This is a genomic window from Buttiauxella gaviniae ATCC 51604, assembly GCF_001654835.1.
Lineage (GTDB): Bacteria > Pseudomonadota > Gammaproteobacteria > Enterobacterales > Enterobacteriaceae > Buttiauxella > Buttiauxella gaviniae.
This window is the reverse complement of record NZ_LXEP01000020.1, coordinates 173,014-229,060: the sequence shown is the minus strand read 5'-3', so window position 1 is coordinate 229,060 and position 56,047 is coordinate 173,014. Positions and strand designations below refer to the sequence as shown.

Annotated in this window: 53 protein-coding genes and 1 pseudogene (1 of these 54 cut by a window edge); 30 read left to right on the top strand and 24 right to left on the bottom strand. The window is 50.1% G+C overall.

The window, feature by feature from the left end:
• Positions 1-231: 231 nt before the first annotated feature.
• Together M977_RS11085 and mdtD are read left to right on the top strand one after the other, a co-directional pair.
• A complete protein-coding gene (locus M977_RS11085) occupies positions 232-930 on the top strand; it encodes a FadR/GntR family transcriptional regulator (protein ID WP_064514910.1) in 699 nt (232 codons plus the stop codon).
• A 42-nt stretch (positions 931-972) separates the two neighbouring features.
• Complete coding sequence (mdtD, locus tag M977_RS11080) at positions 973-2,355, top strand: multidrug transporter subunit MdtD (protein WP_064514908.1); 1,383 nt, start codon at positions 973-975, stop codon at positions 2,353-2,355.
• Here the strand turns inward: mdtD and rbsR are convergent.
• The 7 genes from rbsR to kup all read right to left on the bottom strand — a co-directional run bounded on the left by rbsR (position 2,352) and on the right by kup (position 10,255).
• Positions 2,352-3,344 (bottom strand): ribose operon transcriptional repressor RbsR, encoded by a 993-nt coding sequence (gene rbsR, locus M977_RS11075; RefSeq protein WP_064514906.1) that lies wholly within the window; start codon positions 3,342-3,344, stop codon positions 2,352-2,354. The genes mdtD and rbsR overlap by 4 nt on opposite strands.
• A 2-nt stretch (positions 3,345-3,346) precedes the next feature.
• A complete protein-coding gene (gene rbsK / locus M977_RS11070; protein WP_064514904.1) occupies positions 3,347-4,276 on the bottom strand; it encodes a ribokinase in 930 nt (309 codons plus the stop codon).
• 71 nt (positions 4,277-4,347) lie between these two features.
• Positions 4,348-5,235: a ribose ABC transporter substrate-binding protein RbsB gene (gene rbsB / locus M977_RS11065; RefSeq protein WP_064514934.1), complete on the bottom strand. Its 888-nt coding sequence runs from the start codon at positions 5,233-5,235 to the stop codon at positions 4,348-4,350.
• A gap of 55 nt (positions 5,236-5,290) precedes the next feature.
• On the bottom strand, positions 5,291-6,256 hold the full coding sequence (gene rbsC / locus M977_RS11060) for a ribose ABC transporter permease (RefSeq protein WP_064514902.1): 966 nt from the start codon (positions 6,254-6,256) through the stop codon (positions 5,291-5,293).
• Positions 6,253-7,767, bottom strand: coding sequence for a ribose ABC transporter ATP-binding protein RbsA (gene rbsA / locus M977_RS11055; RefSeq protein ID WP_064514900.1), 1,515 nt, complete (start codon positions 7,765-7,767; stop codon positions 6,253-6,255). Before rbsA ends, rbsC begins: the two co-directional genes overlap by 4 nt.
• Positions 7,768-7,774: 7 nt before the next feature.
• Positions 7,775-8,194, bottom strand: a complete 420-nt coding sequence (gene rbsD, locus M977_RS11050) for a D-ribose pyranase (RefSeq protein ID WP_064514897.1) — start codon at positions 8,192-8,194, stop codon at positions 7,775-7,777.
• Between the two features lie 192 nt (positions 8,195-8,386).
• Positions 8,387-10,255: a low affinity potassium transporter Kup gene (kup, locus tag M977_RS11045; protein WP_064514895.1), complete on the bottom strand. Its 1,869-nt coding sequence runs from the start codon at positions 10,253-10,255 to the stop codon at positions 8,387-8,389.
• A gap of 227 nt (positions 10,256-10,482) precedes the next feature.
• Between kup and ravA the strand changes: the two genes are divergently transcribed.
• Both ravA and viaA read left to right on the top strand, forming a co-directional pair.
• On the top strand, positions 10,483-11,976 hold the full coding sequence (gene ravA / locus M977_RS11040) for an ATPase RavA (RefSeq protein WP_064514932.1): 1,494 nt from the start codon (positions 10,483-10,485) through the stop codon (positions 11,974-11,976).
• The gene (gene viaA, locus M977_RS11035; RefSeq protein WP_064514893.1) at positions 11,976-13,427 is read left to right on the top strand and encodes an ATPase RavA stimulator ViaA; all 1,452 of its coding nucleotides are present in this window, start codon (positions 11,976-11,978) and stop codon (positions 13,425-13,427) included. Before ravA ends, viaA begins: the two co-directional genes overlap by 1 nt.
• Before the next feature lie 3 nt (positions 13,428-13,430).
• Here the strand turns inward: viaA and asnA are convergent, their stop codons facing one another.
• Positions 13,431-14,423: an aspartate--ammonia ligase gene (gene asnA, locus M977_RS11030; protein WP_064514891.1), complete on the bottom strand. Its 993-nt coding sequence runs from the start codon at positions 14,421-14,423 to the stop codon at positions 13,431-13,433.
• A gap of 156 nt (positions 14,424-14,579) precedes the next feature.
• Here asnA and asnC point away from each other — a divergent pair, with 156 nt between their 5' ends.
• From asnC to M977_RS10965, 13 genes are all read left to right on the top strand, one after another.
• Complete coding sequence (gene asnC / locus M977_RS11025) at positions 14,580-15,038, top strand: transcriptional regulator AsnC (protein ID WP_034460708.1); 459 nt, start codon at positions 14,580-14,582, stop codon at positions 15,036-15,038.
• A gap of 90 nt (positions 15,039-15,128) precedes the next feature.
• Complete coding sequence (gene mioC, locus M977_RS11020) at positions 15,129-15,578, top strand: FMN-binding protein MioC (protein ID WP_064514888.1); 450 nt, start codon at positions 15,129-15,131, stop codon at positions 15,576-15,578.
• A 372-nt stretch (positions 15,579-15,950) separates the two neighbouring features.
• Entirely contained in the window at positions 15,951-17,840 is a 1,890-nt protein-coding gene (mnmG, locus tag M977_RS11015; protein WP_064514886.1) for a tRNA uridine-5-carboxymethylaminomethyl(34) synthesis enzyme MnmG, read from the top strand.
• A gap of 56 nt (positions 17,841-17,896) precedes the next feature.
• Complete coding sequence (gene rsmG, locus M977_RS11010; protein WP_064514884.1) at positions 17,897-18,520, top strand: 16S rRNA (guanine(527)-N(7))-methyltransferase RsmG; 624 nt, start codon at positions 17,897-17,899, stop codon at positions 18,518-18,520.
• A 618-nt stretch (positions 18,521-19,138) separates the two neighbouring features.
• Positions 19,139-19,519, top strand: a complete 381-nt coding sequence (atpI, locus tag M977_RS11005; RefSeq protein WP_064514883.1) for a F0F1 ATP synthase subunit I — start codon at positions 19,139-19,141, stop codon at positions 19,517-19,519.
• Positions 19,520-19,527: 8 nt separating this feature from the next.
• The gene (atpB, locus tag M977_RS11000) at positions 19,528-20,346 is read left to right on the top strand and encodes a F0F1 ATP synthase subunit A (RefSeq protein WP_064514881.1); all 819 of its coding nucleotides are present in this window, start codon (positions 19,528-19,530) and stop codon (positions 20,344-20,346) included.
• A 48-nt stretch (positions 20,347-20,394) separates the two neighbouring features.
• Positions 20,395-20,634, top strand: a complete 240-nt coding sequence (gene atpE, locus M977_RS10995; protein ID WP_000429386.1) for a F0F1 ATP synthase subunit C — start codon at positions 20,395-20,397, stop codon at positions 20,632-20,634.
• Between the two features lie 61 nt (positions 20,635-20,695).
• On the top strand, positions 20,696-21,166 hold the full coding sequence (gene atpF, locus M977_RS10990) for a F0F1 ATP synthase subunit B (RefSeq protein ID WP_034460698.1): 471 nt from the start codon (positions 20,696-20,698) through the stop codon (positions 21,164-21,166).
• Positions 21,167-21,180: 14 nt separating this feature from the next.
• The gene (atpH, locus tag M977_RS10985; protein ID WP_064514880.1) at positions 21,181-21,714 is read left to right on the top strand and encodes a F0F1 ATP synthase subunit delta; all 534 of its coding nucleotides are present in this window, start codon (positions 21,181-21,183) and stop codon (positions 21,712-21,714) included.
• Between the two features lie 12 nt (positions 21,715-21,726).
• Positions 21,727-23,268: a F0F1 ATP synthase subunit alpha gene (gene atpA, locus M977_RS10980; protein ID WP_064514878.1), complete on the top strand. Its 1,542-nt coding sequence runs from the start codon at positions 21,727-21,729 to the stop codon at positions 23,266-23,268.
• Positions 23,269-23,318: 50 nt separating this feature from the next.
• Positions 23,319-24,182 carry a F0F1 ATP synthase subunit gamma gene (gene atpG / locus M977_RS10975; RefSeq protein ID WP_064514876.1) on the top strand — a complete coding sequence of 288 codons (864 nt, stop codon included), beginning with the start codon at positions 23,319-23,321 and terminating at the stop codon, positions 24,180-24,182.
• Positions 24,183-24,210: 28 nt separating this feature from the next.
• The gene (gene atpD, locus M977_RS10970; RefSeq protein ID WP_064514874.1) at positions 24,211-25,593 is read left to right on the top strand and encodes a F0F1 ATP synthase subunit beta; all 1,383 of its coding nucleotides are present in this window, start codon (positions 24,211-24,213) and stop codon (positions 25,591-25,593) included.
• A 20-nt stretch (positions 25,594-25,613) separates the two neighbouring features.
• Positions 25,614-26,033, top strand: a complete 420-nt coding sequence (locus M977_RS10965; RefSeq protein ID WP_064514872.1) for a F0F1 ATP synthase subunit epsilon — start codon at positions 25,614-25,616, stop codon at positions 26,031-26,033.
• A 67-nt stretch (positions 26,034-26,100) separates the two neighbouring features.
• Here the strand turns inward: M977_RS10965 and M977_RS10960 are convergent, their stop codons facing one another.
• Entirely contained in the window at positions 26,101-28,278 is a 2,178-nt protein-coding gene (locus M977_RS10960; RefSeq protein ID WP_064514870.1) for a right-handed parallel beta-helix repeat-containing protein, read from the bottom strand.
• A 339-nt stretch (positions 28,279-28,617) separates the two neighbouring features.
• On the opposite strand from M977_RS10960, the gene glmU reads away from it, so the two are divergent.
• Complete coding sequence (gene glmU, locus M977_RS10955; protein WP_064514868.1) at positions 28,618-29,988, top strand: bifunctional UDP-N-acetylglucosamine diphosphorylase/glucosamine-1-phosphate N-acetyltransferase GlmU; 1,371 nt, start codon at positions 28,618-28,620, stop codon at positions 29,986-29,988.
• A gap of 241 nt (positions 29,989-30,229) precedes the next feature.
• Positions 30,230-32,059 carry a glutamine--fructose-6-phosphate transaminase (isomerizing) gene (gene glmS / locus M977_RS10950; protein WP_064514866.1) on the top strand — a complete coding sequence of 610 codons (1,830 nt, stop codon included), beginning with the start codon at positions 30,230-30,232 and terminating at the stop codon, positions 32,057-32,059.
• A gap of 72 nt (positions 32,060-32,131) precedes the next feature.
• Here glmS and M977_RS10945 read toward each other — a convergent pair whose 3' ends face one another.
• Entirely contained in the window at positions 32,132-33,403 is a 1,272-nt protein-coding gene (locus tag M977_RS10945; protein ID WP_064514864.1) for an MFS transporter, read from the bottom strand.
• Positions 33,404-33,722: 319 nt separating this feature from the next.
• Here M977_RS10945 and rluF point away from each other — a divergent pair.
• The 6 genes and pseudogenes from rluF to phoU all read left to right on the top strand — a co-directional run.
• Positions 33,723-34,445 (top strand): annotated as a pseudogene (rluF, locus tag M977_RS10940) (23S rRNA pseudouridine(2604) synthase RluF); the annotation flags it as partial.
• A gap of 143 nt (positions 34,446-34,588) precedes the next feature.
• Positions 34,589-35,629 carry a phosphate ABC transporter substrate-binding protein PstS gene (pstS, locus tag M977_RS10935; protein ID WP_064514861.1) on the top strand — a complete coding sequence of 347 codons (1,041 nt, stop codon included), beginning with the start codon at positions 34,589-34,591 and terminating at the stop codon, positions 35,627-35,629.
• A 79-nt stretch (positions 35,630-35,708) separates the two neighbouring features.
• On the top strand, positions 35,709-36,671 hold the full coding sequence (pstC, locus tag M977_RS10930; protein ID WP_064514859.1) for a phosphate ABC transporter permease PstC: 963 nt from the start codon (positions 35,709-35,711) through the stop codon (positions 36,669-36,671).
• Positions 36,668-37,558, top strand: a complete 891-nt coding sequence (gene pstA / locus M977_RS10925; RefSeq protein ID WP_064514857.1) for a phosphate ABC transporter permease PstA — start codon at positions 36,668-36,670, stop codon at positions 37,556-37,558. The genes pstC and pstA overlap by 4 nt, the downstream gene beginning before the upstream one ends.
• A gap of 47 nt (positions 37,559-37,605) precedes the next feature.
• Positions 37,606-38,379, top strand: a complete 774-nt coding sequence (gene pstB, locus M977_RS10920) for a phosphate ABC transporter ATP-binding protein PstB (RefSeq protein ID WP_064514930.1) — start codon at positions 37,606-37,608, stop codon at positions 38,377-38,379.
• A gap of 13 nt (positions 38,380-38,392) precedes the next feature.
• Positions 38,393-39,118: a phosphate signaling complex protein PhoU gene (gene phoU / locus M977_RS10915; RefSeq protein ID WP_034499841.1), complete on the top strand. Its 726-nt coding sequence runs from the start codon at positions 38,393-38,395 to the stop codon at positions 39,116-39,118.
• Between the two features lie 65 nt (positions 39,119-39,183).
• On the opposite strand, the gene M977_RS10910 is transcribed toward phoU, so the two are convergent.
• The 3 genes from M977_RS10910 to M977_RS10900 all read right to left on the bottom strand — a co-directional run bounded on the left by M977_RS10910 (position 39,184) and on the right by M977_RS10900 (position 41,345).
• Positions 39,184-40,440, bottom strand: a complete 1,257-nt coding sequence (locus tag M977_RS10910) for a PTS ascorbate transporter subunit IIC (protein ID WP_064514855.1) — start codon at positions 40,438-40,440, stop codon at positions 39,184-39,186.
• Positions 40,441-40,452: 12 nt separating this feature from the next.
• On the bottom strand, positions 40,453-40,740 hold the full coding sequence (locus tag M977_RS10905) for a PTS sugar transporter subunit IIB (RefSeq protein ID WP_064514853.1): 288 nt from the start codon (positions 40,738-40,740) through the stop codon (positions 40,453-40,455).
• Positions 40,741-40,901: 161 nt separating this feature from the next.
• Entirely contained in the window at positions 40,902-41,345 is a 444-nt protein-coding gene (locus M977_RS10900) for a PTS sugar transporter subunit IIA (RefSeq protein WP_064514850.1), read from the bottom strand.
• A gap of 270 nt (positions 41,346-41,615) precedes the next feature.
• On the opposite strand from M977_RS10900, the gene M977_RS10895 reads away from it, so the two are divergent.
• Positions 41,616-42,647, top strand: coding sequence for a LacI family DNA-binding transcriptional regulator (locus M977_RS10895; RefSeq protein ID WP_064514848.1), 1,032 nt, complete (start codon positions 41,616-41,618; stop codon positions 42,645-42,647).
• 41 nt (positions 42,648-42,688) lie between these two features.
• Here the strand turns inward: M977_RS10895 and yieH are convergent, their stop codons facing one another.
• On the bottom strand, positions 42,689-43,354 hold the full coding sequence (yieH, locus tag M977_RS10890) for a 6-phosphogluconate phosphatase (protein WP_064514846.1): 666 nt from the start codon (positions 43,352-43,354) through the stop codon (positions 42,689-42,691).
• A gap of 180 nt (positions 43,355-43,534) precedes the next feature.
• On the opposite strand from yieH, the gene M977_RS10885 reads away from it, so the two are divergent.
• Positions 43,535-44,872, top strand: a complete 1,338-nt coding sequence (locus M977_RS10885) for an NCS2 family permease (protein ID WP_064514844.1) — start codon at positions 43,535-43,537, stop codon at positions 44,870-44,872.
• A gap of 84 nt (positions 44,873-44,956) precedes the next feature.
• On the opposite strand, the gene M977_RS10880 is transcribed toward M977_RS10885, so the two are convergent.
• On the bottom strand, positions 44,957-45,289 hold the full coding sequence (locus M977_RS10880; protein WP_064514842.1) for a RamA family antibiotic efflux transcriptional regulator: 333 nt from the start codon (positions 45,287-45,289) through the stop codon (positions 44,957-44,959).
• A 21-nt stretch (positions 45,290-45,310) separates the two neighbouring features.
• Positions 45,311-46,426, bottom strand: coding sequence for an MBL fold metallo-hydrolase (locus M977_RS10875; RefSeq protein ID WP_064514928.1), 1,116 nt, complete (start codon positions 46,424-46,426; stop codon positions 45,311-45,313).
• 189 nt (positions 46,427-46,615) lie between these two features.
• Here M977_RS10875 and M977_RS10870 point away from each other — a divergent pair, with 189 nt between their 5' ends.
• Positions 46,616-47,188 carry a TetR/AcrR family transcriptional regulator gene (locus M977_RS10870; protein ID WP_064514840.1) on the top strand — a complete coding sequence of 191 codons (573 nt, stop codon included), beginning with the start codon at positions 46,616-46,618 and terminating at the stop codon, positions 47,186-47,188.
• On the opposite strand, the gene M977_RS10865 is transcribed toward M977_RS10870, so the two are convergent.
• The 3 genes from M977_RS10865 to M977_RS10855 form a co-directional block, all read right to left on the bottom strand.
• Entirely contained in the window at positions 47,185-47,751 is a 567-nt protein-coding gene (locus M977_RS10865) for an NADPH-dependent FMN reductase (protein WP_064514838.1), read from the bottom strand. The two genes, M977_RS10870 and M977_RS10865, sit on opposite strands and share 4 nt — an antisense overlap.
• Positions 47,752-47,785: 34 nt before the next feature.
• A complete protein-coding gene (locus M977_RS10860; protein ID WP_064514836.1) occupies positions 47,786-48,514 on the bottom strand; it encodes a 4'-phosphopantetheinyl transferase family protein in 729 nt (242 codons plus the stop codon).
• A gap of 133 nt (positions 48,515-48,647) precedes the next feature.
• Positions 48,648-49,580, bottom strand: a complete 933-nt coding sequence (locus M977_RS10855) for an AraC family transcriptional regulator (RefSeq protein ID WP_064514926.1) — start codon at positions 49,578-49,580, stop codon at positions 48,648-48,650.
• Between the two features lie 103 nt (positions 49,581-49,683).
• Between M977_RS10855 and M977_RS10850 the strand changes: the two genes are divergently transcribed.
• Entirely contained in the window at positions 49,684-50,730 is a 1,047-nt protein-coding gene (locus M977_RS10850; RefSeq protein WP_064514834.1) for an aldo/keto reductase, read from the top strand.
• Between the two features lie 73 nt (positions 50,731-50,803).
• Here the strand turns inward: M977_RS10850 and mnmE are convergent, their stop codons facing one another.
• The 5 genes from mnmE to rpmH form a co-directional block, all read right to left on the bottom strand.
• Positions 50,804-52,168, bottom strand: coding sequence for a tRNA uridine-5-carboxymethylaminomethyl(34) synthesis GTPase MnmE (mnmE, locus tag M977_RS10845; protein WP_064514832.1), 1,365 nt, complete (start codon positions 52,166-52,168; stop codon positions 50,804-50,806).
• A 107-nt stretch (positions 52,169-52,275) separates the two neighbouring features.
• Positions 52,276-53,922, bottom strand: a complete 1,647-nt coding sequence (gene yidC / locus M977_RS10840; RefSeq protein WP_064514830.1) for a membrane protein insertase YidC — start codon at positions 53,920-53,922, stop codon at positions 52,276-52,278.
• A gap of 2 nt (positions 53,923-53,924) precedes the next feature.
• Entirely contained in the window at positions 53,925-54,182 is a 258-nt protein-coding gene (yidD, locus tag M977_RS24385) for a membrane protein insertion efficiency factor YidD (RefSeq protein WP_072009476.1), read from the bottom strand.
• Positions 54,146-54,505 (bottom strand): ribonuclease P protein component, encoded by a 360-nt coding sequence (gene rnpA, locus M977_RS10835; RefSeq protein WP_034499799.1) that lies wholly within the window; start codon positions 54,503-54,505, stop codon positions 54,146-54,148. The genes yidD and rnpA overlap by 37 nt, the downstream gene beginning before the upstream one ends.
• A 17-nt stretch (positions 54,506-54,522) precedes the next feature.
• The gene (rpmH, locus tag M977_RS10830; protein ID WP_003849659.1) at positions 54,523-54,663 is read right to left on the bottom strand and encodes a 50S ribosomal protein L34; all 141 of its coding nucleotides are present in this window, start codon (positions 54,661-54,663) and stop codon (positions 54,523-54,525) included.
• A gap of 695 nt (positions 54,664-55,358) precedes the next feature.
• Between rpmH and dnaA the strand changes: the two genes are divergently transcribed.
• A protein-coding gene (dnaA, locus tag M977_RS10825; RefSeq protein WP_422569472.1) for a chromosomal replication initiator protein DnaA crosses the window boundary here: on the top strand, positions 55,359-56,047 show its 5' portion. The gene runs 631 nt beyond the window's last position; only the first 689 of its 1,320 coding nucleotides appear in the window; it begins with the start codon at positions 55,359-55,361; its stop codon lies off the right edge, out of view.

The following is a 56,047-nucleotide window of genomic DNA, read 5'->3' as shown; positions in this document are numbered from 1 at the left end:
GTCTGGCTGACAAGCCGGTTTGTAAGCCGTTGTGCCGTGTCAGTGGAGGCGCAGTATAGGGATTTTCTGGAAGCTGACAAGTGTTTATTGCAAATAGATTACCAAGCGTCTTTTTTTTCGCCAAAAGCACTGCAAAACAGCAGTAACACGGGATATTTGCTGTTTTAAGCATCAGGAAAGGACACCTGGTGGCATACTACTAATAGAAACAACGCTAAAGGAATTGCATTTATGTCTCTCTCTGCACAACAACTCGCGGCACAAAAGAACCTTTCCTATGTTCTTGCGGAAAAACTAGCGCAACGCATTCTCCGCGGAGAGTACGAAGCTGGCAGTATATTGCCTGGTGAAATCGAATTGGGTGAGATCTTCGGTGTTAGCCGCACAGCGGTACGAGAAGCAGTAAAGACATTAACAGCAAAAGGAATGGTTCTACCTCGCCCGCGTATTGGTACTCGAGTTATGCCTCGCAGTTACTGGAACTTCCTTGATAAGGAGTTGCTCGCGTGGTGGATGACAGAGGAGAACTTTAATGATGTGGTGGATTACTTCCTTGTTATGCGTAATAGCCTGGAACCACAAGCCTGTGCCATGGCCGCTATTAATGGTACTCAAGAGCAGAAAGCCTTTCTCAACGAGATGATGGTAGAAATGGTAACGCTGAAAGGCTCGTTTGACCGCCAGCGCTGGATAGAAGTCGATATGGCTTACCATGAACAAATCTATGCAATGAGTGGTAACCCTTTCCTTTGTTCTTTCGCTAACTTATTCCGTTCTATTTATTACAATTACTTTACCGCAATAACAGATAACGAAGTTATTAAGCTCGATTTGCACCAGGCAATTGTGGATGCCATTACCCAGAGCGACAGCCAGGCCGCGTTAATTGCAGGTCAGGCATTGTTAAAAGAACCTCTCGCTCAAAGGTAAGGACACGCATTTTCCTGGTTGCCTTAAAACATCAGGATAAAAATGACCAAAACAGCTCGCAGTATGGCCGGGTTACCGTGGATTGCGGCAATGGCCTTCTTTATGCAGGCGCTGGATGCCACCATTCTAAACACCGCGTTGCCCGCCATCGCTCATAGTCTTGGACGATCACCGCTGGCAATGCAATCAGCGATTATTAGTTACACGCTTACCGTTGCAATGCTAATCCCTGTCAGCGGCTGGCTTGCCGACCGCTTTGGCACACGACGTGTGTTTATGTTCGCGGTGTCTCTCTTCACTCTTGGCTCGTTTGCCTGTGCAATGTCAAACTCACTTGGTGAGTTGGTTGTCTTCCGTGTGATACAGGGTATCGGCGGGGCGATGATGATGCCGGTCGCCCGCTTAGCATTACTGCGAGCCTATCCGCGCAGTGAACTCTTGCCTGTTTTAAACTTTGTAACCATGCCAGGGCTCGTCGGCCCAATTCTTGGCCCATTGCTCGGTGGCGTATTAGTTACCTGGGCAAGCTGGCACTGGATTTTCCTCATTAATATACCTATCGGTATTCTCGGGCTCATCTACGCGCGAAAATACATGCCAAACTTTACGACTCCCCGTCGTGGCTTTGATATGACTGGCTTCCTTCTCTTTGGATTAAGTCTGGTAATGATCTCAAGCGGGATGGAGTTATTCGGGGAGCGTATTGTTGCCAGCTATATCGGCATTCTGACGATTTTGGGTGGCCTTGTTCTGTTGGCAACTTATATATGGCATGCACGCCGACACCCCACGCCGCTTATCGCCCTTCCGATGTTTCGCACCAGAACCTTCTCTATAGGTATTGTCGGGAATCTAGCTTCGCGCCTGGGAACCGGTTGTGTACCGTTCCTTATGCCTTTAATGCTACAGGTTGGCTTTGGCTATTCGGCGTTGATCGCAGGCTGCATGATGGCACCGACTGCGATTGGTTCACTATTGGCAAAATCCACTGTGACGCAAGTATTGCGTAAGCTTGGTTACAGGAAAACTTTAGTGGGAGTGACACTGGTTATTGGTTTGCTGATTGGGCAATTCTCACTGCAGTCGCCAGGGATGGAAGTGTGGCTACTCATTTTGCCACTGTTTATTCTGGGGATGGCGATGTCCACGCAGTTCACCGCAATGAACACAATTACGCTTGCCGATCTTACCGATGAAAATGCCAGTAGCGGGAATAGCGTGTTGGCCGTGACGCAACAACTGGCAATTAGCCTTGGCGTCGCGGTAAGTGCAGCAGTACTTCGTCTATATGAGGGCATCGAGAGTATTAATACTGTCGAGCAGTTCCACTATACGTTCCTGACGATGGGGGCGGTGACGCTCGTTTCGGCTCTGGTGTTCTTACTGTTACGCCCGAAAGATGGGCGCAACATGATTAAACGCTAGGCTGAACCACGCACCACCAGCTCAGGCGTCAGAAACAGGCGCTGTTTATCCAACGTGGGTTGCGCCATTCGATGTATCAGGACATCAACGGCCAGCTCACCTAGCTCATCTTTAGGCTGATGAATAGTGGTAAGCGGTGGCGTCATATAGCGGGCAAGTTCGATATCGTCATAACCGACCACGGCCATATCTTGTTGAACCTTAAGCCCGGCCTGATACAGCGCGTGGTAAGCCCCGACCGCCATCGCATCGTTGCCAGTAAACACGGCGTGCGGTGGCTCTTCCAGTGCAAGCAGCGAGTTCATAGCAGTGAAACCGCCCTGAAACTCAAAGTCACCGATAATCTCAAAGCCTTCATGAATCTCAAGACCGGCGCGATTCATCGCTTTGCGATAACCCTCGAGGCGCAACCGCGCCGGCGTTTTATCCTGCGGCCCTGTAATGCAGGCGATGCGGGTATAACCTTTATCAATAAGATGTTGCGTCGCGGTCTCACCACCAAGCAGTGAGTTGTCCTGAATAACATCGCTCTCACCTTCAAAAGGTGCCCAATCCATCATCACTGTAGGAATAGAAGGGTAGCGGCTCATTATTTCTGGGGAAGGGAGATGTGTTTCGGTGCACAACAGCAAAAGCCCGTCGACACGCTTTTGCAGCAATGTCTCCAGATTGCGGTTCATGCGCTGCTCGTCGCCTTCGGTATTGCAAAGCACCAGACTGTATCCACGCTCAAAGCAGCTTCGCTCAACCCCTCGCACCAGTTCAGAATAAAACGGGTTACTACTGGCGGTGATTAACATACCAATAGTATGTGTTTGATTGAGCTTGAGGCTACGAGCTAAAGCAGAAGGCGCGTAGTTAAGTGTTTTAATTGCCGCATCAACTCGTTCACGAATGGCATCACTCACGAAACGGTCGTTATTAATGACGTGCGAAACCGTAGAAGTCGAAACCCCCGCCATTTTCGCAACGTCTTTCATTGTGGCCATGATTATCCTTGCAGCTGCAAAAACTCGTCGATTTCATGACGCCACGGCACTGAAGGCTGTGCGCCTTTACGCGTCACGGCAATAGCGGCGGCGGCATGGGCAAAACGTATTGCCTCGGCCATTGGTTTATCTTCCAGTAATGCTGTGACCAGCGCACCATTAAAGGTATCGCCCGCCGCAATGGTATCCACGGCTTTGACCTTAAAGCCTGCAACGCGTTGCCCTTTACCCTTTTCACTCAGCCAGACACCACGGCTACCGAGGGTAATAATGACGGTTTCAATGCCTTTAGCGTGAAGCGCCTGAGCCGCAACCGCCGCGTCGTCATCATTTTCGACGCGCACACCTGTCAGTTTTTCCGCTTCAGTTTCATTCGGCGTAATCATATCCACCAGGCCGAGCAGTTCGTCAGATAACTCACAGGCAGGTGCAGGGTTGAGGATCACTTGGGTATTGTTCTGATGAGCAATTTTAGCGGCCGCCAGTACGCTTTCCAGCGGTGACTCCAGCTGCATTAAAAGCGCTGATGCTTCAGCGATTTTTTGATGTTGTTGTGCGACAAGCACAGGCGTTAATGCCCCATTCGCGCCGGCATGAATGCCAATCACGTTTTCACCGGCAGCGTTAACGAAGATCAGTGCCACACCTGTAGAGGCTTCTTTAATAGTACTGACAGGGGAGGTATCAATTTTGTCGCTTGCCAGTTGCTTGCAAACACGGCTTCCGGTGTCGTCATCGCCTACACAGGCAATAAAGGCAATGTCTGCGCCGCTGCGCCCGGCTGCGACAGCCTGGTTGGCACCTTTCCCACCGAACGCGACCTGGTACTCTTGCCCGGTAACGGTTTCACCCGGCGTCGGGAAATGTTCGAGATTAAGGATATGGTCAGCGTTAATACTGCCCAGCACGACGAGATTGCCTTTAGTTTTCATTTTTATCAGTCCAGTTAAGTGTGCCACCCCATTTCTGTAGTGGCACGGTGCCCTGCTTTTCTATTGTTGTCTTATTTAGTAATCAGCTTCAGGTCAACCGGGATTTTGGAGTCGACTTTTTCGCCTTTCAATACTTTGTCGGCAGTTTCTACGCCGATGACACCAATCTGGTCAGCCATCTGAGCCACAGTGGCCCCCAGTTTGCCACCTTCAACAGCTTTCACGCCGTCTGCTGTGCCATCGAAGCCAACAACCAGAACATCGGATTTACCGGCAGTTTGCAGAGCACGCAACGCGCCCAGTGCCATTTCGTCGTTCTGAGCAAAGACCGCCTGCACATCAGGATGCGCAGTCAGCAGGTTTTGCATGACGTTCAGGCCCTTAGTACGGTCGAAGTCAGCAGGCTGGCTCGCCAGAACAGTAAACTTGTGCGCAGCAGTCGCTTGTTTGAAGCCTTCGCCACGTTCACGCGCAGCGGATGCACCAGCAATGCCCTGCAATTCGATAACTTTCGCGCCTTCACCCAGTTTCTTAGCGATGAAGTCACCCGCCATTTTCCCGCCGGCCACGTTATCAGAAGCAATGTGGCTGACCACAGTACCCTGATTCGCCATACGGTCGAGTGTAATCACAGGGATTTTAGCCTGGTTGGCCATTTTCACCGCATTACCTACCGCATCGGAATCAGTTGGGTTGATAAGCATCAATTTAGTGCCGCGAACGGTTAGGTCCTGCACGTTCGCCAGTTCTTTCGCTGGGTTATTCTGGGAGTCCAACACAATCAGGTTATAGCCCAGTTTGTCTGCTTCTTTCTGTGCGCCGTCTTTCAGGGAAACGAAGAACGGGTTATTCAGCGTGGAAACAACCAGCGCGATGGTATCTTTAGCCATGGCGTTAGCGCTGACAGTGGCGCTCAGTGCAACAGCGGAAACCAGAGTAGCCAGTTTTTTCATATTCATAGTCAGATGTCCTGTTTTCATATTCATAGTCAGATGTCCTGTAGGGTTATGATTGTTACTGCTTTTTGTTGTCCACCAGCACCGCCAGTAAAATAACCACTGCTTTGACGATCATCTGGTAATAAGAAGAAACACCTAATAAATTCAGCCCGTTATTGAGGAAGCCTAAGATCAGCGCCCCGATCAGCGTCCCAACAATTCGCCCTTTCCCGCCAGCGAGGCTTGTGCCGCCAAGAACCACTGCCGCGATGGCATCCAGTTCATAGCCCGTGCCCGCCGTCGGTTGTGCAGAAGAAAGACGCGCCACTTCGATGATCCCGGCCAAAGACGCCAGCAGACCGCAAAGTGAGTAAACGATAATTTTGACTTTATTAACGCTGATGCCGGACAGGCGCGTTGCCGCTTCGTTACCGCCCAGCGCATAGATATAACGCCCCAGGCGAGTGTGGTGCAGCATGTACCACGCAGCCAGGAAAACGATACCCATGATCCACACAGGCGTTGGGATCCCCAGTGGGCGACCAATACCAAACCAGCCAAACAGATCAGCGTTATCAGAAAACCCCATGTTTACCGGGCTGCCATTGGTGTAAACCATGGTCACGCCACGCAGTAAAAGCATCATCACCAACGTGGCGATAAACGCCTGCACTCGGCCTTTCGCGACAATAATCCCCGTCACCGCACCGATAGCCGCGCCTAACGCCAACGCACCAGCAATAGCCACCAGCGCATTGACTTCTAAACCCACAATCGATGCCGCAACCGCACCGGTCAACGCCAGCAATGAACCGACGGACAGGTCGATCCCGGAAGTCAGAATCACCAGCGTCATCCCAACCGCCATAATGGCGTTCACAGAGGTTTGCTGCAGGATGTTGAACAGGTTATTGACGGTGAAAAAGTTCGGGCTAAGGCTCGACACAATCGCAATCAGTACCAGCAGAGCGATAAGGGATTTTTGTTCTAACAGCCACGCTTTAGTGAACCAGCGACGGCCAGGAATAGCTTGGGTACTCATTTTACAGACTCCTGATTCACGCGATTGAGCTTGCCGACGGCTGCCGCCATTAAGACTTCCTGAGTGGCTTCTTCACGGGTAAATTCCCCGCCCAGATGCCCCTCGTGCATCACCATGATTCGGTCACTCATACCGAGCACTTCCGGCATTTCGGACGAAACGAGAATGATGCTTAACCCATCGGCTTTGAACTGATTGATTAACTGATAAATTTCTTTCTTAGCGCCAACGTCAACGCCGCGTGTTGGCTCATCAAGAATCAGCACTTTCGGGCGCGTCATCAGGCCACGGGCAATCGCCACTTTTTGCTGATTGCCCCCTGAAAGCAGGCCGATTGGCTGCTCCATTGACGGGGTTTTCACGTTGAACAAACGGATAAAGTCCTGCACCGCTTGCTGTTCATCTTTATGCCGCAGGCTACCCACGTTATGGCTGAAGTAGCGCAGCGCAGTCAGCGACATGTTCTCTTTGACTGACATGCCGAGCACCAGCCCGTCACGCTTACGGTCTTCGGAGATATAAACGATGCCGTTTGCCAGGCCATCTTGCGGTGAGCGCGTCACCACTTCACGACCATCAAGCGCAACATAGCCGCCGGTACGCGGCAGTGCGCCATAAAGCACTTTCATTAATTCGGTACGGCCCGCGCCCATCAAACCGGCAACGCCGAGAATCTCGCCCTTGCGCAAAGTGAAGCTGACGTCATGCACGCCTGGCCCGGAAAGGTTGTCGACGCGCAAAAGGGTTTCGCCAGGTTGTTTATCCAGGCGAGGGTATTGATCCTCAAGTTTGCGGCCGACCATCATTTCGATAAGCGTATCTTCGGTCAGCGTCACCACTTCACGCTCGGCAATAAATTGCCCGTCGCGGAACACGGTCACGTCGTCGCAAATCTCGAAGATCTCTTTCATGCGGTGCGAGATATAGACGATGCCACGCCCCTGAGCTTTCAGCTCGCGAATAACGCGGAATAAAGAATCGGTTTCGGTATCGGTCAAAGCATCGGTTGGTTCGTCCATCACAATGACTTTCGACTCGAAACTCAGAACCTTGGCGATTTCGACCATCTGCTGATCGCCAATCGACAAATCACCCACCAGCTTCTGGCTGTTAAAGCGCAGGTTGAGCTTAGCAAGCAACTTATCCGCCTCGGCATACATCGTTTTCCAGTCGATTTTGCCAAAGCGGTTAACGTATTCACGGCCGAGAAAGATGTTTTCCGCGATGCTGAGCTGCGGGATCAGGTTCAGTTCCTGATGAATAATGCCGATGCCCGCTTCCTGTGAGGATTTCGGGCCATTAAAGGTGGTTTCTGTGCCAAGCCATAACAACGAACCCGCATCACGTTGATAGATGCCGGTCAGCACTTTCATCATGGTGGACTTGCCTGCGCCGTTTTCGCCCACCAGCGCCATCACGCGCCCGGCGTACACATTCAACGCGGCACCAGAAAGAGCTTTTACGCCCGGAAACGATTTATCGATCCCTTTTAATTGCAGTAACGGTTCCATGCCGGCCTCAGAAAGTTACGCCAGCACAAAGAATGATATTCGCATACGGGGAACACTCCCCGCTGCGAATAACCGCCTGGCTATCAGCGGTATGTTGCTTGAACTGTTCATGACTAATGTAACGAATAGAAATGGTGTTTCCCTGGTGTTGTTGCAGTTGCTCGATGTGCTTGAGCAACGTTTCATGGAGTTGGGGATTATGTTGTTTAATTTCCGAAGCTAAGACTGCAGCTTCAACCTGCATCTCTTGCGTTACGACTTCAACGACCTGCATAAAACCCGGTACGCCGTGAGTCAGTGCCAAATCAATACGCGGTGTATTGCGAGGAATGGGCAACCCGGCATCGGCAATCACCAGCGTGTCGGTGTGGCCAAGACGGGAAATAACAGACGAGATATCAGCGTTGAGAACTGTGCCTTTCTTCATTTTCTTACTCCACTAGCGAAACGTTTCGCTGAGATGAAGTGTAGGAAATGTAGTGGTGGTAAAACAACCAGCAAGTTACAGAAGTGTGATCGGTATCGAAACGTTTCGCTGTCTTGTTTCACTACGGGGGAAATGAGAGCGTGCACAATCAAACGGCAAAAAAACGCCCCTTCGATTGAAGAGGCGTTAGCGTTATATCTCGACCTGAGTACCTAACTCAATAACCCGGTTCGGTGGGATTTCGAATTGGTCAGGCGCGCGCAAGGCGTTGCGTTGCAGCGCGAGGAACAGTTTGCCACGCAGGCGCAGATACCACGGGCGTTTACCGATGATCAGCGACTCATGCGACATAAAGAACGAAGTCTCCATCATTCGGCAGCTTAACCCTTCCAGGCCACAGCGGTGGAACACCTCTTCCACGTTTGGCGTTTCGCGCCAGCCGTAGCTTGCCACCACACGCCAGAAGGTAGGCGAAAGCTGCTCGATAGAAACACGGCGAACGTTATGCACATACGGTGCATCTTCAGTTCGCAGCGTCAGCAGCACTACACGCTCATGCAGCACTTTGTTGTGCTTGAGGTTGTGCAGCATGGCAAACGGAATCACGTTCAAGGCACGGGACATATAAACCGCAGTACCCGGCACACGTACCGGCGGCGATTTTTCCAGTGAGGCAATCATCGCTTCCAGAGAATTTCCGTGCTCATGCATACGGCGCAGCAGGCGGAAACGCTCGCTCTTCCAGGTCGTCATAATGATAAACATCACCAACGCCAGGCACAGTGGCAGCCAACCACCAGAGAAGATTTTCACCACGTTTGCCGAGAACAGTGGAATGTCGATGCAAAGGAAAGCAAAGCCCATCAGCAGCACGGCAATTTTGTTCCAGTGCCAGTTTTTGGTGGCAACGGTACAGCAGAGTATGGAAGTCAGTACCATCGTACCCGTAACAGCAATACCGTATGCCGCCGCCAGGTTGCTGGAGTGCTCGAAACTTACAATGACAATAACCACGGAGATATAGAGGAGCCAGTTAATTGCTGGCACATAAATCTGCCCGGATTCCATTTCCGAGGTGTGGATGATGCGCATTGGCGACAGGTAACCCAGGCGCACAGCCTGACGAGTCAATGAGAACACGCCAGAGATAACAGCCTGAGAAGCGATAACCGTAGCAAGCGTTGCCAGAATCATCAGCGGTATTAGCGCCCAGTCAGGAGCTAATAAGAAGAATGGGTTCTTTATAGCTTCCGGGGTTTTGAGCAGCAACGCACCCTGGCCGAAATAGTTAAGTACTAGTGACGGCAATACCACCGAGAACCACGCAATACGAATCGGTAACTTACCAAAGTGGCCCATATCCGCATATAACGCTTCAACCCCGGTAATAGAAAGCACTACAGCGCCGAGAGCAAAGAATGAAACTGTTTTGTATTCGATGAAGAAGTGCACCGCCCACGCAGGATTCAGCGCATGAAGCACTTCCGGGTTGGCAATAATACTGCGCGCACCCAAGACGGCCAGCACCAGGAACCAAAGCATCATAACCGGAGCAAACAGTTTGCCCACCAGACCAGTACCGTGTTTCTGAATCATAAACAGCAGAGTCAGTACAGCTATCGACAGTGGAACAATATAGGCGTCGAGCTGCGGCGCGGCTATCTCAAGCCCTTCAATGGCAGACATAACCGATATTGCCGGGGTGATGACTACCTCGCCATAGAAGAAGCTGCCGCCGATCAATCCCATGATCACCAGCACCGACGTCATTCTTGCCGAAGTATTACGCCCAGCCAAAGACATTAGCGTCAAAATACCGCCTTCACCGGCGTTATCAGCACGCATGACAAAAGTAAGATATTTAACAGAGACGACTAAGATCAATAACCAGAAAATTAAAGATAAAAAGCCAAATACGGCGTCACGTTCTACGCCAAACCCAAATTGACCAGACAGACATTCACGAAGGGTATAAAGCGGGCTAGTACCGATATCACCGTATACCACCCCAATTGCAGCCAGCGTTATCGCAGGCAATGATTGTTTATTATCAGCGCTCATAGACTAATCTTTTGTTGGAATCCTGAAAGCGTGTGCTTAGTCCCTTGGCCCACAAAAAGGCGCACAGTATGCACGATAATGAAGTAAATCGTACCCCTAAATACAACAGGCTTAACTTATGTCAGGGAAAAAAGAGCCGTTCATCAATCCATTAACGATAATATAGATGAACGATATACTCGCTGTACCCAATGAGTTTTATACCGCGTAAGGATGCAATGCTAATTATGGCTCAATCACATTTATTGGCTGAAAGAATTTCACGGCTTAGCCAGGCACTGGAAAAAGGATTGTTTGAACGCCAACACGCGGTGCGTCTTTGCCTGCTGGCAGCGCTAAGCGGAGAAAGTGTTTTCTTGCTTGGCCCTCCAGGTATAGCCAAGAGTTTGATTGCCCGCCGACTGAAGTTTGCATTCCAGCATGCACACGCTTTTGAATACCTGATGACGCGTTTCTCCACTCCAGAAGAGGTGTTTGGTCCGCTTTCCATTCAGGCTTTAAAAGATGAAGGCCGCTATGAACGTCTGACCGCGGGCTATTTGCCAGAAGCTGAGATCGTCTTTCTTGATGAAATCTGGAAGGCAGGTCCAGCAATTCTGAATACCCTGCTGACCGCAATAAATGAACGACGTTTCCGTAATGGGGCAAGTGAAGAAAAAATCCCAATGCGTTTGCTGGTAGCCGCTTCCAATGAACTCCCGGAAGCAGACAGCAGCCTGGAAGCGCTATATGACCGTATGCTGATTCGCCTGTGGCTCGACAAAGTGCAGGACAAAGGTAATTTCCGTTCCATGCTCACCAGTCAGCATGATGAGAACGACAACCCGGTTCCCGAAAGCTTGCAAGTCACTGACGATGAGTATTTCAAATGGCAGAAGGAAATTGGCACCGTTGTACTGCCAGAGAATGTATTTGAGCTGATCTTCACCTTACGCCAGCAACTCGATAATGCTTCAGGGGCACCTTATGTTTCTGACCGCCGCTGGAAGAAAGCCATTCGCCTGTTACAAGCCAGTGCCTTCTTTAGCGGCCGCAATGCTGTCGCCCCGATTGATTTGATCCTGCTAAAAGATTGCCTGTGGCATGACCATGCAGCGATGAATTTGATGCAGCAACAGTTGGAAATATTGATGACTGGGCACGCCTGGCAGCAAAATGCGATGCTCAGTAAATTGGGTTCCATTATTCAGAACCGTATTCAATTACAGCAGCAACACAGTGACCGGGAAGCAATCACCGTAACCAAACAAGGCGGTATGTTTACCCGTCGTCCACAGTATCAGTTACCAGATACACTGGCTGGCGAAACGCTGACGTTATTACTCCAGCAGCCGCTGAAACTACACGATATCGAAGTTATCCACGTCTCTATCTCCCGCGAAGCCTGTGCGCAGTGGCTAATAAAAGGCGGGGAGCTGCGTGGCAAGCTCAACGGTATTGGTTTTGCCCAGGTATTGAATATGGAAGTCGACGCAAGCCAGCATCTGGTTCTGCGCGATATAAGCCTGCAAGGTACGCGTCTGCTGCTTCCGGGCAAACAGCAAGAAGGGATGCCGGATGAGATCAAACAACAATTCGACTCTCTCGAAGCCACACTCCACCAGCAACACGAACGTTTTAACGATCAGCAAAAATGTTTGTTCATCCACAACGAATGGCTGGGGAAAATTGAAGCCAGCCTGCAAGACGTTGCGGAACAGATTAAACAGGCACGCCACTGATGTTAAGCGTTGAGGCTCTTGATGTGATCCTCGCGATTAGCGAAGGTGAGCTAATAGAAGGAATTATTGTCGCACTGTTGGCAGCACCTCAGTTGGCGGTGTTTTTTGAAAAATTCCCACGCATGAAAAACGCGGTAACTAAAGATATTCCTCGCTGGCGCGAATTGCTTAAGGCTCGACTGCACGACACCAACGTGCCGCAAGAACTAACCCTGGAAGTTATGTGTTATCAGGAGAGCCAACTGCTTACCACAAATCAACTATCCGCAAAGCTTCCGGATATCTTACGCCTGCTAGAAAGTGTTGATTCTCCGTTCTTTGGACAAGCCCAGAAGCTGGTGGCAGAAACACCTCGGCTGACACCCGCCCAACAAACGCTGTTTCTGCAACGCTGGCGTTTGAGCCTGGTGGTTCAGACCACATCACTTAACCAACAATTACTGGAAGACGAGCGTGACCAGTTGCTCGCTGAAGTGCAGCAGCGTCTGGCATTAAGCGGCCAGCTAGAACCGGTTTTAGTCGATAGCGATAACGCCGCAGGACGCCTTTGGGATATGAGTGCCGGTTCGCTTAAGCGTGGGGATTATCAGCTCATCATTCAGTACGGCGATTTTCTTGCCAGCCAGCCTGAATTGCTCAAACTGGCCGAACAGCTTGGCCGCTCTAAAGAAGCAAAAGCGGTACCGAAAAAAGATGCACCAACCGAAACCTGGCGCATGCTGGTGCGTGAACCAGCAACGGTGCCAGAACAGGTTGACGGGCTTCAGCGTAGCGATGACATTTTGCGGTTATTACCGCCAGAGTTGGCAACACTTGGCATTAGTGAGCTGGAATTTGAGTTTTATCGCCGGCTGGTGGAAAAGCAGCTGCTGACTTACCGGCTACATGGTGACTCCTGGCGCGAGAAAGTTGTCGAGCGCCCTGTCGTTCACCAGGATTTTGACGAGCAGCCACGTGGGCCTTTCATTGTTTGCGTGGATACGTCAGGTTCAATGGGCGGTTTTAACGAACAATGTGCCAAAGCGTTTTGCCTCGCACTGATGCGCGTGGCGCTTGCCGATAACCGTCGCTGTTTCATCATGCTGTTTTCCAGTGAAGTGGTGCGTTACGAAGTGTGTGGCGCAGATGGTATTGAGCAAGCGATCCGTTTTCTGAGCCAGCGTTTTCGCGGTGGTACCGATCTCGCCAGTTGTTTTCGTGCGATCGCAGAAAAAATGCAGGGAAGTGAATGGTTTGACGCCGATGCTGTAGTGATTTCTGATTTTATTGCTCAACGCCTGCCAGATGATGTGGTGACGCAAGTGAAGGATCTCCAGCGTAAACACCTGCATCGTTTTCATGCCGTCGCCATGTCGGGGCACGGCAAGCCCGGCATCATGCGCATATTCGATCATATCTGGCGCTTCGATACCGGGATGCGTAGCCGCCTGATTCGTCGCTGGCGGCGTTAATTCTTACAACAGTGACGCAACCTTAGCGTGGACTTCCGCAGGCCACACGCCGCACTGTACCTGGCCAATGTGTGGCTGTTGCAGCATCAGCATCACCAAACGAGACTGCCCGATGCCACCACCAATGGTTTGCGGCATTTCGCCTTTGAGCAGTGACTGGTGCCACTCAAGTTGCAGACGATCCTCATCACCGGTGGTTGCTAACTGATGCTGCAATGCTTGCGCATCCACGCGGATCCCCATGGAAGAGAGTTCAAACGCATCTTCAAGCAGCGGGTTCCACACCATAATGTCACCGTTTAACCCTTTGAAATCGCCCTGGCTGGCGGTTGACCAGTCATCGTAATCTGGTGCACGAACATCATGGCGTTTTCCATCTGCCAGTTTGCCACCAATACCAATCAGGAACACCGCGCCCAACTCTTTCGCAATCGCACGCTCACGCCCTTTTGCATCAAGGTCCGGGAAGCGCTGTTGTAGTTCTTCGCTATGAACAAAGTGGATTTGTTCTGGCAGGAAAGGCGTCAAACCGTACTGCTCGCTCACTGCGGCTTCCGTGGCTTTCATTGCCGCCCAGATGCTTTCTACAGTTTGCTTAAGCGTACCGAGATGACGTTCTCCTTCACCCATAACACGTTCCCAATCCCACTGATCGACGTACACAGAATGAATAGGAGTCAAACGGTCTTCATCGGGGCGAAGAGCTTTCATGTGCGTGTAAAGCCCTTCGCCCGCGCTGAAGTCGTGCTGGCCTAGTGTTTTTCTTTTCCATTTGGCCAGCGAATGCACCACTTCAAACTGCGCGTCAGGCAAGGTTTTCACCTTCACCTGCACCGCCTTTTCACAACCAGACAGATTGTCTTGAGTACCATCACCCACGCGACTGAGAATCGGAGCCTGGACTTCCATCAGACCAAGCTTTTCTTCCAGTTGACGAGAGAAGTGGGACTTAACAAAACTAATCTGGCGTTGTTTAGCGATGTAGGCAGTTTTCATGGTTTTCTCTTTATTGTGTTGTTTTACTGACGATGATTAAGCAACAAAGTCGGCATAACATTCAATAATCAACAATAAAAAAGCCTTACTGGTTTTCAATCGACTAATTTAAGGCTATAAAATCTGAACTATCGTTACTAATCATAGGAAAAAGTGATGGATAATTATCAGATCGACAATCTCGATCGCGGCATCCTCGACGCTTTAATGGCAAATGCCCGTACTGCTTACGCAGAACTGGCTAAACAATTCAGTGTCAGCCCCGGCACGATTCACGTACGTGTAGAGAAGATGAAGCAGGCAGGGATCATTACCGGCGCACGCATCGATATCAGCCCTAAACAACTGGGTTACGACGTTTGCTGCTTTATCGGCATCATCTTGAAGAGTGCGAAGGACTACCCTTCGGCACTGGCAAAACTGGAAAGCCTCGAAGAAGTCACTGAGGCGTATTACACCACCGGCCACTACAGCATCTTTATTAAGGTGATGTGTCGATCTATCGATGCGCTTCAACAAGTACTTATCAACAAGATCCAAACAATTGATGAAATTCAGTCCACCGAAACACTGATCTCCCTCCAGAACCCGATCATGCGCACCATCAAGCCCTGACAGTTATTTTTAATACCCATATTATCCACAGGTAGATCGCAGGCCTTACACAGCGTACAATGCCCATCGTTTCGAAAAGGTGGGATCGCAATGACAGAAGTTACTCTGATTAGCGGCAGTACCCTGGGCAGTGCTGAATATGTCGCTGAACATTTAGCTGAAAAGCTCGATGAGGCGGGTTTTACGACCCAAACGCTGCATGGGCCACTGTTAGAAGATCTGCAAACCAGTGGAATTTGGCTGATTGTCTCTTCTACTCATGGGGCTGGGGATCTTCCTGACAATCTGCAACCTCTCTTCGATGCTATAAATGAAGAACGTCCGGATCTGAGTTCTCTTCATTATGGTGCAATCGGAATTGGTAGTCGTGAATACGACACTTTTTGCGGCGCAATTGAAAAATTGGACACCCTTCTGACGGAGTGCGGAGCTAAAAGAGTGGGCTCTTTACTCAAAGTGAACATCCTTGATCACGATATTCCTGAGGATCCGGCTGAGATTTGGGTCGGATCATGGAAGAATTTACTCCTGGATTTGTAAAGATCTCACTTTTATCTGTGTATAAGTATGCTTAAAACCTTGGGTTAAGCAGTAGTTATCCCAATAACAACTCCTGTTCACTTTTTGAGTTGTGCATAAGTACCTGTTTTGATCCCAGCTTATACTGCGTAGGATCACCGATCATTCACAGCTAACGATCCTTCTTAATCGCTTGATCTCTTTACCATAAAAGCGCTTATCCACAGAACATGCCGATCCTAATAAGAGATCATAATAAAGAGATCTTTAAATAAAAAAGATCTTCTTTTAATTACCGGGGATCCCAAGGCTTTCTCGAAAGGCTAAAGTTAAGTAGAATCGCCAACCCCGGGAATCAGTCATCCCCCATTTGCAAAACCGTGAGGCAGTACCATGTTTTATCCAGATCCTTTTGACGTCATCATCATTGGCGGGGGTCATGCAGGCACCGAGGCTGCAATGGCTGCTGCACGGATGGGCCAACAAACCCTTCTTTTGACTCACAATATCGACACGTTAGGGCAAATGTCTTGTAACCCAGCGATCGGTGGTATTGGCAAGGGACATCTGGTTAAAGAAGTGGATGCTTTAGGCGGTTTGATGGCAAAAGCTATCGACCATGCCGGTATCCAGTTTAGGATACTAAACGCGAGTAAAGGCCCCGCAGTACGGGCTACTCGTGCTCAGGCAGACCGAGTGCTTTACCGCCAGGCGGTACGCACTGCGCTGGAAAACCAGCCCAATCTGATGATCTTCCAGCAGGCTGTTGAAGATCTGATTGTTGAGAACGATCGCGTTGTCGGTGCTGTCACGCAAATGGGCTTGAAGTTCCGCGCTAAATCCGTGGTACTGACTGTTGGTACATTCCTGGATGGCAAAATTCATATCGGACTGGATAACTACAGCGGTGGTCGTGCAGGCGATCCGCCATCCATTTCGCTTTCACGCCGTCTACGTGAACTGCCACTTCGTGTCAGTCGCCTGAAAACAGGCACACCTCCACGTATCGACGCACGCACCATCGATTTCAGCGTACTTGCTAAGCAGCATGGCGATAACCCAATGCCGGTGTTCTCGTTCATGGGAAATGTGAACCAGCATCCTGCGCAAGTACCGTGTTACATCACGTATACCAACGAAAAAACGCATGACGTTATTCGTAATAACCTCGATCGCAGCCCGATGTATGCAGGCGTTATCGAAGGGATTGGCCCGCGTTACTGCCCGTCAATCGAAGACAAAGTGATGCGTTTTGCTGATCGCAACCAGCACCAAATCTTCCTTGAGCCTGAAGGGCTAACCAGCAACGAAATCTACCCGAACGGTATCTCCACCAGCCTGCCGTTTGATGTTCAGATGCAGATCGTCCGTTCGATGGAAGGCATGGAAAATGCGAAGATCGTCCGTCCTGGCTATGCCATTGAATATGACTTCTTCGATCCTCGCGATCTGAAACCAACGCTGGAAAGTAAATATATCCAGGGTCTGTTCTTTGCTGGCCAAATCAACGGCACTACCGGTTACGAAGAAGCTGCGGCGCAAGGCTTATTGGCTGGTTTGAACGCAGCACGCTTCTCTGCTGAGAAAGAGGGTTGGGCACCAGCTCGCTCCCAGGCATACCTTGGCGTACTGGTCGACGATCTTTGCACCCTAGGCACGAAAGAGCCGTACCGCATGTTCACCTCACGTGCTGAATACCGCTTGATGCTGCGTGAAGACAACGCCGATCTGCGTTTAACCGCCGTTGGCCGTGAAATGGGTCTGGTGGATGACGAACGTTGGGCACGCTTTAACGAAAAACTGGAAAGCATTGAGCTTGAGCGTCAGCGTCTGAAAGACATCTGGCTGCATCCTCATTCTGAGAGCGTTGAAGAAGTAAACGCTAAGCTAAGTGCTCCACTATCGCGTGAAGCAAATGGCGAAGATCTGCTGCGTCGTCCAGAAATGACCTATGCTGAGATGATGCAACTGTCAGTATTTGCGCCAGGCCTTCAAGATCCAGAGTCTGCTGAACAGGTAGAAATTCAGGTCAAATACGAAGGCTACATCGTTCGCCAGCAAGAAGAGATTGAAAAACAACAACGTAACGAAAATACGTTGCTTCCTGCAACGCTGGATTACAAGCAGGTGAGTGGTCTTTCTAACGAAGTGATCGCTAAGCTTAACGATCATAAACCAGTCTCAATTGGGCAGGCATCACGCATTTCAGGGGTAACCCCGGCGGCGATCTCCATTTTGCTTGTCTGGCTAAAAAAACAAGGCCTGCTACGCCGTAGCGCCTGATGAATACATTTCAGGGCCAGGATTTCCTGGCCTTTTTTTGATGGGTATAGACCACAGTGCTTAACAAACTCAATCGCCTGCTGGATAGCGCAGGCATTACGTTGCCAGAAAACCAAAAACAACAATTGGTTGGCTATGTTGAACTACTTCACAAATGGAACAAAGCATACAACCTGACTTCCGTGCGTCTTCCTGAAGACATGTTGGTGCGCCATATTCTGGATAGTATCGTTGTAGAGCCGTACTTGCAGGGCTCACGTTTTATCGATGTGGGGACAGGTCCAGGTTTACCAGGGATCCCGCTGGCGATCGTGCGCCCGGACTCACATTTCACGCTGCTCGACAGCCTCGGTAAGCGTGTGCGGTTCCTGCGCCAGGTTCAGCATGAGCTTCACCTGGATAACATTACGCCAGTGCAAAGCCGTGTAGAAGAGTTCCCGGCCGAGCCGCCTTTTGATGGGGTTATCAGCCGTGCTTTTGCCTCAATGACTGACATGGTGACCTGGTGTAAACATCTTCCAGCTGAGAATGGTCGCTTCTATGCTCTGAAGGGATTGCGCCCGGATGATGAAATTGCAGCCTTACCCGCAAGCTTCACGGTTGAAGACGTTATCCGTTTGCAGGTGCCAGAGCTTGATGGTGAACGCCATCTGGTGATGATTAAGCCAAACAAAAATTAATATTTATCAAAAAAAGGCGAAAAAGGATTGTTTCTTTTAGGTTAAAAAATCAAGAGAAAAAGCCTGAAACCTCTGGTTACATTCAACACTGGTTTAACTTTTCGTCATCACATTTTTAACGCGAAATGCAGAGTTAGGTTTAAAATTAGTTAAGCATGAAAATATAACCCTGCTAAATATTACGTAAGTATCAAATGCGGATAATTGTTAAAATATAAATAAAAATGTCAATGAAATGTTTTAATGATGTTTCAGGCTATTTTAAATAGAGTAGACAGTAATCAGCTTATTTATCAGACATCTGTGTTTCGCACTTAATGAGACAGACAAATGCATAATGGTTGTGACATGTTTGATTTGTGATCTTGTGCACGCTTTATTAGGCAGCTATTTCGATTGTTTGCCCTTTTAGGGAAAATAAGCAGAATTTAGAAAAAGTTGAAAAATAACTGCGTTGGAAAATATTTAAACATTTGTTCACCTTTTTGCTACTTATTGTTTGAAATCACGGGGCCGCACCGTATAATTTGCTCGCTTTTTGAGGCTTGACTCAAAAGCGTAAAGGCAGTTTTATACCAGCGCGACATACCCCGAAGGGAGCAGGAGTTAGGATACGCCATGTCTGTGTCGCTATTGAGTAGAAACGTTGCTCGTAAGCTTCTGTTCCTTCAGCTTCTTGCAGTGATAGCAATTGGATTGCTGTTTTACCTCAAAGACCCCGCGTGGGGTGCTTCTGCTTTTGGCGGAGGCCTGGCAGCCTGGTTGCCAAATGCTGTATTTATGAATTTTGCCTGGCGTCACCAAGTGCATACACCGTCAAAGGGCCGTCTGGCCTGGACCTTCGCTATTGGCGAAGTATTAAAGGTGATAGCGAGCTTTACCATATTGGTGGTGGCGTTAGCTGGTTTTAAGGCGGTATTGTTGCCGCTTATTGTGACGTGGGTTTCGGTGCTGGTTGTGCAGATACTCGCACCAGCTGTAATTAACAACAAAGGGTAAGAGGCATCATGTCTGCAGGAGAAATCTCTACACCGCAGGAGTATATAGGCCACCATCTGAATAACCTTCAGTTGGACCTGCGTACTTTCTCGCTGGTTGATCCGTATCACCCCCCAGCTACCTTCTGGACACTCAATATTGACTCCATGTTCTTCTCCGTGGTTCTGGGTTTCTTGTTCCTGGTGTTATTCCGCAAAGTAGCAAAAAACGCTACTAGTGGTGTCCCAGGTAAATTCCAGACAGCAGTTGAGTTGGTCATCGGCTTTGTTAATACCAGTGTCAAAGACATGTACCATGGCAAAAGCAAGGTCATTGCACCGCTTGCTCTGACGGTCTTTGTCTGGGTATTCCTGATGAACCTGATGGACCTGCTGCCAATCGATTTCCTGCCGTTTATCGGCGAGCATATCTTTGGCCTGCCAGCCCTGCGTGTGGTGCCGTCTGCGGACGTGAACATCACCCTGTCTATGGCGCTTGGCGTGTTTATCCTGATTCTTTTCTACAGCATCAAAATGAAAGGCATTGGCGGCTTCACGAAAGAGCTGACGCTGCAGCCGTTCAATCACTGGGCATTTATACCGTTCAACTTAATCCTTGAAGGTGTGAGCCTGCTGTCCAAGCCTATTTCTCTTGGTCTGCGACTGTTCGGCAACATGTATGCCGGTGAATTGATTTTCATTCTGATTGCTGGTCTGTTGCCGTGGTGGTCACAGTGGATTCTGAGTGTGCCTTGGGCCATTTTCCACATCCTGATCATTACGCTGCAAGCCTTCATTTTCATGGTTCTGACGATCGTCTATCTGTCGATGGCATCTGAAGAGCATTGATTTTACTTACCACTACTGCGTTTTAACTGAAACAAACTGGAGACTGTCATGGAAAACCTGAATATGGATCTGCTGTACATGGCTGCCGCTGTGATGATGGGTCTGGCGGCAATCGGTGCTGCGATCGGTATCGGCATCCTCGGGGGAAAATTCCTGGAAGGCGCAGCGCGTCAACCTGATCTGATTCCTTTGCTGCGTACTCAGTTCTTTATCGTTATGGGTCTGGTGGATGCTATCCCGATGATCGCTGTTGGTCTGGGTCTGTACGTGATGTTCGCCGTCGCGTAGTAAGCATTGCTTAATACACCAAGCAATATCAGAACGTTAACTAACAAAGAGGCATTGTGCTGTGAATCTTAACGCAACAATCCTCGGCCAGGCCATCGCGTTTGTCCTGTTTGTTCTGTTCTGCATGAAGTACGTATGGCCGCCAATCATGGCTGCCATCGAGAAGCGTCAACAAGAAATTGCTGACGGTCTCTCTTCTGCAGAACGTGCCAAAAAGGACCTTGACCTTGCACAGGCCAACGCGACCGACCAGCTGAAAAAAGCCAAAGGTGAAGCTCAGGTGATTATTGAGCAGGCGAACAAACGCCGTGCTCAGATCCTTGAAGAAGCTAAAACCGAGGCAGAGCAGGAACGTGACAAAATCGTTGCACAGGCTCAGGCAGAAATCGACGCAGAGCGTAAACGCGCTCGTGAAGAACTGCGTAAGCAAGTGGCTCTGCTGGCTATCGCCGGTGCCGAGAAGATCATTGAACGTTCCGTGGATGAAGCTGCTAACAGCGACATCGTTGATAAACTGGTCGCTGAACTGTAAGGAGGGAGGGGCTGATGTCTGAATTTGTAACTGTAGCTCGCCCCTACGCCAAAGCAGCTTTTGACTTTGCCGTCGAGCACCAAAGCGTTGATAACTGGCAGCATATGCTGGGTTTCGCCGCTGAGGTGTCTAAAAACGAACAAATAGCAGAGCTTCTTTCCGGCGCATTAGCTCCGGATACTCTCTCTGCGTCGTTTATCTCCATCTGTGGTGACCAGCTAGACGCCAATGGCCAGAACCTGATTAAGGTGATGGCTGAAAACGGGCGTCTGAAAGTTCTTCCTGATGTTCTTGAGCAATTCGTTCAACTGCGTGCAGCCCAAGAGGCTACTGTTGAAGTCGAAGTGACTTCTGCCAGCGCACTAAACGAAGACCAGCTTTCGAAAATCAGCGCCGCGATGGAAAAACGTCTGTCACGCAAAGTTAAGCTGAATTGCAAAATTGACAAGTCTGTAATGGCGGGTGTCATTATCCGCGCAGGTGATATGGTTATTGATGGTAGCGTACGCGGCCGTCTTGATCGCCTGACAGACGTCTTGCAGTCTTAAGGGGACTGGAGCATGCAACTGAATTCCACCGAAATCAGCGAACTGATCAAGCAGCGCATTGCTCAGTTCAGTGTTGTGAGCGAGGCTCACAACGAAGGTACAATCGTTTCTGTAAGTGACGGTATCATCCGCGTACACGGCCTGGCCGATGTAATGCAGGGTGAGATGATTTCCCTTCCGGGAAACCGTTACGCCATTGCACTGAACTTAGAGCGCGACTCTGTAGGTGCAGTAGTAATGGGTCCGTATGCTGACCTTGCCGAAGGCATGAAAGTTAAGTGTACTGGCCGTATTCTTGAAGTACCGGTAGGCCGTGGCCTGCTGGGTCGTGTGGTGAACACCCTGGGTGCACCTATCGATGGTAAAGGTCCGCTTGAGCATGACGGCTTTGCTGCCGTTGAAGCGATCGCACCTGGTGTAATCGAACGTCAATCCGTAGACCAGCCTGTACAGACTGGTTATAAGTCCGTCGATGCCATGATCCCAATCGGTCGTGGTCAGCGTGAACTTATCATCGGTGACCGTCAGACAGGTAAAACTGCTCTGGCAATCGATGCCATCATCAACCAGCGTGATTCCGGCATCAAATGTATCTACGTTGCTATCGGCCAGAAAGCGTCCACTATCTCTAACGTGGTTCGTAAACTGGAAGAGCACGGCGCACTGGCTAACACTATCGTTGTTGTTGCAACTGCATCAGAATCTGCTGCACTGCAATACCTGGCACCGTACTCCGGTTGCGCGATGGGTGAATACTTCCGTGACCGTGGTGAAGATGCACTGATCATTTATGATGACCTGTCTAAACAGGCTGTTGCTTATCGTCAGATTTCCCTGCTGCTTCGCCGTCCACCAGGTCGTGAAGCTTACCCAGGCGACGTATTCTATCTCCACTCCCGTTTGCTGGAACGTGCTGCGCGTGTAAACGCTGATTACGTTGAAGCATTCACTAAGGGTGAAGTGAAAGGCAAAACAGGTTCCCTGACTGCGCTTCCGATTATCGAAACGCAAGCGGGTGACGTTTCCGCGTTCGTTCCGACCAACGTAATTTCTATTACCGATGGTCAGATCTTCCTGGAATCAACACTGTTTAACGCCGGTATTCGTCCTGCGGTTAACCCGGGTATCTCCGTATCTCGTGTTGGTGGTGCTGCTCAGACCAAGATCATGAAAAAACTGTCCGGTGGTATCCGTACCGCTCTGGCACAGTATCGTGAACTGGCTGCGTTCTCTCAGTTTGCATCAGATCTTGACGATGCGACCCGTAAGCAGTTGAGCCATGGTCAGAAAGTGACCGAGCTCCTGAAACAGAAACAATATGCGCCGATGTCTGTTGCGCAGCAGTCTCTGGTTCTGTTCGCTGCTGAACGTGGTTACCTCGAAGATGTGGAACTGGCTAAAATCGGTAGCTTCGAAGCCGCTCTGCTGGCTTACGTTGACCGTGACCATGCTCCACTGATGCAAGAAATCAACCAATCTGGTGGCTATAACGACGAAATCGAAGGCAAGCTGAAAGGCATCCTCGATTCCTTCAAAGCAACTCAGTCCTGGTAAAGTCTGGCGGCTTGTCTTAGGGCAAGCCGCAAGGCATTGAGGAGAAGCTCATGGCCGGCGCAAAAGAGATACGTAGTAAGATCGCAAGCGTCCAGAACACGCAGAAGATCACCAAAGCAATGGAAATGGTCGCCGCGTCCAAAATGCGTAAAACGCAGGAACGCATGGCTGCCAGCCGTCCTTACGCAGAAACTATGCGTAAAGTGATTGGCCACCTGGCTTTGGGTAATCTTGAATACAAACACCCTTACCTGGATGAACGCGAAGTCAAACGCGTGGGCTACCTGGTGGTGTCCACTGACCGTGGTCTGTGTGGTGGCTTGAACACTAACCTGTTCAAAAAGCTGCTGGCTGACATGAAAGAGTGGTCCGATAAAGGCGTTCAAAGCGAAATCGCAATGATCGGCTCTAAAGGCGTCTCTTTCTTCAACTCTGTAGGCGGCAATATTGTTGCTCAGGTGACTGGTATGGGTGATAACCCTTCCCTGTCCGAGTTGATTGGCCCGGTGAAAGTGATGTTGCAGGCCTACGATGAAGGCCGTCTGGACAAGCTGTATGTTGTCAGCAACAAATTTATTAACACAATGTCTCAGGTTCCTACCCTTACCCAACTGCTGCCGTTACCGCCAGCAGAAGATGGTGAGCTGAAGAAGAAAACCTGGGATTATCTGTATGAACCTGATCCTAAAGCGCTGCTGGATACTTTGCTGCGCCGTTATGTGGAATCTCAGGTTTATCAGGGCGTCGTAGAAAACCTGGCCAGCGAGCAGGCCGCACGTATGGTGGCGATGAAAGCCGCTACCGACAATGGCGGCAGCCTGATTAAAGAGCTGCAGTTGGTTTACAACAAAGCTCGTCAGGCCAGCATTACTCAGGAACTCACCGAAATCGTCGGTGGCGCTTCCGCGGTATAACCAGGTTTACGTATTTAGAGGATTCGAGATGGCTACTGGAAAGATTATCCAGGTAATCGGCGCCGTGGTGGACGTCGAGTTCCCTCAGGATGCCGTACCAAAAGTGTACGACGCTCTTGAGGTTACAAATGGTAAAGACCGTCTGGTGCTGGAAGTTCAGCAACAGTTAGGTGGTGGCGTAGTTCGTACTATCGCCATGGGTACTTCTGATGGTTTGCGTCGTGGTCTGGAAGTTTCTAACCTCGATCACCCAATCGAAGTGCCGGTAGGTAAAGCAACTCTGGGTCGTATCATGAACGTCCTGGGCGAGCCTATCGACATGAAAGGCGATATCGGCGAAGAAGAGCGTTGGGCTATTCACCGTTCTGCTCCAAGCTACGAAGAACTGTCCAGCTCTCAAGACCTGCTGGAAACCGGCATTAAAGTAATGGACCTGATTTGCCCGTTCGCTAAGGGCGGTAAAGTGGGTCTGTTCGGTGGTGCGGGTGTTGGTAAAACTGTAAACATGATGGAGCTTATTCGTAACATCGCGATCGAGCACTCCGGTTACTCTGTGTTTGCAGGCGTGGGTGAGCGTACTCGTGAGGGTAACGACTTCTACCACGAAATGACCGACTCCAACGTTCTGGACAAAGTATCACTGGTTTATGGCCAGATGAACGAGCCACCAGGTAACCGTCTGCGCGTTGCGCTGACCGGTCTGACCATGGCTGAGAAGTTCCGTGACGAAGGTCGTGACGTTCTGCTGTTCGTTGATAACATTTACCGTTATACCCTGGCTGGTACAGAAGTATCTGCACTGCTGGGTCGTATGCCATCTGCGGTAGGTTACCAGCCAACTCTGGCAGAAGAGATGGGTGTTTTGCAGGAGCGTATTACCTCCACCAAAACTGGCTCAATCACTTCTGTTCAAGCGGTATACGTACCTGCGGATGACTTGACTGACCCATCTCCAGCAACCACCTTTGCTCACTTGGATGCAACCGTGGTACTGAGCCGTAACATCGCGTCTCTGGGTATCTACCCTGCGGTAGATCCACTGGATTCCACCAGCCGTCAGTTAGATCCACTGGTTGTTGGCCAGGAACACTACGACACCGCGCGTGGCGTGCAGTCTATTCTGCAACGTTACCAGGAACTGAAAGACATCATCGCCATTCTTGGTATGGATGAACTTTCTGAAGAAGATAAATTGGTTGTAGCACGTGCGCGTAAGATTCAGCGCTTCCTGTCTCAGCCATTCTTCGTAGCAGAAGTCTTTACCGGTTCTCCGGGCAAGTTTGTATCGCTGAAAGATACTATCCGTGGCTTTAAAGGCATCATGGACGGCGAATATGACCATCTGCCAGAGCAGGCGTTCTACATGGTTGGTACTATCGACGAAGCCGTTGAGAAAGCTAAAAAACTTTAACGCCTTAATCGGAGGGTGACATGGCAATGACTTATCACCTGGACGTCGTCAGCGCGGAGAGCCAAATGTTCTCCGGTCTGGTTGAGAAGATCCAGGTAACGGGTAGCGAAGGTGAGCTGGGGGTTTATCCTGGCCACGCCCCGCTGCTCACCGCCATTAAGCCTGGTATGATCCGCATCGTTAAACAGCACGGACATGAAGAGTATATCTACTTGTCTGGTGGTGTGATGGAAGTGCAGCCTGGCACGGTAACCGTGCTGGCCGATACCGCAATTCGTGGTCAGGACCTCGACGAAGCTCGAGCCCTGGAAGCGAAGCGTAAAGCGGAAGAGCGCATCCATAGTTCCCACGGTGATGTGGACTACGCTCAGGCTTCTGCTGAACTGGCTAAGGCGATCGCGAAACTTCGCGTTATCGAGTTGACCAGAAAAGCGATGTAACTACCTGCTTGAAAAGACAAATGCCAGCCAGGTTTCCCTGACTGGCATTTTTTTCGTCTGAACTATTCTACTGCTTTGTCAGAAACTCACCTGTTTTGAATGAACCATCAGCATTACGTTGCAACGGGACTGGCAGCGTCAACGACTGATAATCTTTTATACTCAGCTGCTTACCTTCGCTGTTTGCCGTTTTACCATTCCGAATGAAATAGTTGCTGTTATCTACATTTCCCGAGATAGCGTCATCATATTTTCCCTCAACGCTACGCAATGAAATGTTATCGGTGAACTTACCTTGAGTTTCCGCGCTGCCGTAAGGGCTTGGGCGGAAGATGTAGTTAAAGCGTTGGTTATCAACCGAAACGTTGTTAGCCACTACCAGCGCACCAGGGTTAAAGTTATCGGTAAAACCATCAAGGTGGTTACCAATCGCGATGCTGTTGTGGATTTCATGTGCGACAGGCTGCCCTTCCCCGCCCAGCTTGAAACCGTTGCTGGTGTTGTTACGGGCAATAGAGTTCTCGATCACCACAACGCCATTTGCACCGTCTTCAATCTTGTTGAACAGGTCATAGCCATCATCAATATTGTCGTGCGCATAGCATCCTTCAAGACGGTTTCCATCACCCACACGCATCTTCACCGCAAAGCCATCAGCATTGATTTTGCCCGGATCTTCATTACTGAAGGATTCGGCATTAACGACTTTGTTGTAGCTTGCCCACAACGGACGGCCTACATCAGCAGGAGATGAAATCTGGATGCCTGTGTCGTCATTTTTGTAGGCGATTACACTTTCGATAAGGTTATGGCTGCCCTGAACTCGTAAGCTCTTATCGGTGATTTCAATGCCTTTGACATGCCAGTAGTTACCATCCAAAGCCAGGCCGCGAATCACGACTTTGCCATCGGCCTCGAGGGTTTTCAGTTTGCCTTTTATGCCACTGTCAGCCGTCGAAATGGTAGTAAGTGGGTACTCACCGCTGCTTAAGATGATTTTTCCACCAGGAGAGATGAGGGAGATTGCGCTAGCCAAATCTAGTGGTGCGGATTTAGAACCATTGTTACTTGATGCACCATCTGGCGCTACGTAAAGCGTATTGCCTTCCATGTTTTTGACTTGCTCAACCATGAAGTTTTGGGTGACAGGGGTTTTGTCTTTACCGCTGGTTGGGGTAAAAGTCACGGTGAAACGTGCTTGCTCTTTAAGTGTGGTTGGCAGAGTGAACATCTCCCCGGCCTTGGCCACTTTTTCCTGACCGATCACAACTTCGTCCTGGCGTACGGTGAAATTGCCGTCATAGTTAGCGCGTGCCTGTACCACGTATTCGCTGGTGGTACTTTTTGCTGGAGAGGCAATTTGCATCACAACAGGCCATGCTTTCGGAACGAAAGATGCGGAAGCAACAGTATTTGCCGCACTCGTTTCTAATGACGCATCGCTAACAGTGATTTTGGCATTCCGGGAAGCAAAGAAACCGACGTAATACTTCTCTTTGTCCTGGCTTGTGATGATATCGGCGCGTTTAACATTTTCAGAAACCCATGCGTCGCTTCCGGCTGGAGCCCAAGAAGTCACAAACCCATCATTGGTACGCTCGAGCTTCATGCGGAAAGTCGGTGCTTTACTCAGATCAATGGCTTCCTGATAGCTTTTACGAGAAATAGTTGAGCCGGTATTTCCCCATGGCTGAGTAATACCATCACGCGCAATGGCCTGCATTTTCACGCGTGATGCGTCCTTTTTATCCTGCGTCATTATGGCATTCATCACCATATTGGAAGCCGCAGGGAACTCTTCGTAGCCTTCCTTCAGCGGCTCCTGGCGCGGATTGCCTAATACATCCCTTACCAGCATCCCGGCACCTTCCTGCGCGGCCGGTTTCGCACCATTTTCAGGGCCAAACTGATCGACAGTGACTGTTGCCTGTAAGACAAAATTCTCACTGGCGGGTAATGCGGTATAGAAGAATGTTAATCCATCGTGAGAGTTAGCGATTTTACCGCCACGGCTTTCGATGGTGATGGGTTTCGAAAGGTCGACGGAATCTGCTGTTGCCAGCTTTTTGCCGTCGATCGTTACGTTGTTCACACCCACTTTTTCAGGTAAGACGTTAGATGAAAAGTTAACATCTGTTGATTGCCCGAAAGCAATCGCGTGCCAGATGGGTTGTTGCTCTGCAGTTGCAGGCAGGGATAAAGCCGCGCCGCAAAGCGTAAGAGCCAGAGGTATTTTTGACGCCATTATTATTCTCCTTATAAATGTCCAAGCCATTATCTATAAAAATGAAACATTGTTTCTTTTATGCTTGTCACAAAGGATGATTTTTAAAACACTAACATTTCAAATATGTGGACTAGCTTTGTTTCCGGCCGAAAAGAAGTCTTAATCCACAGAGATCTATGGCTTTTGTTATTTCAGAAGTACTTTTTCCGAGCTTATCCACCTACAATTGAGCACGTGAGCAACTGAAAAGAGCTTCAGAAGCCTGTTTTTTAGGCATCGCGTTTTTTGTTGCAAAATATGTAGAATTTTCAACGTGAAATCGTTTTACTTCCCTCTCAAATTAAAGTCAGGACGCGTATGTCAAACAATGCGATGAGCGTGGTTATCCTAGCCGCAGGCAAAGGAACCCGCATGTATTCAGACCTCCCGAAGGTGTTACATACCCTTGCCGGGAAACCGATGGTTCAACATGTTATTGATGCGGCTAATAATTTAGGCGCGCAGCGTGTACATCTGGTTTACGGCCATGGCGGCGATCTGCTCAAAAATAAACTCAGCGATAGCTCTCTTAATTGGGTATTGCAGGCTGAGCAGCTTGGTACCGGCCACGCCATGCAGCAGGCCGCACCTTTCTTTGCTGACGACGAAGACATTCTGATGCTCTACGGCGACGTGCCGCTGATTTCTGTTGAGTCTTTGCAACGTCTGCGTGATGCCAAACCGCAGGGCGGTATCGGTTTGCTGACCGTAAAACTCGACGATCCAACCGGCTATGGCCGTATCGCTCGTGAGAATGGCAAGGTCGTTGGCATTGTTGAGCATAAAGACGCGACTGATGAACAACGCAAAATTGACGAAATCAATACCGGGATCCTGGTCGCGAACGGCGCAGACCTGAAACGCTGGCTGGCGAAACTCGATAATAACAATGCTCAGGGTGAGTTCTATATCACCGACATTATCGCGCTGGCGCACCATGAAGGCCGTGAAATCACCGCCGTACATCCTGACCGCTTAAGTGAAGTGGAAGGCGTGAACAACCGCCTGCAACTATCACGCCTTGAGCGCGTCTACCAGAGTGAACAAGCAGATAAACTGCTGCTGGCAGGTGTGATGCTGCGCGATCCTGCTCGTTTCGACCTGCGTGGTGAACTGACGCATGGGCGTGATGTAGAAATTGATACTAATGTCATTATTGAAGGTTCGGTGACCCTGGGTCATCGCGTCAAAATTGGCACCGGCTGCGTTATCAAAAACAGCGTGATTGGCGATGACTGTGAAATCAGTCCGTACACCGTTGTAGAAGACTCAACCCTTGCTGCTGCTTGTTCTATCGGCCCGTTTGCGCGTTTGCGCCCTGGCGCAGAACTGGCAGAAGGCGCACACGTCGGCAACTTCGTGGAAATGAAAAAAGCGCGTCTGGGTAAAGGTTCGAAAGCGGGTCACCTGAGCTATTTGGGTGATGCTGAAATTGGCGACAACGTGAATATTGGCGCTGGCACCATCACCTGTAATTACGACGGTGCGAACAAATTCAAAACCATCATCGGTGATGATGTATTTGTTGGTTCCGATAGCCAACTGGTGGCGCCTGTGACCATTGCTCGCGGTGCAACAATTGGCGCGGGCACAACTGTCACACGTAACGTTGGTGAAGACGAACTGGTTATCAGCCGCGTGAAGCAGACTCATATCCAGGGTTGGCTGCGTCCGGTTAAGAAAAAGTAATTTTGTATTTTCCTTCTCCCTGAATGGGAGAAGGCTGGGGTGAAGGTTGTTCTCGAAAATGACCCGCCCCGCAGTACTACCAAAACTATAACCCCACTCTCTACAAGGCTCGGGGCCCCGGAAAACGGGATATTTACCCAAAGAATTTCGTGCAGCCAACGCATCTGTAGTGCGAAAGGCAACGGGTAAAACAGGTCAGCGACAACACATGGCGTAATGCCATTATCAGGAATCTAATCTTATGTGTGGAATTGTTGGCGCGGTCGCGCAACGTGATATCGCTGAAATCCTTCTCGAAGGACTACGTCGTCTGGAATACCGTGGTTATGACTCTGCGGGCCTGGCAGTTGTTGACGAAAAAGGTCATATGACCCGTCTGCGTCGTCTGGGTAAAGTGAATAAGCTGGCTGAAGCCGCCGCGGAAACTGCGCTGCATGGTGGCACCGGTATTGCGCACACGCGTTGGGCGACTCACGGCGAACCATCAGAAGTTAACGCTCACCCGCATGTTTCCGAACATATTGTGGTGGTTCATAACGGTATCATCGAAAACTATGAACCGCTGCGTGAAGCTCTACAGGGTCGCGGTTACACCTTCGTTTCACAAACCGATACCGAAGTTATTGCTCACCTGGTTCACTGGGAACTGGAGCAAGGCGGTAGTCTGCGTGAAGCTGTGCTGCGTACCATCCCGCAACTGCGCGGCGCTTACGGCACCGTTATCATGGACACCCGTAACCCAGACGTGCTGCTGGCAGCTCGTTCAGGTAGCCCGATGGTTATCGGCCTGGGCATGGGCGAAAACTTTATCGCATCCGACCAACTTGCTTTGCTGCCAGTCACCCGTCGCTTCATCTTCCTCGAAGAAGGTGATATTGCGGAAGTGACTCGTCGCTCTGTAACAGTATTCGATACCAAAGGTGAGCAGGTTAAACGCCCTGATATCGAATCCAGTCTGCAATATGACGCGGGCGACAAAGGTATTTATCGCCACTACATGCAGAAAGAGATCTACGAACAGCCGAACGCGATTAAAAATACCCTGACTGGCCGCATTAGTCATGGCGCTATCGATCTCTCTGAGCTTGGCCCGCAGGCCAATGAAATGTTGTCTCAGGTTGAGCACATTCAAATTGTAGCGTGTGGCACCTCCTACAACTCAGGCATGGTTTCGCGTTACTGGTTTGAATCACTAGCAGGTGTGCCTTGCGATGTCGAAATCGCATCTGAGTTCCGCTACCGTAAATCAGCGGTACGTCGTAACAGCCTGATGATCACCCTTTCCCAGTCTGGCGAAACGGCAGATACCCTTGCAGCATTGCGATTGTCTAAAGAGCTGGGCTATTTGGGGTCGCTGGCAATCTGCAACGTGCCGGGTTCTTCTCTGGTGCGTGAGTCCGATCTGGCGCTGATGACCAACGCAGGCACTGAAATCGGTGTGGCATCTACCAAAGCGTTTACCACTCAGCTGACCGTCTTGCTGATGCTGGTGGCGAAACTGAGCCGCCTGAAAGGTGCTGATGCCTCTATTGAGCAAGACATTGTTCATGGTTTGCAGGCACTGCCAAGCCGTATCGAGCAGATGCTGTCCCAGGATAAACGCATTGAAGCATTGGCCGAAGATTTCTCTGACAAACATCATGCGCTCTTCTTAGGCCGTGGCGATCAGTACCCAATCGCAATGGAAGGCGCGCTGAAGCTCAAAGAGATTTCATATATTCACGCCGAAGCGTATGCGGCAGGCGAGCTGAAACACGGCCCGCTGGCGCTGATTGATGCAGATATGCCGGTTATTGTTGTGGCACCAAACAACGAATTACTTGAAAAGCTGAAATCGAATATCGAAGAAGTGCGCGCGCGTGGCGGCCATCTGTATGTATTTGCAGATAAAGACGCAGGGTTTACCAGCAGCGACAACATGCACATCATTGAGATGCCGCATGTAGAAGAGGTTATTGCACCTATCTTCTATACCGTACCGTTGCAGTTGCTGTCTTATCACGTTGCGCTGATCAAAGGCACCGACGTTGACCAGCCACGAAATCTGGCGAAATCAGTGACGGTTGAATAAGCCGTTCTAAATAGACACGCAAAATAAAAAAGGCCGGTTGCGCTAAGCACAACCGGCCTTTTTACTGCTAAATCAATTCTCTTCCTGCGTCACCAGTTTTGGTTCTTCAGGGGATTTCAGCAGAACCCACAAGACAATTGCCCCGATTACGTCGAACACGGAAAGCACCGCGAACAACGGGCTGAAACCAACCGTGTCGGCCAGAGCACCCACAACCAGTGCAAACATGGTGCTGGCAGTCCAGGCTGCCATGCCGGTAAAACCGTTGGCGGTGGCGACTTCGTTGGAGTCGAACATATCAGAAGACAACGTGATAAGCGCGCCAGACAATGACTGGTGGGCAAAGCCGCCAACGCACAACAGTGCGATCGCAACCATCGGGCTGCCAAACAAACCGACCATGCCTGGCAGAATCATCAGTGCAGCACCCATTGTGACCACCAGCTTGCGGGATACCACGATATTCACGCCAAAAGCTTTCTGGAACATACCCGGCAGGTAACCACCAATGATGCAGCCGAAATCAGCGAACAGCATCGGGATCCAGGCAAACATAGCGATATCTTTGAGGTTAAAGCCGTAGGTGTGGACCATAAACAGCGGGATCCACGCGTTAAACGTCCCCCACGCAGGTTCAGCCAGGAAACGCGGTAATGCGATACCCCAAAACTTACGTTGTTTGAGCAGGCGGCCAATACGGACTTTCTCAACCTTTGGTTTCTCAGGCTGCCCATCGGTTATATAGAGATACTCTTCCCGGGACAGTGATTTGGTTTTTGACGGGCGGTTATAGGTGAAATACCAACCAGCTGCCCACAGCACGCTGAAAACACCGACGATAATAAACGCCAGTCTCCAGTCTCTGATATAGATTGCCCATGCGACCAGTGGAGGAGCAATAACCGCGCCAATAGAGGAACCAACGTTGAAATAGCCCACTGCTACCGAACGTTCAGTATCCGGGAACCATTCAGTTACTGATTTCAAACCAGCAGGTATCATCGCACTTTCGGCGAAACCGCCGAGACCACGGAACATTGCCAGGCCTTTCCAGCCGGTAGCAAATGACGCGCCAATGCAGAACACGCCCCACATCAGGCCAAAAATGGTGTAACCCACTTTAGTGCCTAATGTATCAAGCAGATAACCGGCAATAGGTTGTGCAATGGTGTAGCAGGCCGAGAATGTCGCAATAATGTAAGAGTATTGCTGGGTGGTAATGTGCAGATCGCTCTGTAATGTTGGCGCTGCGGCAGAAATAGTATTTCGGGTTAAATAACAAAGAATGGTGCCTAATGTCACCAGTGACAGCATAAACCAGCGCTTGTGGCCTGTTTTGCGCATAAAGAATCCCCGTTTTTCAAGCAATAAGTGGCCTGACCGCTGCAAGGCAGCAGGCAATTAAATAATTCAGAGGAGATAAAAATCAGCGGCGCTTCAGAAGACGTCGAGGATTCTGGTTTGGCCCATCCTGGACTTGTTTTTGTTATGTAGATCACACTATGTGTTGATAATGAACCTGTGTTTCACTTTTATTTGTGATTCATCTCAATTTTTTGTGTGTAATCTACCCCTAACGGGTAACGTATGTGACGTGTGTCACATTTCTTTAAGTGATGAGTAAATGGTGATTATGCAAAATATGAATGATACGCACCGCGAAATGCCCGCCGATTCACCCATACGAATTAATAAGTACATTAGCGATTGCGGTATCTGCTCCCGCCGTCAGGCCGATCGTTACGTTGAGCAGGGCGAAGTGTTTATTAATGACAGGCAGGCGAGTTTTGGCGCTCAGGTATTTTCCGGGGATGTGGTGAAGCTAAACGGTCAGCTTATTGCACCACGTGATGACAACGATCTCGTGCTGATGGTTTTGAATAAGCCTGTAGGCATCATCACCACAATGGAAAAGAGTGAGCGCGATAACATCAGCGGTCTCATTCATAGCGACAAACGCGTTTCTCCTATCGGGCGTCTGGATAAAGATTCGCAGGGACTCATTTTACTGACCAACCATGGTGATGTAGTTAATAAAATTCTACGCGCTGGTAACAATCACGAAAAAGAGTATGTAGTCACCGTCAACAAACCGATATCTGACGAGTTTATTGTTGGGTTGAGCGCGGGTGTTCCGATACTGGGTACAGTAACCAAACCCTGTAAAGTGACGAAAGAATCTCCCCAAATATTTCGTATCACATTAGTTCAGGGGTTGAACCGTCAGATCCGCCGGATGTGTAAGTATTTTGGCTATGAAGTCACCCGGCTTGAACGAATCCGTATCATGAATATCCATCTGGAAGGGTTGCCGTTAGGGGAATCACGCCATTTAACTGGCGAGGAAAAAAGCGAGTTATTGAAGCGGATTAAGCACTCAGAATCCGCAGTGTGACAGGTAGAAATATGCAGCAAAGCTGTCTGTCATAAAACTGTCATATTTAATACATTTAACTGTCACCAAACTGTCCTATTTTCTATCCTGCATCCACTAAACAACGATTTACGTTCACCTCTGCAGGAGACACTATGAAAGCTATGCGTACCACTGTCGCAACTGTTGTCGCCGCGACCTTCTCCCTGACTGCTTTTGGCGCAAACGCCGCTGCAAGCCTGACTGGTGCCGGTGCAACATTCCCTGCGCCGGTGTATGCCAAATGGGCAGATACCTACAATAAATCAACTGGTAACAAAGTTAACTACCAGGGTATTGGCTCCTCCGGTGGCGTTAAACAAATCATTGCTAACACCGTGGATTTCGGTGCGTCTGATGCTCCTCTGGCTGAAGATAAACTGCAACAAGAAGGGCTGTTCCAGTTCCCGACTGTTATCGGCGGTGTCGTTCTGGCAGTTAACCTGCCTGGCGTGAAATCCGGTGAGCTGGTGCTCGACGGTAAAACTCTGGGTGACATCTACCTGGGCAAAATCAAAAAATGGGATGACGAAGCAATCGCTAAACTCAACCCAGGCATGAAATTGCCACAGCAGAATATCGCCGTTGTGCGTCGTGCTGACGGTTCCGGTACTTCCTTCGTATTCACCAGCTACCTGGCGAAAGTGAACGAAGAGTGGAAATCTAAAATCGGTGCAGGCTCAACGGTAAACTGGCCAACGGGTCTGGGCGGTAAAGGTAACGACGGTATCGCAGCCTTCGTTCAACGCCTGCCGGGTTCAATTGGTTATGTTGAATATGCTTACGCTAAGCAAAACAACCTCGCTTATACCAAACTGGTTTCAGCAGATGGTAAGCCAGTAGCACCTTCGGAAGAAAACTTTGCTAATGCAGCGAAGGGTGCGGACTGGAGCAAATCATTCGCTCAGGATCTGACTAACCAGAAAGGTGACGGCGCGTGGCCAATCACGTCCACCACTTTCATCCTGGTTCACAAAGAGCAGAAAAACCCAGAGCAAGGCGCTGAAGTGCTGAAGTTCTTCGATTGGGCATATAAAGACGGTGCTAAACAGGCAAGTGACCTGGATTACGCCGCTCTGCCAGACGCTGTGGTTGAGCAGGTTCGTGCTGCATGGAAGACCAACGTGAAAGACAGCTCCGGTAAGGCGCTGTACTAATTTTTTAAAGCTCGGGTGATAAAACCCGGTGTATAGAGTAACTTACGCCGGGTAAACCCAACACTACAAAGAGTAAGCTATGGCAGTAAGTAAGCCGGTGTTCAAAGCTCCTGGCAAACAAGGTGATGTCATTTTCAGTGCGCTGGTAAAACTGGCTGCGCTGATTGTGCTATTTCTGCTGGGTGGCATCATCATCTCCCTGATCATCTCCTCCTGGCCGAGTATCCAGAAGTTTGGTTTCTCATTCCTGTGGACTAAAGAGTGGGATGCTCCAAATGATATTTATGGTGCGCTGGTGCCGATTTACGGCACGCTGGTCACCTCGTTCATTGCGCTGTTAATTGCTGTACCGGTGAGTTTCGGTATCGCGCTGTTCCTGACAGAACTTGCACCAAACTGGTTGCGCCGCCCGCTGGGTATCGCCATCGAACTGCTGGCTGCAATCCCAAGTATCGTGTACGGCATGTGGGGCCTGTTTATCTTTGCTCCGCTGTTTGCGAAATACTTCCAGGAACCTGTCGGCAACGTGCTCTCTTCTGTGCCGATTGTTGGCGAGCTGTTCTCTGGCCCGGCATTCGGTATCGGTATTCTCGCCGCAGGCGTAATACTGGCCATTATGATCATTCCGTACATTGCAGCCGTTATGCGTGATGTATTTGAACAAACCCCTGTGATGATGAAAGAGTCGGCCTACGGCATTGGCTGCACCACATGGGAAGTTATCTGGCGCATCGTTTTACCGTTTACCAAAAACGGCGTGATTGGTGGTGTGATGTTGGGTCTGGGCCGTGCTCTGGGTGAAACCATGGCAGTGACCTTTATCATCGGTAACACCTACCAGCTCGACAACGCCTCGCTGTATATGCCGGGCAACAGTATTACTTCTGCACTGGCGAACGAATTTGCTGAAGCGGAATCTGGCCTGCACACCGCAGCGCTGATGGAGCTTGGCCTGATTCTGTTTGTGATCACCTTTATCGTACTGGCTATCTCTAAGTTCATGGTTATGCGTCTGGCGAAGAATGAAGGAGCGCGTTCATGACGACAATGGAAATGCAAAGCCGCGCGGCGCTCGCAGAATCACGCCGCAAAATGCAGGCACGTCGTCGGTTCAAAAACCGCATTGCTCTGACACTTTCAATGGGAACCATGGCGTTTGGCCTGTTCTGGTTGGTGTGGATACTATTCTCTACGGTGACTCGCGGTATCGATGGTATGTCGATTGCGCTGTTTACCGAAATGACACCACCGCCAAACACCGAAGGTGGTGGTTTAGCCAACGCCCTTGCGGGTAGCGGCCTGTTAATCCTGTGGGCGACCGTGTTTGGTACGCCGCTTGGCATCATGGCGGGTATCTACCTGGCGGAGTACGGACGTAAATCGTGGCTGGCAGAAGTGATTCGTTTTATTAACGACATCCTGCTTTCAGCCCCATCCATCGTCGTCGGCCTGTTTGTTTACACCATTGTTGTCGCGAAGATGCAGCACTTCTCTGGCTGGGCTGGTGTGATTGCACTGGCGCTGTTGCAGGTGCCAATCGTGATTCGTACCACCGAAAACATGTTGAAACTGGTGCCAGATAGCCTGCGCGAAGCGGCTTACGCTCTGGGCACGCCAAAGTGGAAGATGATTTCCGCAATTACATTGAAGGCTTCTGTTTCCGGGATTATTACCGGGGTATTGCTGGCGATTGCTCGTATCGCGGGTGAAACCGCCCCGCTGCTGTTCACGTCGCTCTCCAACCAGTTCTGGAGTACTGACATGATGCAGCCGATTGCCAACTTGCCAGTGACGATATTCAAATTTGCGATGAGCCCATTTGCCGAATGGCAACAGTTAGCCTGGGCTGGCGTTCTGATTATTACCCTTTGCGTACTGCTGCTAAATATTCTGGCGCGCGTGATTTTCTCAAAGAGTAAACACGGTTAAATTTTGCGACGCGGCAAAGGCGGCGTCGGATGGAGATTAAGAAACAGATGAGTATGGTCGATACTACCCCAGACAAAATTCAGGTTCGTGATTTGAACTTCTATTACGGTAAGTTCCATGCCCTGAAAAACATCAATCTGGATATCGCAAAAAACCAGGTTACCGCGTTCATTGGCCCGTCAGGCTGTGGCAAATCCACCCTGCTGCGTACATTCAACAAAATGTACTCGCTCTATCCAGAGCAGCGTGCTGAAGGTGAGATTCTGCTGGATGGGGAAAACATCCTCACCCAAAGCCAGGATATCGCCCTGCTGCGTGCCAAAGTCGGCATGGTATTCCAGAAGCCGACGCCATTCCCAATGTCGATTTATGACAACATCGCGTTCGGTGTGCGTCTGTTTGAAAAGCTGTCACGCAGCGACATGGACGAGCGTGTGCAGTGGGCTTTGACCAAAGCCGCATTGTGGAATGAAACCAAAGATAAATTACACCAGAGCGGATACAGTCTCTCCGGTGGCCAGCAGCAACGCCTGTGCATTGCTCGCGGTATCGCGATTCGCCCGGAAGTGTTGTTGCTTGATGAGCCGTGTTCAGCGCTTGACCCAATCTCGACTGGTCGTATTGAAGAGCTGATCACTGAGCTGAAAGAAGATTACACCGTGGTGATCGTTACCCACAACATGCAGCAAGCGGCGCGTTGTTCAGATCACACAGCGTTTATGTACCTGGGTGAGCTGATTGAATTTAGCGAAACCGACACGCTGTTTACAACGCCTGCCAAAAAGCAGACTGAAGATTATATTACTGGCCGCTACGGTTGATTTGGAGAAACAAATGGATAGCCTCAATCTCAACAAACACATTTCCGGCCAGTTTAACGCCGAGCTGGAATATATCCGCACTCAGGTGATGACCATGGGTGGGCTGGTGGAGCAACAGCTTTCTGATGCGATCACCGCCATGCACAATCAAGATGGCGAGCTGGCAAAGCGCGTTATCGAAGGCGACCAGAAAGTTAACATGATGGAAGTGGCAATCGATGAAGCCTGTGTGCGCATCATCGCTAAGCGCCAGCCAACCGCCAGTGACTTACGCCTGGTGATGGCTATCATCAAAACGATTTCTGAGCTGGAACGTATTGGCGATGTGGCAGATAAAATCTGCCGCACGGCGCTGGAGAAATTCTCGCATCAACACCAGCCGCTGTTGGTGAGCCTGGAATCACTGGGCCGCCACACCGTGCAAATGCTGCATGACGTGCTGGATGCGTTTGCGCGTATGGATCTTGATGAAGCTGTGCGTATCTACCGCGAAGATAAGAAAGTTGACCAGGAATATGAAGGCATCGTGCGCCAGTTGATGACTTATATGATGGAAGACTCGCGCACTATTCCAAGTGTGCTGACCGCGTTGTTCTGCGCGCGTTCTATCGAACGTATCGGCGACCGTTGCCAGAATATCTGCGAGTTCATCTTCTACTTCGTCAAAGGACAGGACTTCCGTCATGTCGGTGGCGACGAGCTGGATAAGCTGCTGGCGGGTAAAGACCCGAAAGAGTGATCAAAAAAACGTCATAAAAAACGCCAGCGAATTGCTGGCGTTTTTATTGGTGCATCGTTCAACGGTTAGCGAACGATAATGCCGAGCAAAATACCCAGCGCACCAAAGTCAGCATCGCTGAACGTGGTGTTAGCAAAACCGATATCGCCCAGCACTGGCAGCAGGAATACTGGCAGGAAGGTGATCAGCAAGCCCTGCGCAAAAGCACCCAGAATCGCCCCACGACGCCCACCGGTTGCATTACCAAACACACCTGCCGCAGCACCCACGAAGAAGTGTGGAACCACACCTGGAATAATCACTGTCATATTCAGCAGATATAACGCGAACATACCGATTAAACCTGCCGCAAAGCTACTCAGGAAGCCGACCAATACCGCATTAGGTGCGTAAGGGAAAACGACCGGGCAGTCGAGCGCAGGCTTCGCATTCGGTACCAGCTTATCGGAAATGCCTTTAAACGCCGGAACGATCTCCGCAATCACCATGCGCACACCTTGCAGAATGATGTACACGCCAGCCGCGAAGGTAATGGATTGCATAATTGAGAACATGAACCAGTTTTTACCGCCGCTCAGCTCTTTCACCACATCAGCTCCAGCAAACAGGCAAGTCACAAGGAAGATGATGCTCATGGTAAAGGAGATGGCTACCGGCGTGTCGCGCAAGAACAGCAGACTTTTCGGTACATTCATGTCTTCAGTCGAGTGTTCTTTATTACCAAACTTGCTACCGATAAAACCCGCCAGCACATAAGATAATGTCGAGAAGTGGCCGATTGCCACGTCGTCAGAACCGGTAACTTTCTTCATGTAAGGGTGCGCAATCGCCGGGAAGAACACCATCGCCACGCCAACAACCAGAGAGCCTACAGCGATTAACGTAACACCGCTCATACCAGCCGTTGCCAGAATCACTGCTACCATCATCGACATAAATAACGTGTGATGACCGGTCAGGAAGATGAATTTCCACGGCGTGAAACGGGCAATCAGGATGTTGATAACCATGGCGAAGAACATGATCATCGCCATCTCTTTACCGAAGCTTTTCTGTGCAACGGAAACAATGGCTTCGTTGTTAGGCACGACACCCTGAATACCAAAGGCGTGCTGGAAAATGTTCGCAAAATCACCCAGCGAGGACACAACCAAACCTGCACCGGCACCTAAGATCACAAAACCCATAATGGTTTTGACTGTGCCTTTAATGCATTCTGTGACAGGTTTTTTCTGGGCAATCAAACCAATCAGGGCGATTAAACCGACCAGCACCGCTGGTTCGGAAAGTACATCGCTCATCAAAAAACGAAAGAAATCCATATCGACCCCTACTTACAGTGCGCCTAACTCGGTTAATGCCACGGACAAACGTTCTTTCATGGCTTTCTTATCGATCATGTTATCCAGTGCGACGATTTTGCCGCCGACAGACTGCGCGACTAACTGCTCAGCAATGTCTTTGGTGCCGACAAAAATATCGCCTGGAGTGCCTTTAGCCGAGCCAAGGTCAACGTGATCAACATCCGCACTAACACCCAGATCTTTCAGGATGGTTTTAATGCTCATTTCTATCATCAGGCTGGTGCCTAAACCGTTACCGCAAACCACTGTGATTTTCATAATTTTCCCCTGGATTAAGAGCCTATCCCATTAGGCTATTTTATTTGTTCGTTCGGTCTTGGGCTGTGCTCAAAATCCTCACGTACTACGTGTACGCTGCGGTTTTTCCGCGCAGTCCGATCCCAAACGGTCTGCAACAATTACGCCTACTGGGCCAGGCTCTAATAGCGCGCAATGACGGACAAAATGTCCTGCGTTGTTTTGGCCATCAAAATGGCCTGAATGTCTTGTTCGTTATCGAATAATTGGGCGAGTTGAGAAATCGCTTCAATGTGGCTGGTGCTGTCGGTTGCGGCCAACACGATCAATAACTTCACCGGATCGTTTTCATCGGCATCAAAATTCACGCCTGAGGTAATCAGGGTCAGCGCCAGTGCCAGTTTATTTGCGCCCTCTTCTGGACGCGCATGTGGCATCGCAATGCCTGGACCCACTACGTAATACGGGCCGATAGCTTCATGCGAGCGATAAATAGCCTCGACATAACGTGGTTCAATCGAGCCATTTTCAACCAACGGGCGACATGAAATTGCCACGGCTTCTCGCCAGTCTTTAGCCTGCTCGACGACCTGAATGACCTCTGTCGTTAATAGATTATTTAACATGCGACTGATAACTCCCGATGATAATTAACAGGAGGGTAGATTTTTTGTGCAGACATTAATGTGATGGTTGTCTCATTTGATAGCGCTACCTGATAGCGCTATCAAGGATTGTGATAGCGCTATCATTTCTCCCTGGTCCGTCTTTGGCTATATCGAGTTCCTGCATATACAATGCGTGAGAGTTTTTGCTAACGTGATCAATGGTCTGACGAACAGACGGTGAAATAAGAATAATGAAAACAGTTAGTTGTATTAGCTCGGGGAGGCAGAATGGAAAAACCGCGTAAGCGCCGAGGTACCGGGCGAGTCACTCTGCAAGAAGTTGCAAATTATGCGGGCGTCGGAACCATGACCGTTTCCCGGGCATTAAGAACCCCGGAACAGGTCTCTGACAAACTGCGAGAGAAGATTGAGCAGGCAGTGGAGGAGTTGGGTTATATCCCCAATCGGGCAGCGGGAGCACTGGCTTCCGGCCATAGCGATACGGTCGCCGTTCTGATTCCTTCTTTAACCGACAAAGCCAGTTCGCGCTTTATGCAGTCGCTACAGCAGGTGCTAAATAAAAATGAATTCCAGCTCCTGCTAGGTTGCCACGAACATAATCAGCATAAAGAAGCTGAAATATTAATGACGTTGCTGCAAAGCAACCCGGCCGCGTTGGTGATTTTTGGCTCGCAGCTGGCAGAGAAAACCTGGCAAATACTCGAAAAGGCTAACATTCCGACGATTAACGTTGTGGGTTCCCCGTTTAGCCAGGCGAAGATTTCCCTCGAAACGGCATTTTTTGAGGCGGCGCATAAGCTGACCGAACACCTGCTGGATCAGGGCTACAAAAATATCGGTTTTATTGGTGCGCACATGGACAATCGCCTGCAACGCCAGCAGCTGAATGGCTGGCATAAAGCGATGCTCAGCCGCTACCAGAACTCTGATCAGGTGATTACCACTCCGGAAGCCGCAAGCCTACAGTTCGGGCGTTATGCGTTGACCGAAATACTGCAACGCCAGCCGGAACTCGATGCTGTTATTTGCAGCCATGAAGACATAGCCCTTGGGATTATGTTTGAGTGCCAGCGCCGTTTGCTGAAAATCCCGGGTAACATTGCTGTCGCTTGTCTCGATGGCTCCGACAGTTGCGATCAAACGCACCCGACGCTGACTTCCATACGTATAGATTATAAAAAAATGGGCAAAGAGGCAGGTAAGATGCTGATTGAGTTGCTAAATAACGATGATGATGAGTTAGATGAATCGCGCGTTGAACTATTCAGTTATCAGATTGAATTACGCCAAAGTACCTGAGTCATGGGGCGGATAAGCGAAATCGCCATCCGCCATCTTCGTTAACCTGTAATATCCCAACCCCGTGCGCGCCATAACTCCGGCAACTGCGCTAAATCGGTAAAGGTTGTCACTTTTGGGTGGTCAATCGGCTTGTTATGCGGGTCGGCGCAAAAATAGAAAACTTCCATGCCTGCGGCAATACCTGATTGTGCACCAGCCATTGAATCATCCACCAGCACGCAGTTTTTCACATCCACATTCATCGCGTTGGCGGCGTGGTACATAATGGCCGGATCGGGTTTCCACGTCTGAATATCGTAGCCGCTAAACAGTTTGTCCGGGAAATGGTGGAGCATGCCGGTTTTGCCCAGCGACTGATGCATCTTGCTGACCGGGCCGTTGGAAACGATACACATCGGCACGGTGATTTTCTCGACTAACGCTGCTGCACCTTCAATCTCAACCAGTTCGCTGTCGAACAGCCGAGAAACTTCCGCGCGATAAATCGGCTCCAGCTCCTCTTTTGGCAAGCTCACTCCATGTTGGGCATTTATCGTGTCGATTATCTCGTAGAGCTTGATCCCCTTGAAGGTCTTATGAACCTCATCGAGCGCAAGCTCGATGCCGTATTGCGCAAACATATGCACGTAGGCTTTGGAGCAAATAACCTCACTATCAACGAGCGTGCCATCGCAGTCGAAGAACACCGCATCTATCCGGGACATACCGCCTCCTTTTATTAAAGTGAACATGCATCTTACCCAATTTGCGCAATTTTTGCGGCACGCAATCGTTGCCGTATAAGAAAATGCAATGAAAAAAAATCTGTGTTGACCATCATGTTTTGTATTTTTTGGTATAGGATAGCGACGGATTTTCCCTCTCAATGTTCGGAATTAAGACTAATGAGCCAACCACAATCTACTCCGGCCGCAAATCCGGGGCTGCTCGAGCGCGTGTTTAAACTGCGCGAACACGGCACCACGGCACGCACTGAAGTGATCGCCGGTCTTACGACCTTCCTGACGATGGTGTATATCGTTTTCGTCAACCCGCAGATCCTTGGCGCCGCTGGTATGGATACCCAGGCCGTTTTTGTCACCACCTGTTTGATTGCCGCATTAGGTAGCATCCTGATGGGTATTTTCGCCAACCTGCCAGTCGCACTGGCTCCGGCAATGGGCCTGAATGCGTTCTTCGCCTTTGTGGTTGTTGGCGCGATGGGGATCTCCTGGCAAATCGGGATGGGCGCCATTTTCTGGGGTGCCGTAGGTTTGCTGTTGCTGACCATTTTCCGCGTGCGTTACTGGATGATTGCTAATATTCCGGTGAGCTTGCGCATCGGTATCACCAGCGGTATTGGGCTATTCATCGGGATGATGGGCCTGAAAAATGCCGGTATTATCGTGGCTAATAAGGACACGCTGGTAACCATTGGTAACCTGACTTCGCACAGCGTACTGCTGGGCGCGCTGGGCTTCTTTATTATCGCCATCCTTGCCTCGCGTAATATTCACGCAGCCGTACTGGTTTCGATTGTGGTGACTACGCTACTGGGCTGGATGTTGGGCGATGTGCAATACCACGGCATTGTTTCTGCACCACCAAGCGTGTTGTCTGTTGTGGGTCAGGTTGATTTAGCCGGCTCCCTGAACATTGGTCTGGCGGGCGTTATCTTCTCCTTTATGCTGGTTAACTTGTTTGACTCATCCGGCACGCTGATTGGCGTAACAGATAAAGCAGGTCTTGCCGACGAAAAAGGGAAATTCCCACGCATGAAGCAAGCGCTGTACGTTGATAGCGTTTCATCTGTTGCGGGTGCGTTTATCGGGACTTCTTCCGTTACCGCGTATATCGAAAGCACTTCTGGTGTGTCTGTTGGCGGGCGTACTGGCCTGACGGCAGTTATCGTTGGTTTGCTGTTCTTGCTGGTGATCTTCCTGTCACCGCTGGCGGGTATGGTTCCGGCATATGCAGCAGCAGGTGCTCTGATTTACGTTGGTGTGTTGATGACATCCAGCCTGTCGCGTGTGAAATGGGATGACCTGACTGAAGCGGTTCCGGCGTTTATTACTGCCGTGATGATGCCATTTAGCTTCTCAATCACCGAAGGTATCGCACTCGGCTTCATCTCTTATTGCGTGATGAAACTCGGCACGGGCCGCTGGCGTGAAATCAGCCCATGCGTGATTGTTGTGGCGCTGTTGTTTGTGCTGAAAATCGTATTTATTGACTCACACTAATAGTGTTTTGTAGGGTGGATTAGCGTAAGCGACATCCACCATAATTTATGCCTGTTTTGTCGGATGTCGCTGCGCTAATCCGACCTACGTATGATTCTCTCTGCGATACCTGCCCGGCGGCTGATTAAACGTGCGCGTAAATATCCGCGTAAACGTCTGCTGCGAATCAAAACCATACTTCAGGCTAATATCGTAAACCTTGTTATCGGTATCGCGTAAATCACGTGCTGCCAGTAGCAATTTACGATCGCGGATATATTTCCCGAGACTCTCGCCTTTGTACTGCATAAACAAACGCTGCAAGTGCCACTTCGAATAACCCGCATGACTGGCAATATCATCAATGCGTAATGGCTGATGCAAATTGTCGTCAATCCACTGAACGATGGTGTCGATAACCTGAGCTGAAATTGTCATTTATCCCCCTGCGCGGTTCATTTACATGGCACCAGCAGACTCCCACCAGGCGCTAAATTGTTGGGCGTTGTCGTTCATCAATACAGGCTCACCCTGTTTCGGTGTTAACAGGCGAAAATCTTTATCCGCACTGGCTTGCGCAAGGCTTTTGTAGGGTGCATCCCAGGTGTGCTTAGCCAGTACAAAACGACCCGCATGGCCGGGAAGTACAGCGTGAGCATTCAAATCAACGGCAGCCTGCGCAGTCTCGTTCGGCATCATATGAATATTGTTCCAGTCTTCGTCGTACTGGCCGTTTTCCATGATGGCAAGATCAACCGAACCAAACTGTTCGCCGATAGCTTTGAAATGAGGCCCGTAGCCGGTATCGCCGCTGTAATAGACTTTATGGTCATTGGTGACGAACATAAAACTCGCCCATAGCGTCTGGTTGCTTTTCAGGCTGCGGCCTGAGAAGTGGCGAGCGGGTAAAACATGTACAGTCAGCGCATTCGAGACATTTACCGCCTGGTTCCAGTCTTTTTCATGAATGATGTCGCTATTTACTCCCCAGTAACGCAGATGCGAACCCACACCCAGTGGCGTAATCACCTGGCGGATTTTCGGTTTCAGCGCTTTGATGGTCGCGTAATCCAGATGATCGTAATGGTCATGGGAAATAATCAGCAGATCGATCACTGGCATCGACTCAGCCGTCCATGGGTAATCGCCGGGAAACGCTTTATTCAGAAATGAAAAAGGTGCCGCGTAACTACTGAATACCGGGTCGATAAGAATGCGTTTGCCAGCCAGTTGGATGTACCACGAGGAGTGGCCGAGCCAGACCATGGTGTCTTGTTCTATCGGTAGGTTCGCCAGATCGGTTTTCACTAATGGCAAAGGTTGCTGCGGGCGCGCATTTTCAATTTTGTTGGTTAAAAACTCCCACATCGCTGCCAGCTTACTTTTCTTGCCGGTATAGCCTTCGGTAGGAACCTGGTTACGAAATTGCCCGTCAACGTAATGGGCTGAACGCTCAACTAAACTTAAACCTTCCCCTTGCGGAGCCTGGCCAAACCCGGCATTCAGGACAAAAGGCAAACTGGCTGCTGTTGCAATCAACATAATTATTACCGCGTATAAGGAGAGACGTTTCATATCCAGGCCTGCATATTCCGTACCATCCACTGGTACAATGCTATTAAACTTGATAATGAGTGAGTAAGCACTCATTATAGGTGCGGCGTGATAACCGTCAAGATCATTTTCAATCGCTGACATTGCGCGTTGCAGTGCTGTAGCTTGCGTGATTCAATTTGTGTTTTGGTGTGAATGAGGAAAAACGTTGTGGCTCGTCCGAAGAGTGAAGATAAGAAACTAGCGATACTGGAAGCGGCGACCATCGCTATTGGCCAGGCGGGGATCGTTGCGTCTACTGCGCAGATTGCTCGTGCTGCCGGTGTGGCAGAAGGCACACTGTTTCGCTATTTTGCCACGAAGGACGATTTGCTCAACGAGCTGTACCTGCATTTGAAACAGGGCTTACTTTTTTCGATGCAGGAGAATCTGGACCGCACACTGAAAGACCCGAAAGAATATACCCGTTACATCTGGAACAGTTATATCGACTGGGCAATCCGCAACTCACAAGCCCACCGCGCGATTCGTCAATTAGCGGTGAGCGATAAGATAGGCGAAGAAACCAAGCAGAAAGTGGCAGAGATGTTCCCGGAAATGCATGAGATCTGCTCGCAGTCGATATTGAAAGCTTTTCAAAACGGCCCGTACCGAGCCTTTAGCGACGCGATGTTTTCATCACTGGCAGAAACGACTATGGAGTTCGCCAGCCGCGAACCGGAGCGTGCTGGCGATTATAAAGCACTCGGATTCGAGTCTATGTGGCGCGCACTAGCGAATTAGCTTTTAACCCGCTTAATATAATCACCAAAAGCTGCCAGTTGCCCAGCCAGATGGTCGAGCGTGCTTTGATCGACCACTTCACCTGTTTGTGTATCGACTTTATTCTGAATCACGCCGCCCATAAATTCTGGCTTGTTCATCACCATCGCGTCGAGGAACACCAGAATCTGGCGTAGATGGTACTGACAACGCGCGCCGCCAATTGCGCCCATTGAACTGGTTTGAATCAGCACGGGCTTACCCGCCAGAGGCTGCTCAGGCAAACGAGATAGCCAGTCGATGGCATTCTTCAGCCCGCCCGGTACCGAGTAGTTATATTCCGGAGTGACAATCACCACACCGTCAGCGGCGCGAATTTGTTCAGCAATCGCTTCCACAGTTGATGGGAAACCCTCTTCTTGCTGCACATCGGCGTCATACAGGGGAATGTCTTTAATCGACGGTAACGCATCAACGCTCATTCCCGCAGGAGCGATTCCTGGCAAAGTACGAGCAACCATGGCATTGAATGAGCCATGACGTAGGCTACCTAATAGCGTAACTATCTTTAACGTGTCGGACATGAATACTCCTTGGTGTCAGTACGTTCGGAAACGATCAGTTTTGATATAACACTTTTTCTGACGACATGCTGGTTAAGCGAATAATGCTGCCATTAAGATCCCGATAGCGAGATTTTACATCTCCCAGACTATGCCAGTTCTGCGGAGCTTCAAATTCCCACAAACTGAGCTTTTCAATGGCGGGTGACACCACGCATCCCCAGATCAAGAGTCCTTCCACATCGCTGATCGCTTCAATTTCTGATTGGTCGCTAGCGCGTATTCGCCCAGCGCCCGGCAGAAGCTGCAAACTTTCTTCGCGGCCTGTCAGTTTAAAAGTGCTTTGATGCAATGTGCGTAGCTGTGCGCGGGCTTCATCTGGGTTTTTTTGATTGTTTATCCAGATGGATTCATTACTGCGTAAAGTGGAGCCCGAAGCGACAGAGGGGAGATGCCCAAAAGACTGATTAATCTCAATATCTAATCCACAGCGGCCTTCGGTTGTTATCAGAACAGCGACATTGTTTCCGGCATAGGCAATGCTGAAGTCCATCAATGAAGGATCGGCAAAGTGTGGGCGTCCAGCAGCAGTGGCGACGATTCTCGGCAGTTGTTGAATGCCATAAAGCATATGTAGCAATTCAGCCAACAGACTGCGGGAGGCTAAAAATCGTGAGCGGCGGTGTTCTGGCATCTGGCGGGCGTGAGCATGACATTCGTCATTCAGCCGGCTTGAAAAGGGGTACTTTGGGTTGATCGTCCATCTTGCGAAATGCGTTGCCATTTGTCTCTCCTTGATACCAGGCAATGTACTCTGTTCTCGATTGTAGGTTTTTTAGCGGGGAAACGCACGGTCCACCATGGATAAAAAACGATCAAAACCTCAACAAATGATCAAGACCATGAATATTTTGATTTTAATTGTCTGCCAGCTCCGCCATTTTTAAATTTCGATAATTGCGTGGAGAAACGCCATTGATGCGCTTGAAGGCGGTACTAAATGCGCTTTCGGAGGCGTAACCGTATTGAAGCGCCAGCGTGGACACCGACAGCTCACTTTGACGAAGTGATTGCCCGGCTAAATACATGCGCCATTGCGTCAGGTAGGTCAATGGCGCGACACCAGCGATCGACTTGAAATACACCGCAAAACTGGTGCGCGACATCGCTGCGGCCTTTGCCAGTTCACTTAACTGCCAGTTTTGCGCCGGATCGTTGTGCATTAATGCTAGCGCAGGCTGGAGACGTTTATCGCTGACGGCTTTGAGCCAGTTACACGGTAGATCCGTGGTGGTTTGCAGATATTCACGCAAGATCTGCACAAACATCAATTGAGTGAGCTGCATCGAAACGACACTAAAACCGGGAAGGGGTTGAGAAACTTCTCGCACCAGTTGTTCAAGCAGCCACGATAAAACACCTGCTTGTTGCGAGGATGCTCGCACGTGGATTAACGTCGGCAGCACTTGTGCCAACAGCTTTCCGCTATCCGGATCAAGCTTAACGTGGCCGCCAAGCTGAATGCAGTCTTTGCCATCGCCAATGACTGCGGTTTTGTTGTGACTGCCGCTAAATAAGGCTTTGGCGTCTACCGGCTCGGTGATGCAATCGCTTGCCAGCACAAACGATGGCGTGGAAGAAAGCAAAAATACGTCGCCTTCTTCGACGTAAACCGGCGTTCTTTCACCTTCAAACATCAGAACGCAGCGCCCTTTCACCAGCGCAAAAAATTTAAGGTATTCAGGCTTTGGGAAGCGTATCGCCCAGTCGCCGCCTGCACTAAAACCTCCGGCAACGACCGGTTTTGCATCGGCCAGACGAAGAAAATCTGAAAACGGGTCGCTGTGCATTCTGAACTCCTGAGCATGTTTCGTGAATTTTAGCGCATTCATCGTTCTATTTCCTGCTCGTAAACTACAGCCTGATTTGTTTACTTCTTCCGAGGAATCACCGATGCGTTATATCAAACTAGGCAATACCGGATTAGATGTTTCACCTGTGGCAATCGGAGCAATGACTTACGGTGAACCAGGCCGTGGCCATCCTGTGTGGTCGCTGGATGAGGCGCAGAGTCGCCCGCTGATCAAACACGCGCTGGAAAGCGGAATTAACTTTTTTGATACCGCAAATCTGTATTCCCAGGGAAGCAGTGAAGAAATTCTTGGACGGGCATTAAAAGATTATGCCAACCGTGATGATGTGGTGATTGCAACCAAAATTCGCCACCCAATGCGCTCTGGGCCAAATGGCAAAGGGTTATCTCGTAAAGCGATCATGGCGGAAATCGACCATAGTTTGCGTCGATTAGGCACCGATTATGTCGATCTGTACTTAATCCACCGTATGGATAACTCCACGCCGCTCGAAGAAACCCTCGAAGCGCTGCACGACGTGGTGAAAGCCGGGAAAGTGCGTTATCTCGGGGCCTCCTCGATGCATGCCTGGGAATTTAGCAAAGTGCTGCATATGCAAAAAGCCAACGGCTGGGCGCGCTTCGTTACGATGCAAAACCACTACAACTTGCTGGCGCGGGAAGAAGAACGCGAAATGCTGCCGCTGTGCGCCGACGAAGGCGTGGGAACCATGGTCTGGAGTCCGCTGGCACGGGGTCGTCTGGCGCGTGGCTGGGATGATGCGAAAACGACCGAACGTTCAGGCAAAGATGGTTTTGCCGATATGCTCTATACCCAATTTACGAAGGAAAGTGATCGCCAAATCATTGATTGCGTTGGAGGTATTGCCGCCGCCCGTGGCGTTTCTCGTGCGCAAATCGCCCTGGCGTGGTTGCGTAAAAACCCAGTGGTGACTGCTCCGCTGGTGGGCGCAAGCAGCATTCAGCAAATCGACGATGCGCTGGCATCACTGGATATCACGCTGACTGAAGATGAGCTTATGGTGCTCGAATCGCCGTACACACCGCGTTATGACTTCCAGGGGATTTCTGACGAAGCGCTACTGAACAGCATTATGGCAAGAATCCCGGGTTTTCAATTGCCGTAACGATCAAAAAAATCCCGCAAAGCCATGAGCTTTGCGGGATGAATGAAAAGTGAGCGCACGCTTACTTTTTAGATTACTTACCGATACAGAAGCTGGAGAAAATGCGGCCAAGCAAATCGTCAGAGGTAAATTCACCGGTGATTTCGCTCAGGCTCTGCTGAGAAAGACGTAGCTCTTCAGCCAGCAATTCCCCGGCCCATGCGCCCAGAAGTTGCGCTTTGCCTTGTTGTAGATGGGTTGCCGCTTGTTCGAGGGCCTGCAAGTGGCGACGACGCGCCAGGAAGCCGCCTTCCATATTGGTTTCAAAGCCCATGCTCTGTTTTAGATGATCGCGCAGCACATCTACGCCTTCACCGGTACGCGCAGACAGGCGTACAAGTGAGTGACCATTCACATCGCTCAGGCCCAGCGTTTCGCCGGTGACGTCCGCTTTGTTACGCACAACTGTAATCGGCAAACGTGCTGGCAGGCGCGCAATAAAGTCTGGCCAAATATCTGCAGGGTCTGTGGCATCGGTGGTGGTCCCATCAACCATAAACAATACACGGTCTGCTTGTTCGATCTCATTCCACGCACGTTCGATACCGATACGCTCAACTTCGTCGCTTGCTTCGCGAAGCCCTGCGGTATCGATGATATGCAGTGGCATACCGTCGATATGGATATGTTCACGCAAGACATCGCGAGTTGTTCCGGCAATATCCGTCACAATTGCCGCTTCGCGGCCCGCAAGGGCGTTCAGTAGGCTCGATTTCCCGGCGTTTGGACGACCGGCAATCACTACCTTCATCCCTTCGCGCAGCAGACTTCCCTGGCGCGCTTCGGCACGCACAGCATCCAGATCGTCAATTACCTGGTTCAGCTGCGCTTCGATTTTGCCGTCAGAGAGGAAATCGATCTCTTCATCCGGGAAATCAATTGCCGCTTCTACGTAAATACGTAGATGAGTCAGCGCTTCGACCAGATGGTTAACCCGTGCAGAGAAAGCCCCCTGCAAAGAGTTTAAGGCTGAGCGAGCTGCTTGTTCTGAGCTGGCATCAATCAGGTCAGCAATCGCTTCAGCCTGAGCCAAATCCAGCTTGTCATTCAGGAATGCACGCTCGGAGAACTCACCAGGCCTTGCGATACGCAGCCCTGGGAGCGCCAGGATGCGTTTTAACAGCAAGTCGAGGATAACTGGACCACCGTGCCCCTGAAATTCCAACACGTCTTCACCTGTGAAGGAATTTGGCCCAGGGAACCACAGCGCGATGCCTTGATCGAGCACGCTGCCGTCCGCATCACGGAATGGCAGGTAATCGGCATAGCGTGGCTTGGGGAGTTTACCCAAAATCGCTTGCGCGACTTCACGAGCTTGCAGGCCTGAGACGCGCAGGATACCGACTCCACCACGTCCCGGCGGAGTCGCCTGGGCAACGATTGTCTCGTTATGGCTCATAATTTTCCCTTTCGAGATGGCTGGTGGATGACGCTTCGCTTATCCACCCTACAAAATAAAAAAGGCGGTCTATTGACCGCCTTTCGTAAGCTTCTAGCTAATTGTTATCAGGTCTTTTTCTTATCGCGGCTGTGTAAGCCACGTTTCTCAAGACCGCGATAAATCAGCTGCTGCTGGATGATGGTCACGGTGTTACTGACGATATAGTACAGTACCAGGCCTGACGGGAACCACAGGAAGAACACCGTGAAGATGACCGGCATAAAGGTCATGATCTTCTGCTGCATCGGGTCGGTCACAGTGGTCGGCGACATCTTCTGAATGAAGAACATCGTCAAGCCCATCAGGATCGGCAGGATGTAGTACGGGTCTTGTGCAGACAAGTCATGAATCCACAGTGCGAACGGCGCATGGCGCAGTTCCACAGAACCCATCAGCATGTAGTACAACGCCAGGAAGATTGGCATCTGGATAACCAGCGGGAGACAACCACCCAACGGGTTAACTTTCTCAGCTTTATACAACGCCATCATTTCTTGGCTCTGGCGCTGTTTATCGTCACCAATACGTTCACGCATGGCGGCCAGTTTCGGCTGCAACATACGCATTTTCGCCATGGAGGTGTACTGCGCTTTAGTCAGCGGGTACATGATGCCACGAACGATAAAGGTGATTACGATAATGGAGAAGCCCCAGTTACCGATGAAGCTGTGCAGGAATTTCAACAGCTTGAACAGCGGCTGAGAAATAAACCACAACCAACCATAATCCACTGTCAGGTCAAGGTGCGGCGCAACGGCTGCCATTTTGTCCTGAATTTCCGGGCCGACCCACAGGGTGCTACCCAGTTTGGCGGTCTGACCTGGCTGAACTAGTTGCGGCGAGGATTTATAACCAATCGCTGCCACATCGTTGTTCAGTTTGGTGGTATAGAAGTTGTTGGTACCCTGATTATTTGGAACCCACGCTGTTGCGAAATACTGCTGCAACATCGCAACCCAACCATTGCTGGCGTTAACGTTCAGGTTTTCACCATCAGCGATTTTATCGAATTTATATTTTTCGTATTTCGCATCTGGAGTTGAGTACGCAGCACCACGGAAGGTATGCAACGCAAAGTTGTTGCTTCCTGTATCGCGGTGAGTCGGCAGATTGATGGACTGCTTCAACTGACCAAAAGTAGCCAGCTCCAGCGGTTTCTCACCGGCGTTCTTCACATCGTAATTCACGCTTACCGCGAACTCGCCGCGTTTCAGGGTGAAGGATTTAGTGAAGGTATTGCCCGCCGCATCGGTATACGTCATTGGGATAACGATTTCGTTCTGGCCTTCTGGCAGCACGAAAGTATCGCTAGCAACGTTATACAGAGGACGCTCACCATTAGCCGGGTTATCCGGGCCATCGCGACCGGTCAGGCCACTTTGTGCCTGGTAGACAAACTCTGGCGTAGTTTCCAGTAACTGGAACGGCTCATTAGATTTGAGCTCTTTCGGGTAGGTCAATAACAGCGCCTGCTCAACATCACCACCACGGGTGTTGATGGAAAGCTCAAGAACGTCAGTTTTAACCGTGATGATTTTACCCTGGCCACTGGTCGGCACACCCTGGTTTGCGGCGTTACCTGCTGCGGTGGTCGTAGTCTGCGTGGTCTGTTGCACCTGAGGTTGTGGAGCGTGGTCCTGCTCCCAGGCTTGCCAGATCATGAAAGACACGAACAACAAAGCGATGAGAAAGAGATTGCGTTGCGAATCCATCGTTAGTGTTCTCTGGTATCAAAAGGTCCAGGTGGGACGGGATCGTCTCCACCGGGGTTCAAAGGGTGGCATTTTAATACGCGTTTCACTGTCAACCAACTGCCTTTTAACACCCCAAACCTGCGCAATGCCTCAATTCCGTAGTGAGAACAGGTTGGAGTAAAACGGCAATGCGGCCCGAGAAGCGGACTTATCAGGCGCTGATAGACCCTAATCAGGCCTATCAAGAGCCGGGAGAAAGGCGACAATGACGGCGCCATAACTTTTCCAATGCTTCCGATAAAGCCCGGTTATCCAGGTCTGCAACCCCTTTCTTAGCCACTACCACGAAATCCATTGGAGGAAGTTCGTGCTGACGCAAACGGAAACTCTCACGCGTCAGACGTTTAATCCGATTGCGTTCGTGTGCACGTTTAACATTTTTCTTAGCGACTGTAAGACCGATGCGGGGATGCCCCAGCGAATTTAGGCGGCCGAGGATGGTGATTTGCGGCGTGCCAGCCCGTTGAGGCTGCTGGAAGACGAAAGTGAAATGAGTGGGAGTTAACAAGCGTAACTCCCTGGGAAATGCGAGCTTAACCACTCAGGGGTTAGCTTTTATTACTTAGAAACGGTCAGACGGGAACGGCCTTTAGCACGACGACGTGCCAAAACCTGACGACCATTTTTAGTTGCCATACGAGCACGGAAACCGTGTGAACGGTTACGCTTCAGTACGGACGGTTGAAAAGTGCGTTTCATGGCGATTTCTACCTAAACTTGGATAAATTTCACTGGGTTAGCGAAGAGCCTTGCAGAAACTGCAAACGACTTACGCCTCAGTGTGGCTGATTAAAGAGGCCGGATTGTAATAATTGTACACTCCGGAGTCAATTCTCTTTCCTTATTCCCGTGCCTTAATTCGCTTTTTGACCCCTAAAAAGACCAGGATCTGACCAAAATAAAGCCGTGGTGACACGCGACGGGTGGGGAATTATACGGCGTCCCCATTAAAGCGCAAGGATCGTTGGGGATCTTCCTTAGATCAGATAAGTCGATTTTGTGCACTAGTCATTAAATTTTCCAATATAGGAAGGTAAAGCGCTGTGCGTCTGACAGGATCGTTTACACTTAGACTCCACAAAACAGCCCTGTGGATAAATCGGGAAGAAACTGTGAGAAACAGAAGATCTCTGGCGTACTTTAGGCTATGATCCGCGGTCCCGATCGTGATCCTTTAGCGTTCACCCTGGGGTAAACCGCAGATAGCGGTTCGCACGCTTCCCGAATCGGGGTTCCGTTGAGGAAGAGTCGGCGTGTGTCAACAATCATGAATATAAACTTTCAGTCTTCGTCATTTTATCGACTTTGTTCGAGTGGAGTCCGCCGTGTCACTTTCGCTTTGGCAGCAGTGTCTTGCCCGATTGCAGGATGAGTTACCAGCCACAGAATTCAGTATGTGGATACGCCCCCTACAGGCGGAACTGAGCGATAACACGCTGGCCCTGTATGCTCCAAACCGTTTTGTTCTCGACTGGGTGCGAGATAAGTACCTTAATAACATCAATGGCTTGCTGAATGATTTCTGCGGCACTGATGCACCCGTATTGCGTTTTGAAGTAGGCAGCAAACCGGTCAACCAAACGCTGAATCAGCAGACTGTTACTACTGCTCCGGCGCATGTACACATCGCGCGCCCTACTACTCATCTTCGCCCAAGCTGGGATAATTCTCCGGCTCCGGCTGAACACTCCTATCGCTCTAACGTTAACGTAAAACATACTTTCGATAACTTCGTTGAAGGTAAGTCGAACCAACTGGCTCGCGCGGCAGCACGTCAGGTGGCAGACAACCCAGGTGGCGCTTACAACCCTTTATTCCTTTATGGCGGCACGGGTCTTGGTAAAACGCACCTTTTGCATGCTGTTGGCAACGGTATTATTGCGCGCAAACCGAATGCAAAAGTGGTGTACATGCATTCTGAACGTTTCGTTCAGGACATGGTAAAAGCACTGCAAAATAACGCTATTGAAGAGTTCAAACGTTACTACCGTTCTGTTGATGCGCTGCTGATTGATGACATTCAATTCTTTGCTAATAAAGAACGTTCACAAGAAGAATTCTTCCACACCTTCAACGCCTTGCT

Bases quoted from the DNA above. Each gene is read 5' to 3' on its own strand.
- asnC (WP_034460708.1), top strand. From the start codon at position 14,580: ATGGATAATTATCAGATCGACAATCTCGATCGCGGCATCCTCGACGCT.
- M977_RS11085 (WP_064514910.1), top strand. From the start codon at position 232: ATGTCTCTCTCTGCACAACAACTCGCGGCACAAAAGAACCTTTCCTAT.
- atpH (WP_064514880.1), top strand. From the start codon at position 21,181: ATGTCTGAATTTGTAACTGTAGCTCGCCCCTACGCCAAAGCAGCTTTT.
- mioC (WP_064514888.1), top strand. From the start codon at position 15,129: ATGACAGAAGTTACTCTGATTAGCGGCAGTACCCTGGGCAGTGCTGAA.
- M977_RS10945 (WP_064514864.1), bottom strand. From the start codon at position 33,403: ATGCGCAAAACAGGCCACAAGCGCTGGTTTATGCTGTCACTGGTGACA.
- M977_RS10850 (WP_064514834.1), top strand. From the start codon at position 49,684: ATGCGTTATATCAAACTAGGCAATACCGGATTAGATGTTTCACCTGTG.
- rbsD (WP_064514897.1), bottom strand. From the start codon at position 8,194: ATGAAGAAAGGCACAGTTCTCAACGCTGATATCTCGTCTGTTATTTCC.
- atpD (WP_064514874.1), top strand. From the start codon at position 24,211: ATGGCTACTGGAAAGATTATCCAGGTAATCGGCGCCGTGGTGGACGTC.
- M977_RS10910 (WP_064514855.1), bottom strand. From the start codon at position 40,440: ATGGATTTCTTTCGTTTTTTGATGAGCGATGTACTTTCCGAACCAGCG.
- atpE (WP_000429386.1), top strand. From the start codon at position 20,395: ATGGAAAACCTGAATATGGATCTGCTGTACATGGCTGCCGCTGTGATG.
- glmS (WP_064514866.1), top strand. From the start codon at position 30,230: ATGTGTGGAATTGTTGGCGCGGTCGCGCAACGTGATATCGCTGAAATC.
- M977_RS10960 (WP_064514870.1), bottom strand. From the start codon at position 28,278: ATGGCGTCAAAAATACCTCTGGCTCTTACGCTTTGCGGCGCGGCTTTA.
- mnmE (WP_064514832.1), bottom strand. From the start codon at position 52,168: ATGAGCCATAACGAGACAATCGTTGCCCAGGCGACTCCGCCGGGACGT.
- pstS (WP_064514861.1), top strand. From the start codon at position 34,589: ATGAAAGCTATGCGTACCACTGTCGCAACTGTTGTCGCCGCGACCTTC.
- yidD (WP_072009476.1), bottom strand. From the start codon at position 54,182: ATGGCGCCGTCATTGTCGCCTTTCTCCCGGCTCTTGATAGGCCTGATT.
- rbsC (WP_064514902.1), bottom strand. From the start codon at position 6,256: ATGAGTACCCAAGCTATTCCTGGCCGTCGCTGGTTCACTAAAGCGTGG.
- rpmH (WP_003849659.1), bottom strand. From the start codon at position 54,663: ATGAAACGCACTTTTCAACCGTCCGTACTGAAGCGTAACCGTTCACAC.
- phoU (WP_034499841.1), top strand. From the start codon at position 38,393: ATGGATAGCCTCAATCTCAACAAACACATTTCCGGCCAGTTTAACGCC.
- M977_RS10880 (WP_064514842.1), bottom strand. From the start codon at position 45,289: ATGACAATTTCAGCTCAGGTTATCGACACCATCGTTCAGTGGATTGAC.
- atpI (WP_064514883.1), top strand. From the start codon at position 19,139: ATGTCTGTGTCGCTATTGAGTAGAAACGTTGCTCGTAAGCTTCTGTTC.
- mnmG (WP_064514886.1), top strand. From the start codon at position 15,951: ATGTTTTATCCAGATCCTTTTGACGTCATCATCATTGGCGGGGGTCAT.
- viaA (WP_064514893.1), top strand. From the start codon at position 11,976: ATGTTAAGCGTTGAGGCTCTTGATGTGATCCTCGCGATTAGCGAAGGT.
- M977_RS10905 (WP_064514853.1), bottom strand. From the start codon at position 40,740: ATGAAAATCACAGTGGTTTGCGGTAACGGTTTAGGCACCAGCCTGATG.
- M977_RS10965 (WP_064514872.1), top strand. From the start codon at position 25,614: ATGGCAATGACTTATCACCTGGACGTCGTCAGCGCGGAGAGCCAAATG.
- mdtD (WP_064514908.1), top strand. From the start codon at position 973: ATGACCAAAACAGCTCGCAGTATGGCCGGGTTACCGTGGATTGCGGCA.
- M977_RS10900 (WP_064514850.1), bottom strand. From the start codon at position 41,345: ATGTTAAATAATCTATTAACGACAGAGGTCATTCAGGTCGTCGAGCAG.
- M977_RS10885 (WP_064514844.1), top strand. From the start codon at position 43,535: ATGAGCCAACCACAATCTACTCCGGCCGCAAATCCGGGGCTGCTCGAG.
- rbsR (WP_064514906.1), bottom strand. From the start codon at position 3,344: ATGGCCACAATGAAAGACGTTGCGAAAATGGCGGGGGTTTCGACTTCT.
- M977_RS10875 (WP_064514928.1), bottom strand. From the start codon at position 46,426: ATGAAACGTCTCTCCTTATACGCGGTAATAATTATGTTGATTGCAACA.
- M977_RS10895 (WP_064514848.1), top strand. From the start codon at position 41,616: ATGGAAAAACCGCGTAAGCGCCGAGGTACCGGGCGAGTCACTCTGCAA.
- ravA (WP_064514932.1), top strand. From the start codon at position 10,483: ATGGCTCAATCACATTTATTGGCTGAAAGAATTTCACGGCTTAGCCAG.
- asnA (WP_064514891.1), bottom strand. From the start codon at position 14,423: ATGAAAACTGCCTACATCGCTAAACAACGCCAGATTAGTTTTGTTAAG.
- rbsK (WP_064514904.1), bottom strand. From the start codon at position 4,276: ATGAAAACTAAAGGCAATCTCGTCGTGCTGGGCAGTATTAACGCTGAC.
- M977_RS10860 (WP_064514836.1), bottom strand. From the start codon at position 48,514: ATGGCAACGCATTTCGCAAGATGGACGATCAACCCAAAGTACCCCTTT.
- rbsA (WP_064514900.1), bottom strand. From the start codon at position 7,767: ATGGAACCGTTACTGCAATTAAAAGGGATCGATAAATCGTTTCCGGGC.
- yieH (WP_064514846.1), bottom strand. From the start codon at position 43,354: ATGTCCCGGATAGATGCGGTGTTCTTCGACTGCGATGGCACGCTCGTT.
- pstA (WP_064514857.1), top strand. From the start codon at position 36,668: ATGACGACAATGGAAATGCAAAGCCGCGCGGCGCTCGCAGAATCACGC.
- kup (WP_064514895.1), bottom strand. From the start codon at position 10,255: ATGAGCGCTGATAATAAACAATCATTGCCTGCGATAACGCTGGCTGCA.
- atpB (WP_064514881.1), top strand. From the start codon at position 19,528: ATGTCTGCAGGAGAAATCTCTACACCGCAGGAGTATATAGGCCACCAT.
- atpA (WP_064514878.1), top strand. From the start codon at position 21,727: ATGCAACTGAATTCCACCGAAATCAGCGAACTGATCAAGCAGCGCATT.
- yidC (WP_064514830.1), bottom strand. From the start codon at position 53,922: ATGGATTCGCAACGCAATCTCTTTCTCATCGCTTTGTTGTTCGTGTCT.
- M977_RS10865 (WP_064514838.1), bottom strand. From the start codon at position 47,751: ATGTCCGACACGTTAAAGATAGTTACGCTATTAGGTAGCCTACGTCAT.
- glmU (WP_064514868.1), top strand. From the start codon at position 28,618: ATGTCAAACAATGCGATGAGCGTGGTTATCCTAGCCGCAGGCAAAGGA.
- rbsB (WP_064514934.1), bottom strand. From the start codon at position 5,235: ATGAATATGAAAAAACTGGCTACTCTGGTTTCCGCTGTTGCACTGAGC.
- pstC (WP_064514859.1), top strand. From the start codon at position 35,709: ATGGCAGTAAGTAAGCCGGTGTTCAAAGCTCCTGGCAAACAAGGTGAT.
- atpG (WP_064514876.1), top strand. From the start codon at position 23,319: ATGGCCGGCGCAAAAGAGATACGTAGTAAGATCGCAAGCGTCCAGAAC.
- pstB (WP_064514930.1), top strand. From the start codon at position 37,606: ATGAGTATGGTCGATACTACCCCAGACAAAATTCAGGTTCGTGATTTG.
- M977_RS10855 (WP_064514926.1), bottom strand. From the start codon at position 49,580: ATGCACAGCGACCCGTTTTCAGATTTTCTTCGTCTGGCCGATGCAAAA.